This window comes from Flavicella marina (assembly GCF_009193215.1).
Lineage (GTDB): Bacteria > Bacteroidota > Bacteroidia > Flavobacteriales > Flavobacteriaceae > Flavicella > Flavicella marina.
Genome location: NZ_VYVA01000003.1, coordinates 403,701 through 461,371 on the forward strand (window position 1 = coordinate 403,701; position 57,671 = coordinate 461,371).

Annotated in this window: 48 protein-coding genes and 1 tRNA gene (2 of these 49 cut by a window edge); 20 read left to right on the forward strand and 29 right to left on the reverse strand. The window is 34.8% G+C overall.

The features are described from left to right. Both F6P99_RS08800 and F6P99_RS08805 read left to right on the forward strand, forming a co-directional pair. Positions 1-1,198, forward strand: the 3' portion of a protein-coding gene (locus tag F6P99_RS08800) for a bifunctional folylpolyglutamate synthase/dihydrofolate synthase (protein ID WP_152287100.1). The gene continues 23 nt to the left of window position 1, outside the view; only the last 1,198 of its 1,221 coding nucleotides appear in the window; the start codon falls outside the window, past its left edge; its stop codon occupies positions 1,196-1,198. 55 nt (positions 1,199-1,253) lie between these two features. Continuing rightward, positions 1,254-1,331 (forward strand) — tRNA-Val (locus tag F6P99_RS08805). A gap of 50 nt (positions 1,332-1,381) precedes the next feature. Here F6P99_RS08805 and F6P99_RS08810 read toward each other — a convergent pair. From F6P99_RS08810 to purH, 8 genes are all read right to left on the reverse strand, one after another. Beyond that, positions 1,382-2,326 (reverse strand): hypothetical protein, encoded by a 945-nt coding sequence (locus F6P99_RS08810; RefSeq protein ID WP_152287101.1) that lies wholly within the window; start codon positions 2,324-2,326, stop codon positions 1,382-1,384. Then, positions 2,323-2,973 carry a porin family protein gene (locus tag F6P99_RS08815; protein ID WP_152287102.1) on the reverse strand — a complete coding sequence of 217 codons (651 nt, stop codon included), beginning with the start codon at positions 2,971-2,973 and terminating at the stop codon, positions 2,323-2,325. The genes F6P99_RS08810 and F6P99_RS08815 overlap by 4 nt, the downstream gene beginning before the upstream one ends. Before the next feature lie 82 nt (positions 2,974-3,055). Then, a complete protein-coding gene (gene rodA, locus F6P99_RS08820) occupies positions 3,056-4,333 on the reverse strand; it encodes a rod shape-determining protein RodA (RefSeq protein WP_152287103.1) in 1,278 nt (425 codons plus the stop codon). Beyond that, positions 4,314-6,197 (reverse strand): penicillin-binding protein 2, encoded by a 1,884-nt coding sequence (gene mrdA, locus F6P99_RS08825; RefSeq protein ID WP_152287104.1) that lies wholly within the window; start codon positions 6,195-6,197, stop codon positions 4,314-4,316. Before mrdA ends, rodA begins: the two co-directional genes overlap by 20 nt. A gap of 8 nt (positions 6,198-6,205) precedes the next feature. Next, the gene (gene mreD / locus F6P99_RS08830) at positions 6,206-6,724 is read right to left on the reverse strand and encodes a rod shape-determining protein MreD (protein ID WP_152287105.1); all 519 of its coding nucleotides are present in this window, start codon (positions 6,722-6,724) and stop codon (positions 6,206-6,208) included. Next, the gene (mreC, locus tag F6P99_RS08835) at positions 6,717-7,523 is read right to left on the reverse strand and encodes a rod shape-determining protein MreC (protein ID WP_152287106.1); all 807 of its coding nucleotides are present in this window, start codon (positions 7,521-7,523) and stop codon (positions 6,717-6,719) included. The genes mreD and mreC overlap by 8 nt, the downstream gene beginning before the upstream one ends. 49 nt (positions 7,524-7,572) lie before the next feature. After that, positions 7,573-8,601, reverse strand: coding sequence for a rod shape-determining protein (locus F6P99_RS08840; protein ID WP_152287107.1), 1,029 nt, complete (start codon positions 8,599-8,601; stop codon positions 7,573-7,575). A 76-nt stretch (positions 8,602-8,677) separates the two neighbouring features. Next, positions 8,678-10,204, reverse strand: a complete 1,527-nt coding sequence (gene purH / locus F6P99_RS08845) for a bifunctional phosphoribosylaminoimidazolecarboxamide formyltransferase/IMP cyclohydrolase (protein ID WP_152287108.1) — start codon at positions 10,202-10,204, stop codon at positions 8,678-8,680. A 184-nt stretch (positions 10,205-10,388) separates the two neighbouring features. Here purH and xrtF point away from each other — a divergent pair, with 184 nt between their 5' ends. The 5 genes from xrtF to F6P99_RS08870 all read left to right on the forward strand — a co-directional run bounded on the left by xrtF (position 10,389) and on the right by F6P99_RS08870 (position 14,529). After that, the gene (gene xrtF / locus F6P99_RS08850) at positions 10,389-10,946 is read left to right on the forward strand and encodes an exosortase family protein XrtF (RefSeq protein WP_152287109.1); all 558 of its coding nucleotides are present in this window, start codon (positions 10,389-10,391) and stop codon (positions 10,944-10,946) included. Further along, entirely contained in the window at positions 10,930-11,373 is a 444-nt protein-coding gene (locus F6P99_RS08855; protein WP_152287110.1) for an exosortase F system-associated membrane protein, read from the forward strand. The genes xrtF and F6P99_RS08855 overlap by 17 nt, the downstream gene beginning before the upstream one ends. A gap of 52 nt (positions 11,374-11,425) precedes the next feature. Further along, the gene (locus F6P99_RS08860; RefSeq protein ID WP_152287111.1) at positions 11,426-11,845 is read left to right on the forward strand and encodes an HYC_CC_PP family protein; all 420 of its coding nucleotides are present in this window, start codon (positions 11,426-11,428) and stop codon (positions 11,843-11,845) included. A gap of 90 nt (positions 11,846-11,935) precedes the next feature. Then, the gene (locus F6P99_RS08865) at positions 11,936-14,176 is read left to right on the forward strand and encodes a TonB-dependent receptor (RefSeq protein WP_152287112.1); all 2,241 of its coding nucleotides are present in this window, start codon (positions 11,936-11,938) and stop codon (positions 14,174-14,176) included. Positions 14,177-14,187: 11 nt separating this feature from the next. Further along, positions 14,188-14,529, forward strand: a complete 342-nt coding sequence (locus F6P99_RS08870; protein WP_152287113.1) for a heavy-metal-associated domain-containing protein — start codon at positions 14,188-14,190, stop codon at positions 14,527-14,529. A gap of 29 nt (positions 14,530-14,558) precedes the next feature. On the opposite strand, the gene F6P99_RS08875 is transcribed toward F6P99_RS08870, so the two are convergent. The 8 genes from F6P99_RS08875 to miaB all read right to left on the reverse strand — a co-directional run bounded on the left by F6P99_RS08875 (position 14,559) and on the right by miaB (position 23,923). Then, entirely contained in the window at positions 14,559-17,303 is a 2,745-nt protein-coding gene (locus tag F6P99_RS08875) for an outer membrane beta-barrel protein (RefSeq protein ID WP_152287114.1), read from the reverse strand. 201 nt (positions 17,304-17,504) lie between these two features. Further along, a complete protein-coding gene (gene groL, locus F6P99_RS08880; protein ID WP_152287115.1) occupies positions 17,505-19,148 on the reverse strand; it encodes a chaperonin GroEL in 1,644 nt (547 codons plus the stop codon). A gap of 43 nt (positions 19,149-19,191) precedes the next feature. Next, positions 19,192-19,470 carry a co-chaperone GroES gene (locus F6P99_RS08885; protein ID WP_152287116.1) on the reverse strand — a complete coding sequence of 93 codons (279 nt, stop codon included), beginning with the start codon at positions 19,468-19,470 and terminating at the stop codon, positions 19,192-19,194. Between the two features lie 141 nt (positions 19,471-19,611). Next, positions 19,612-19,950, reverse strand: coding sequence for a preprotein translocase subunit SecG (gene secG / locus F6P99_RS08890; RefSeq protein WP_152287117.1), 339 nt, complete (start codon positions 19,948-19,950; stop codon positions 19,612-19,614). A 2-nt stretch (positions 19,951-19,952) separates the two neighbouring features. Then, positions 19,953-20,648, reverse strand: a complete 696-nt coding sequence (locus F6P99_RS08895; protein ID WP_152287118.1) for a hypothetical protein — start codon at positions 20,646-20,648, stop codon at positions 19,953-19,955. Between the two features lie 3 nt (positions 20,649-20,651). Next, complete coding sequence (locus F6P99_RS08900) at positions 20,652-21,155, reverse strand: LptE family protein (RefSeq protein ID WP_152287119.1); 504 nt, start codon at positions 21,153-21,155, stop codon at positions 20,652-20,654. 68 nt (positions 21,156-21,223) lie between these two features. Beyond that, the gene (locus tag F6P99_RS08905) at positions 21,224-22,450 is read right to left on the reverse strand and encodes a sigma-54 interaction domain-containing protein (RefSeq protein WP_152287120.1); all 1,227 of its coding nucleotides are present in this window, start codon (positions 22,448-22,450) and stop codon (positions 21,224-21,226) included. A gap of 12 nt (positions 22,451-22,462) precedes the next feature. Further along, positions 22,463-23,923, reverse strand: a complete 1,461-nt coding sequence (gene miaB, locus F6P99_RS08910) for a tRNA (N6-isopentenyl adenosine(37)-C2)-methylthiotransferase MiaB (RefSeq protein ID WP_152287121.1) — start codon at positions 23,921-23,923, stop codon at positions 22,463-22,465. A 241-nt stretch (positions 23,924-24,164) separates the two neighbouring features. Between miaB and topA the strand changes: the two genes are divergently transcribed. The 7 genes from topA to F6P99_RS08945 all read left to right on the forward strand — a co-directional run bounded on the left by topA (position 24,165) and on the right by F6P99_RS08945 (position 33,798). Further along, entirely contained in the window at positions 24,165-26,660 is a 2,496-nt protein-coding gene (topA, locus tag F6P99_RS08915; RefSeq protein WP_152287122.1) for a type I DNA topoisomerase, read from the forward strand. 80 nt (positions 26,661-26,740) lie between these two features. Next, complete coding sequence (locus F6P99_RS08920) at positions 26,741-27,898, forward strand: formimidoylglutamase (RefSeq protein ID WP_152287123.1); 1,158 nt, start codon at positions 26,741-26,743, stop codon at positions 27,896-27,898. A gap of 125 nt (positions 27,899-28,023) precedes the next feature. After that, positions 28,024-29,403 carry a T9SS ring complex lipoprotein PorK/GldK gene (gene porK / locus F6P99_RS08925; RefSeq protein WP_152287124.1) on the forward strand — a complete coding sequence of 460 codons (1,380 nt, stop codon included), beginning with the start codon at positions 28,024-28,026 and terminating at the stop codon, positions 29,401-29,403. A 42-nt stretch (positions 29,404-29,445) separates the two neighbouring features. Then, positions 29,446-30,078, forward strand: a complete 633-nt coding sequence (gene porL, locus F6P99_RS08930; protein WP_152287125.1) for a type IX secretion system motor protein PorL/GldL — start codon at positions 29,446-29,448, stop codon at positions 30,076-30,078. A 30-nt stretch (positions 30,079-30,108) separates the two neighbouring features. Further along, a complete protein-coding gene (porM, locus tag F6P99_RS08935; RefSeq protein WP_152287126.1) occupies positions 30,109-31,668 on the forward strand; it encodes a type IX secretion system motor protein PorM/GldM in 1,560 nt (519 codons plus the stop codon). Positions 31,669-31,768: 100 nt separating this feature from the next. Further along, a complete protein-coding gene (gene porN, locus F6P99_RS08940) occupies positions 31,769-32,677 on the forward strand; it encodes a type IX secretion system ring subunit PorN/GldN (RefSeq protein WP_317162575.1) in 909 nt (302 codons plus the stop codon). A 74-nt stretch (positions 32,678-32,751) separates the two neighbouring features. Beyond that, the gene (locus F6P99_RS08945) at positions 32,752-33,798 is read left to right on the forward strand and encodes an NAD(P)/FAD-dependent oxidoreductase (RefSeq protein WP_152287127.1); all 1,047 of its coding nucleotides are present in this window, start codon (positions 32,752-32,754) and stop codon (positions 33,796-33,798) included. Here F6P99_RS08945 and F6P99_RS08950 read toward each other — a convergent pair. Beyond that, on the reverse strand, positions 33,795-34,172 hold the full coding sequence (locus tag F6P99_RS08950) for a DUF983 domain-containing protein (RefSeq protein ID WP_152287128.1): 378 nt from the start codon (positions 34,170-34,172) through the stop codon (positions 33,795-33,797). The two genes, F6P99_RS08945 and F6P99_RS08950, sit on opposite strands and share 4 nt — an antisense overlap. Before the next feature lie 149 nt (positions 34,173-34,321). On the opposite strand from F6P99_RS08950, the gene F6P99_RS08955 reads away from it, so the two are divergent. The 3 genes from F6P99_RS08955 to F6P99_RS08965 are packed head-to-tail and all read left to right on the forward strand — an operon-like array spanning position 34,322 to position 37,977. Next, positions 34,322-36,238 carry an ABC-F family ATP-binding cassette domain-containing protein gene (locus F6P99_RS08955; RefSeq protein ID WP_152287129.1) on the forward strand — a complete coding sequence of 639 codons (1,917 nt, stop codon included), beginning with the start codon at positions 34,322-34,324 and terminating at the stop codon, positions 36,236-36,238. A 15-nt stretch (positions 36,239-36,253) separates the two neighbouring features. Next, positions 36,254-37,186 carry a 1-aminocyclopropane-1-carboxylate deaminase/D-cysteine desulfhydrase gene (locus tag F6P99_RS08960; protein ID WP_152287130.1) on the forward strand — a complete coding sequence of 311 codons (933 nt, stop codon included), beginning with the start codon at positions 36,254-36,256 and terminating at the stop codon, positions 37,184-37,186. Then, positions 37,183-37,977, forward strand: coding sequence for a glucosaminidase domain-containing protein (locus F6P99_RS08965; protein WP_152287131.1), 795 nt, complete (start codon positions 37,183-37,185; stop codon positions 37,975-37,977). The genes F6P99_RS08960 and F6P99_RS08965 overlap by 4 nt, the downstream gene beginning before the upstream one ends. Before the next feature lie 54 nt (positions 37,978-38,031). Here the strand turns inward: F6P99_RS08965 and F6P99_RS08970 are convergent, their stop codons facing one another. From F6P99_RS08970 to F6P99_RS09025, 12 genes are all read right to left on the reverse strand, one after another. Further along, positions 38,032-38,631 (reverse strand): carbonic anhydrase family protein, encoded by a 600-nt coding sequence (locus F6P99_RS08970; protein WP_152287132.1) that lies wholly within the window; start codon positions 38,629-38,631, stop codon positions 38,032-38,034. Between the two features lie 7 nt (positions 38,632-38,638). Next, complete coding sequence (locus F6P99_RS08975; protein ID WP_152287133.1) at positions 38,639-40,240, reverse strand: SulP family inorganic anion transporter; 1,602 nt, start codon at positions 40,238-40,240, stop codon at positions 38,639-38,641. A 3-nt stretch (positions 40,241-40,243) separates the two neighbouring features. Then, positions 40,244-40,918, reverse strand: a complete 675-nt coding sequence (locus tag F6P99_RS08980; RefSeq protein ID WP_152287134.1) for a TetR/AcrR family transcriptional regulator — start codon at positions 40,916-40,918, stop codon at positions 40,244-40,246. Between the two features lie 139 nt (positions 40,919-41,057). Beyond that, positions 41,058-41,597, reverse strand: a complete 540-nt coding sequence (locus F6P99_RS08985; protein WP_152287135.1) for an SRPBCC family protein — start codon at positions 41,595-41,597, stop codon at positions 41,058-41,060. Between the two features lie 104 nt (positions 41,598-41,701). Next, positions 41,702-43,168 carry a glutamate synthase subunit beta gene (locus F6P99_RS08990; RefSeq protein ID WP_152287136.1) on the reverse strand — a complete coding sequence of 489 codons (1,467 nt, stop codon included), beginning with the start codon at positions 43,166-43,168 and terminating at the stop codon, positions 41,702-41,704. Between the two features lies 1 nt (position 43,169). Beyond that, positions 43,170-47,684: a glutamate synthase large subunit gene (gene gltB / locus F6P99_RS08995; protein ID WP_226913051.1), complete on the reverse strand. Its 4,515-nt coding sequence runs from the start codon at positions 47,682-47,684 to the stop codon at positions 43,170-43,172. Positions 47,685-47,998: 314 nt separating this feature from the next. Continuing rightward, positions 47,999-49,240 (reverse strand): ammonium transporter, encoded by a 1,242-nt coding sequence (locus F6P99_RS09000; protein ID WP_152287137.1) that lies wholly within the window; start codon positions 49,238-49,240, stop codon positions 47,999-48,001. 16 nt (positions 49,241-49,256) lie between these two features. Continuing rightward, the gene (locus F6P99_RS09005) at positions 49,257-49,595 is read right to left on the reverse strand and encodes a P-II family nitrogen regulator (protein WP_152287138.1); all 339 of its coding nucleotides are present in this window, start codon (positions 49,593-49,595) and stop codon (positions 49,257-49,259) included. Between the two features lie 186 nt (positions 49,596-49,781). After that, positions 49,782-50,987, reverse strand: a complete 1,206-nt coding sequence (locus F6P99_RS09010) for an ammonium transporter (RefSeq protein WP_152287139.1) — start codon at positions 50,985-50,987, stop codon at positions 49,782-49,784. Between the two features lie 33 nt (positions 50,988-51,020). After that, positions 51,021-51,359 carry a P-II family nitrogen regulator gene (locus F6P99_RS09015; protein WP_152287140.1) on the reverse strand — a complete coding sequence of 113 codons (339 nt, stop codon included), beginning with the start codon at positions 51,357-51,359 and terminating at the stop codon, positions 51,021-51,023. A gap of 69 nt (positions 51,360-51,428) precedes the next feature. Beyond that, the gene (locus tag F6P99_RS09020; protein ID WP_152287141.1) at positions 51,429-52,415 is read right to left on the reverse strand and encodes an outer membrane beta-barrel protein; all 987 of its coding nucleotides are present in this window, start codon (positions 52,413-52,415) and stop codon (positions 51,429-51,431) included. Positions 52,416-52,926: 511 nt separating this feature from the next. Beyond that, a complete protein-coding gene (locus tag F6P99_RS09025) occupies positions 52,927-53,697 on the reverse strand; it encodes a sulfite exporter TauE/SafE family protein (RefSeq protein ID WP_152287142.1) in 771 nt (256 codons plus the stop codon). A 237-nt stretch (positions 53,698-53,934) separates the two neighbouring features. Between F6P99_RS09025 and F6P99_RS09030 the strand changes: the two genes are divergently transcribed. The 3 genes in view from F6P99_RS09030 to acs are tightly spaced (at most 14 nt apart) and all read left to right on the forward strand, a layout consistent with a single transcriptional unit that may run on beyond the window. Then, on the forward strand, positions 53,935-54,189 hold the full coding sequence (locus F6P99_RS09030; RefSeq protein ID WP_152287143.1) for a DUF4212 domain-containing protein: 255 nt from the start codon (positions 53,935-53,937) through the stop codon (positions 54,187-54,189). 10 nt (positions 54,190-54,199) lie between these two features. Further along, complete coding sequence (locus tag F6P99_RS09035; protein WP_152287144.1) at positions 54,200-55,888, forward strand: sodium:solute symporter family protein; 1,689 nt, start codon at positions 54,200-54,202, stop codon at positions 55,886-55,888. Positions 55,889-55,902: 14 nt separating this feature from the next. Then, positions 55,903-57,671, forward strand: the 5' portion of a protein-coding gene (gene acs / locus F6P99_RS09040; RefSeq protein ID WP_317162578.1) for an acetate--CoA ligase. 160 nt of this gene lie beyond the right edge of the window; the window shows 1,769 of its 1,929 coding nt (coding positions 1-1,769); it begins with the start codon at positions 55,903-55,905; the stop codon falls past the right edge of the window.

A 57,671-nucleotide genomic window follows, 5' to 3' on the forward strand; every position in this document is an offset into this window, starting at 1 on the left:
TTGGTTATTTGTTCAGTTACCTATGTACCAACGACAGGGAGCTGCAGCCTATAAAAAAGATTTGTCGAATACCATTTTATTGGCAGATACGATTGGAAATCCACAAAACAACTTCAAATCCATTCATGTTGCCGGAACCAATGGTAAGGGGTCTTGTAGTCATATGCTTGCGTCAATTTTACAAGAAGCAGGTTATAAAGTAGGGTTGTATACTTCTCCACATTTGATTGATTTTCGAGAACGCATCAAAATAAATGGAGCTGAGATTTCTGAAGAAAAAGTAATTTCATTCGTCGCTAAGAACAAAGGTTTTTTCGAAGCGCAGCAATTATCGTTTTTTGAAATGACAGTCGGATTGGCATTTGAATATTTTAGTGATGAAAAAGTGGATTTTGCTGTCGTTGAAGTGGGTCTAGGAGGAAGGTTAGATTCTACAAATATTATTCAACCAGAAGTGTCATTGATTACGAATATAGGATTAGATCATACCAAGTTTTTAGGAGATACTCTAGGAAAAATAGCATTTGAAAAAGGAGGAATTATTAAAGAAAATATACCCGTAGTCATTGGGGAATACCAAGAAGAGACGTTTTCTGTTTTTGAAAAGTTGGCTCAAAAGAAACATGCACCTTTGTTTTTGGCTAGTGAGGGAGACGACAGAAAATATCCGTCAGATCTAATCGGAAGTTATCAAAAACACAATATAAAATCGGTGGTAAAGACGGTTGAGGTATTACGAAGCAAAGGGTTTAGAATAGAAGAAGAACGAGTAAGAAAAGGCTTGCTACATGTTCAGAAGAATACAAATCTTTTAGGGAGATGGCAGGTATTGCAAACGAGTCCCAAAACAATTTGCGACACTGCACATAATAAAGAAGGCTTGAAGTATACCTTAGCGCAATTGCAAGAAGAATCTTACGATAAATTGCATATTGTTTTAGGAGTCGTCGATGATAAAGATTTATCTAAGATTTTACCTTTATTTCCTGAAAATGCATATTATTATTTTTGCAAACCTAATTTAGGTAGAGGTTTAGACGCTTCGGTGTTACAAAGCAATGCTGGTGAATTTCAGCTGAAAGGATCGGTTTTTGATTCTGTAAATCAGGCATATAAAAAGGCTTTGTCAGTTGCGCATTCATCAGACTGTATTTATATCGGAGGAAGCACATTTGTCGTTGCAGAAATTTTACAATAAAAACGAAAAAATGTTTGGTCAGTTTTAACATTGGTCTTATATTTGCCACCGCTAAGGGCAATTAGCTCAGTTGGTTCAGAGCACCTCGTTTACACCGAGGGGGTCGGGGGTTCGAATCCCTCATTGCCCACCAAGTTTAAAAGGCTACACAATTTGTGTAGCCTTTTTTTATGCGTTTCAAATTTATAGATAAAATTTAAGTCCAAGCATTACTTTACTGATGGAAGTATTAGCTTCTACACTTTTCAATTGAACATCATAAAATGTAAACTGTAAACCTAGTTCATAATCGTTTGAACCCGTATAGTCAATTTTTCCTGTATATAAACTAGAGTATCCTCTATTGTCCATAGAAACTTCAGGGGTTGAAGTCAGTGAGTAACCAAGTGCTAAACTAATAGGGACTTCGTATTTTATGTTTAGATTTACATCACCCAAAATACCCATGGTAACATAATTGTCTATGGTTCCACGTTGCAAAGACTCACCTTGACTTATGTGAAAATTAGCTTGAAGTCCGTAAGACGGGTTAAATGCGTAAGCAGCTCTTAAGCCAATACCGACAGATGTAGAAGGGACTTTTTTACTCAACGTAGGATAAGGTTCCCCTTCGATTACATCTTGTAAATATTCAGCAACATTGATAAAGTTCCCTGTTAATGCAGTTGCTTTTATCGATCCAGAGAGAATAAATTTTTCGGTTTCTTTTAATTTGATCAACCAGCCAATATCTCCTCCCGATACCGAATTAATACCATCAGCAACGATTGTTGACATGTCAGATCCAAGTCTTCCTGCCAGCTTCACTGATAAAAATAATGATAGCCAAGAGTTGAATTTTTGTTGGTACTGAGCATTGAAATCAACGTAGAATATTTTTCCTTGAAACCTGAAAAGTTCTCTGTCTCCAATTTCAACACCTGGAATTGTTATTAACGAGGTAGAACCGAAACCTACATCAGTAGACAAGCTTGTCGCTATAAATGGACTTTTGAGTTGTGTGGTTGTAGCAAATCGGTGTCCGTTTAACATGGGAATTCTGTTGCGAATAGTTTCTGATTTTTCCTGTGCGTCGGTAGCCTGAAAAACAGTACAGAAGAACAATAGTAAGAGTAGCTGCTTTTTCATAATTTATTTTTTCTGCTCGTTAATGGTATTTCAATACCTGTAAGTAGTTTGTATGATGAGCTTTTAACTCTTGGGATTAAATCGTTAACAATAGGGTCTTCTGTGATGTTGTCAAGACCTTGTGCATATCGTGCTTCTACAAACAAAATTGTATTTCCAATGGCAAACTTATATCCTGTCCCAAACTGTATGGAGAAATTCCATGAGTTGACACTTATGTCTAACGGTTCTGATGAGCCGTCGTTATATGTGAGTTCATTGTTTAGTAATAGAGCCGACTCGATTCCGCCTATAGCGTAAAATTTTTTGTTGTTACTACTAACTTTTACCAATACCGGTATGCTAAAATAATTCAACTTTACTTTCAAACTATCTACAGGGTAATAGCTGTCTTTTTTTATATGACTTATTTTTGTTCCTTCTTGACTATATGAAGGCTGTATGCTAATGGCAATGCTTTTTGAAACAGGAATGTCTACAAAAGCACTAAAAATAGCTCCTACCTTACTTTTATATGCTGTGTTCGGTTCTGCGTCTCCGTTTAATTTGCTAGAGTTTATACCTCCTTGAAAGCCGATATTGACTTGTGCAAAAGAAATTGATTGAATTGTGAAAAATAGAATTAAGAGAAGGAGTTTGTGTCGCATAGTTGATGTTGCTTCTTAGATACACTAAAATACAAGTATTTTTTGAGAATTGGTTTTAGTACTCATGAAAAATGAATAGTAATTACAGTTCGTATGATTTGCTAGCATCTAGCTTGATAAAAATAAATAATAGTATGGTGAATCCCCATAACCCAGAACCTCCATAGCTAAAGAAGGGTAAAGGTATTCCTATGGTAGGAAAAAGTCCGATTACCATACCAATATTGATTAGGTAATGGAAAAAGAAAATTGCAGCAATGCCATACCCATAGACACGACTAAATGTAGTTTTTTGTCTTTCTGCAAGCTGTATAATTCTAAGCACAAAAAAAGTGAATACGATAATCAGGAGTGAAGTACCCAAAAATCCCCATTCCTCACCGATAGTACTAAAGATATAATCGGTGTGTTGTTCAGGCACAAAATTTCCTTGGGTTCTATCACCTTGTAAATATCCTTTTCCTGAGAAGCCACCAGATTTAATAGTTAATACAGATTGGTTGGTGTTGTAGCCTACACCTCTAGTGTCATTCGATTTTCCTAGAAGTATATTAAAACGATCTCTGTGTCGTTGTTCAAAAATGTTATTGTATACATAGTCTACACTAAAGATAAAAAGCCCACAAATAGCATAGAGACCCATGATATTCATCCATTGAAACTTCAAAGACTTTTTTCGGTAATAGATAATATATAGGATGAATAATGAGAAGATTGTATATGTGGATAACAAGACAATATTGAAGCCAAATGCTAAGGTTAATATAAATACAAGTATGGCAAAACCGCCTATTGCAATATAGTAGATAGGTAATCCTTCACGGTATAGAACAAAGAAAAATGCAGTGTAGATCAAAGCCGATCCAGGATCGGGCTGTAGGGTGATTAAAACTGCAGGTAAGAAGATAATGAAGAAAGCCTTAATTTGATTTTTGAATAATTTCAAATCATATTGTTTGTCGTTCAGCAATCTTGCCAAAGCTAAGACTGTTGCAAATTTTGCAAACTCCGAAGGTTGCAAGCTTGTAGCGCCCAAGTCATACCATGAGGTTGCTCCATTTATCTTTTTACCGAACACGAATAATCCGGCAAGTGAAGCCATTGATATCAAATAGATAATAGAAGAAAACCGTTCAAAAATTTTAGAATCAACAAACAAAATTCCAATGACGAGAAGAAAACTAAGACCAATCCAAAGTATTTGTTTTCCGTGTTTCGTTGAAAAGTCAAACAATGATACTGCTTCGTCAGAATGTGTAGCAGCGTAAATATTCATCCATCCAAAAAGGATTAAAAATAAATAGAGAAAAACCAACGTAAAGTCCACTCCAAAAAATATGTTATTCCTCTGTGCTCTCACCTTTAATTGTTTTCAGTTGTTTTTCGTATACTGCTTCTAAGCTAGTGTTTAACATTCTGTTTTCCCAGTATTTGTTGGTTGTTTTTCCTGTAAGATATCTTTCAATCATTAAGCTTGCGATTGGTGCGGCGATCATTGAACCATAACCACCATTTTCGATATATACTACTAAAGCTATTTTAGGATTTTTTTTCGGTGCAAATGCTACGAATATTGAATGGTCTTCGAATTGTATTTTTTTACCGTCGATTCTTTTAAAGTTTTCTGCAGTACCGGTTTTACCACAAATTTCAATGTCTTTTAAACGCACGTGTTTGGCGGTACCTGTTTTGAATACATCATGCATTCCTTCGATAATAGGAGGGAAGTGTTTTGGGTTTATAGTTGTCGAGTGAAGGGTAGTGTATGCTGAGTCGATTGGGGTTTTATCACTGGTTGCTTTTAAGATATGAGGAGTGTAATAATATCCTTTGTTGGCTACAGCAGCAGTCATATTTGCCAGTTGTATCGGTGTGGTTAAAATTTGACCTTGTCCGATAGCATTCGAAATGGTATAGGTAGCTCTCCATCTGCCATCAGGATACCATCTGTTGTACAAGGCTGCATCTGGAATCAATCCTTTTTGACCTTGTGGTAAATCGTAACCTAAGTACTGTCCTAAGCCGAAACTTCTAATATGTTTACTCCATGCATTCATTCCCTCAGAAGCGGTTGGGTATTTCTCTATAATTCTTCTGTAAACATTGGAGAAGTAGCTATTACAAGATTTAGCTAGCCCTTGCTGTAATTTTATCGGTTGGTTGAAAATACCACAGTGACATCCCATAAATTCTTTTTCTCTTGCTCCATATTTATAGCCATGAAAACAGCGAAAAGACGTCTTAGGTGTGATTACTTCTTCTTGCAATCCTGCGAGCCCTTGAATAATTTTAAAAGGAGATCCAGGCGCATATTGTGCTAGTAAGCTTCTGTCGTACATAGGTTTGTTGATCGTGTCGCTAAAAAAGATAACAGAATTTTTAGAACGTTCTCTTCCTACCATTAAGTTGGGGTTGTAGTTCGGCATCGTAATCAAACTAAGGATTTCACCAGAGTCTGGTTCAATAGCTACGATACCACCCCTTTTTCCTTTCATCAGAGCTTCTCCATATTGTTGTAATTCAGAATCTAAAGTTAATGTTAGGTCTTTACCATCTACCGGTAAGGTATCGTAGATTCCGTTTTTATAGGGACCAATTATTTTATTAAACCGATCACGTTGTAGGTATTTTACCCCTTTTATTCCTCTTAAAAATGATTCGTATTGTTTTTCTACTCCTGTAGTACCAATAAGTTCTCCCGGTTGGTAGTATGGGTTTTTATTAGCTACTTCGTCGTTAACTTCATTTACATAACCTAAAACATTTGCGGCAGAATTGATTGGGTAATTTCTCAAGAGTTTTCTTTCAATATAAAACCCTTTGTACTTATGCATTTTTTCTTGAAGGTAGGCGTAGTCTTCTTTCGATAAGTGTGCTAAAAAAACAGAAGGAAGTCTACGAGACCATTTTTTTGCTTTGTCAAAACGCTTTAAAAAATAGGCTTTGTCAATTTTTAGTAGTTTGCAAAATTCAACAGTGTCTAGTGGGGCTACTTCTCTGGGTACAATCATTAAATTATATGATTGTTTATTTGCGACTAAGAGTGTTCCTTTTCTATCGTAAATATATCCTCTTTCTGGGTAGTCAAATAACTTTTTTATTGTCGAACTCCTAAGGTTATTTTGGTTGTTAGCGTTAGAAATAATTTGCAGATAAAAAAGCTTTCCGATAAATATGAAAGCAATGGTGATAATGAAAAATGATAAAAGATATCCGCGTTTCAAATTAATTCTTAGTAATGGGTTGATGCTCCTTTTTTTGTCAAATATAAACCTAAAATACACAAGAATATTGTCACCACACTAGTAGAAAATGTTTTATAAAGAACAGTCCCAAATTCTCTGAGGCTCCAATACTCGATTGAAAATAGTAAAAAATGATGCACCAATGTTAAAAGTGAAATATAGACAAGTGTCTTAGGTAAAGGTTCGTTGTTTAACTTGAATAATTGGAAGTCTAAATCTTGTGAGTTCCAAATAATTTTGATCAATGGAAGGGTAAGATAGGCTGTTGCTACAGTTGCAGCTGCGTTGATTCCTCCAGTGTTTGAAAATAAGTCTATGCACAATCCAAATAAAAACGATACAATCAGAAAATTTGCTCTTTTGGTTTCAACCGGGTATAGAAAAATAAATAACAGATATGCGTTTGGGTTTAGGAAGCCGAAAAGATGTATTCTATTCAGAATCAAAGTTTGTATCAAAAGAAGTAATACAAAACGAAAACCGATAATTAATGTTTCTCTAGTCATTTTCGTGTAGTTCTAAGATTTCTTCTTTGTCTAAGTTGTCTATAACATGCACATATCCTAAATTACTCATATCTGTGAATAATGAGATTTCAATGTTGCTGTAATTCTTATTACTTGCTTCGAAACTTTTGATGATTCCGATAGGTAAGTTTTCAGGAAAAAGGATTGACTTTCCACCACTTACAATGGTATCACCAATTGCAATATTAGCTTGTCTTTGAATGTCTAATAATTGCACGGTTTTATAGTCTTTACCATCCCAAGTAAGGGTACCGAAATAATTGTTTTTTTGTAAGCGGGCATTGATTTTTGTATTGTTGTTCAGTATGCTCAACACAGTTGCGTAATTATGCGATACTTGATTTACAATTCCGATAATTCCTGTACTATTGATAACTCCCATATCTATATGTACACCATCATTGGTTCCTTTGTTTATGGTAAGTATGTTATTGCGATGCGTGTAATTATTTGCTATTATTTTTGCAGAAATGTATTGGTTTTTCACCAAGTTTGTGTCAAGGTGTACCGTATCTAAGGCTGCAGTTTGTAGCCCTAGTTTGGTTCTTAAAAATGCATTTTCTTCAGATAGACGTAAGTTCTCTTCTTTAAGTGTCGTGTATTCAAAAAACGATACGGTTTTGTTTAAAAAACCACCAGTTATCGCGTTGGCTGAATTGATAAACTGACTTTTATGGTAGCTGTGGGATTGTATGATGAAACCGAAGGCAATAATTTCAAGCAAGACAAACAGCAAGAAATATTTGTATTTTTCAATAAAATAAGCAATTTGCTGCATCGATTTTTTGTCTAATCACATTGAAATACCTCAATGGTATTTTTATCATTTATTTTAAAAGTACACTTTTGTAAAGGTCTATTTTTTTAAGCGCAATTCCGGTACCTCTTACCACGGCTCTTAACGGATCTTCAGCAATGTAAACTGGTAGATCTGTTTTTTTTGATAGACGTTTGTCTAAGCCTCTTAACATTGATCCACCACCCGCTAAATATATTCCTGTGTTGTAAATATCTGCTGCTAATTCTGGAGGTGTTTTCGAAAGTGTTTCCATTACAGCATCTTCAATTCGTAGAATAGACTTGTCTAATGCTTTTGCAATCTCTCTGTAAGAAACCTGAACTTGTTTTGGTTTACCGCTTAATAGGTCACGGCCTTGAACGAGCATGTCATCTGGAGGTGTTTCTAAATCTTCTGTAGCAGCTCCAATTTGAATTTTAATTTTTTCAGCAGTAGTTTCTCCAACAAATAAGTTGTGTTGCGTACGCATGTAATACATGATGTCGTTCGTAAACAAATCACCTGCAACTTTTACAGACTTGTCACAAACAATACCAGCCAATGCAATTACGGCGATTTCGGTAGTACCACCACCTATATCAATAATCATATTTCCTTTTGGTTCCATGATATCGATACCTACACCAATTGCGGCAGCCATTGGTTCGTAAATTAAGTATATTTCTTTAGCATTCATGTGCATCGCAGAATCACGAACCGCACGTTTTTCAACCTCAGTAATTCCAGAAGGAATACAGATGACCATACGCAATGCTGGGGGAAACATTCTTTTTTTAATAGAAGGGATGTTCTTGATAAATTCTTTTATCATTCCTTCAGAAGCTTCAAAATCAGCAATTACACCATCTTTCAATGGACGAATTGTTTTAATGTTTTCATGCGTTTTACCTTGCATCAGGTTTGCTTTTTGTCCTGTTGCGATAATTTTACCAGAAGACCTGTCTCTTGCTACAATCGAGGGGGCATCTACCACTACTTTTCCATTGTGAATGATAAGTGTGTTGGCAGTTCCTAAATCAATAGCAACATCTTCAATCATGAAATCAAAAAAACCCATAGTTCTTTTTTCGGTATTAGGTTAAAATATAAAGAATGTGCTCACAAAAGTGAACACATTCTCCAAATTTAATGAATTAATGTTTAAAATGACGTGTTCCAGTGAAAACCATTCCGATATTGTTAGCATCACAATAATCGATTGATAATTGGTCTTTGATAGAACCACCTGGTTGTATTACAGCTTCGATTCCTGCATTGCCTGCAATCTCTACACAGTCAGGGAAAGGGAAGAATGCATCACTTGCCATTACCGCTCCATTTAAATCGAAATTGAAAGTTTTTGCTTTGGCAATAGCTTGCTCTAATGCATCTACTCTTGATGTTTGTCCGGTACCACCTGCACACAATTGTTTGTTTTTTACCAAAATAATTGTGTTCGACTTTGTATGCTTACAGATTTTCGAAGCAAATAATAAATCTTCAACTTCTGAATCAGAAACTACACGTTTGGTAACGTTTGTCAAATCTTCTTTTTTGTCTGTTACGTTGTTCGGGTCTTGCGCTAAAACTCCGTTTAAAGCAGTTCTGTAACTGATGTTTGGGAATTCAACGTCTTTCTGAACTAAAATGATTCTGTTTTTCTTACCTTTTAAAACCTCTAAAGCTTCTTCAGAGTAAGATGGTGCAATTACTACTTCGCAGAACAAACTGTGAATTTCATTGGCTGTATCTAAATCAATTTCTTTATTTGCAATCAACACACCACCAAAAGCAGAAGTTGGATCACCAGCCAAAGCATCTTTATAAGCTTGAGCCAAGGTGTCTCTTTGTGCAAAACCACAAGCATTGTTGTGTTTTAAAATGGCGAAAGTCGGAGCTTCATTTTTGAACTCTCTAATTAAATTCACAGCTGCATCAACATCTAACAAATTATTGAATGATAATTCTTTACCGTGCAATTGATCAAATAATTCTTCAAGGTTACCGTAGAAAAATCCTTTTTGGTGAGGGTTTTCTCCGTAGCGTAATTGTTTTACAGTGTCAAAACTTTGTCTGAATTGTGGTTGGTCATCATTCATATAATTGAAGATAGCCGAGTCGTAGTGACTAGAAACGGCAAAAGACTTTGCTGAGAATGATTTTCTTTGCTCGATTGTCGTTGCACCGTTTTGTTCTGTAATGATGTCTAAGAATTCTCCGTATTGATCCATAGATGATACACAGATTACATCTTTAAAGTTTTTCGCTGCAGCTCTAATTAAAGAAATCCCACCAATATCAATTTTTTCAATAATATCTTGTTCTGGAGCACCACTAGCAACAGTTTTTTCGAAAGGATATAAATCTACGATTACGATATCAATTTCTGGAATTTCAAATTCTTCAATTTGTTTTTGGTCACCTTCGTTTTCACGTCTGTTTAAGATTCCACCAAAAACTTTTGGGTGTAAGGTTTTAACACGTCCTCCTAGAATTGAAGGATACGATGTTAAATCTTCTACGCGAACCACATCAATACCCAAATCTTTGATAAAAGTTTCGGTACCTCCAGTTGTGTAAATAGTAACATTTAATTCATTTAATTTCTTAACAATAGGCTCTAAACCATCTTTGTGAAATACAGAAATTAAGGCAGATTTTGCTGTTTTGCTAGTGCTCATTTTATGTGTTGTAAAATTTTCTGCGAAGTTACTAATATTGTGATGTTTTCGCAACTATTATTCTCTAGTCCAAACGAATATTTTTTTGCTTTATTTTCTCATGGAAAAAAAGATTTTGAGATGGGTCTTTTTTTAGAGAATTGTACTTCATTTAAAAAGTGGTATTTTTGATGAAAAAGGTTTTATGAGTAAGAGAAAAAGCATCATTGGTTTTTTGATTAAATTTTTTGGATCCTACTTTTTAATGTTTGCGATCTACTCATTTTATTTGTCGAACACACAGGTTAAAGATGGAGGGTTTACCTGTGCTCCAATTACCGAAAAAGTTGCAATTCAGACGACTTCTTTGTTGAATCTTTTCGGTTATAATGCAAGTTTCGAGCAACATGATCAAGAACTTTCAGTAAAATTGTTTTTAAACAATGTGTATCTCGCTAGGGTTATTGAAGGCTGTAATTCTATTAATATCATTATTTTATTTGTTGCTTTTATTATTGCGTTTCCAGGCGCCTTGAAGAGAACGGTTTTGTATGCGTTGTTCGGAAGTTTTTTAATTTATTATGTGAACATTGTGAGAATTGCATTTTTGACAGTTGCTTTAGCAAAATTCCCAGAACAGCGTGAAGTCTTGCATAATTTAGTGTTTCCTGCAATTATATACGGATTGGTATTCCTTTTATGGGTCGTTTGGGTAAATTATTTTTCTAGTTACAAACAAGTGCGAGATGAAAAAAACAATTAGATACTTTCTTGTGGCATTGCTTTTTTTAGCATTAGTTTTGGTAAGAGCATTTGAGACTGAGCTTTTTTATGATCCATTCATTGTGTTTTTTCAAAATGATTATTTGTACACTTCTATTCCGCAGTTTGATTTCGGTAAATTAATTTTGAACTTATGCTATCGCTATACATTGAACTCAATAATTTCTATTGCAATTATTTATCTAGTTTTTGAAAAACTAGGTTATGTGATCTTAGCTTCTAAGTTATATGTGTATGGATTTGTTATGTTAACTATTGTGTTTTCTGTACTGTTGTATTTTGATTTCTCTTCTGGATACTTATTGCCTTTTTACATTCGAAGATTTATCATCCATCCTTTGTTTTTATTGTTGTTATTGGCAGCTTTATTTTATGAAATGTTGATTGGGGTAAAGCCGAAACTGTAACTTTTAACAGTTTTTAATAGTGTCAATTTTAGAGGTTTCGTAATTTTGTAATGTGAAAGATTTTTTAGTTAAAATAAGTTCGTTGTTCATGGCACTTTTGGTGTTGTTCTCATCCATGTCTTTTGGTGTGAGTAAACATTATTGTGCGGATGAAGTAGCCTCGGTGTCTTATTTTGTAGCAGATTCAGGTTGTGGTATGGAAGCCTTGCCTGTATCGTGCGAAACGACTAAAACACAGCACATAGAAAAAAAATCCTGCTGTAAAACTGAATTTCAACTGATTGATGGAAGTGATTTTTTACAAAAAGATGATTTTTCTATTGTAAAAATTCAACTCGAAAGTTATTCGATTCCTGTAGTGTCAGATTTGAGTTTTCAGATTTTTGATACGAATAATAACGCCTATAATTTTTACAGTTCTCCTACACTTCTAAAAGATAGAACTGTCTTGTTCGAAACATATTTGATTTGATTTTTAGATAAGAACAACTAAAGAAAGAGTTGCAAATAACTATCTAAAAATAAGAGATATTCATTGAGAATTTCTCGTAAAATTAAATACATGAAAATCAAATATTTATTTTTTTGGATTGTAATTGTACCTAATATTTGTGCTTCTCAGATGCAATTGAAAGGTATGGTTATGTCTCTAGAAGAAACATCTGTTGTGGGTTTACCGGGTGCTACAGTATTTTGGCTTGGTACTTCAATAGGTACACATACAAATGAAAAAGGCTGGTTCGAATTGCCATTTACCGACGCAACCAATCAATTGGTGCTGAGTTTTGTTGGGTATGAAACAGACACGATTGAAATTACCAAAAAAACAGAAGTACATCATTTTTTAAAGCCTAAAAAGACCTTGGATGAAGTGGTTGTTAATGGAAGTGTTCAAGCAACTAGTACGTCTTTCTATAGTCCGTTGAACAAGGTGAGTATTAATGAAGCAGAGCTGTTGAAAGCAGCATGTTGCAATTTGTCTGAAAGTTTCGAAACGAACCCGATAGTGGGAGTCAGTTATTCCGATGCATTATCGGGTGTCAAGCAAATTGAAATGCTGGGTCTTACAAGTCCTTATATATCTATTACACAAGAAAATATTCCATCCGTTCGTGGTGCTTCTCAAGTATATGGAATGTCGTTCATTCCTGGAACATGGATAGAAAGCATTCAAGTGACGAAAGGTACCGGATCTGTAGTCAATGGTTTCGAGAGTATCTCAGGTCAAATAAATACAGAATTAAAGAAACCTAGAGGAAACGATTCTTTCTTTTTAAACTTATATGGTTCAGGTGCTGGTCGTATAGAAATCAATACACATTTATTGAAAAAAGTAACTGAAAATTGGAGCACAGGAATGTTTCTTCATGGGAACACCCGGAGTTTAAAAATAGATCGCAATGCGGATGGTTTTTTAGATGTGCCAATCGGTAGACAAATCAATCTTATGAATCGATGGCAGTATACCAACCCTAGTTCCGGTTGGGTTAGTTTCATAGATTTTAAATACGTGTCAGATCAAAAACAAATAGGAGAGGTTTTATTTGAACCTAAAAAAGATAAGTTTTCAACAATACATTATGGTGGTGAAATCGGAACAGAACGAATTGAGGCAGCGGCAAAATTAGGGTATGTGTTTGATGAGAAACCTTATCAGAGTTTTGGTTTACAAGCATCCTACAGTCAGCACCGACAAGATTCGTATTTTGGATTGAATCGTTATGATATTGAACAGCATAGTTACTATTTCAATTCAATTTTTCAATCTATATTGTTCAATACCATGCATACTTTTAAAACAGGATTGAGTGGTGCGTTGGATATTTATCAAGAGCAAGTGAATTCAGAGTTTTATAATAGAAACGAAAAATCTATCGGTAGTTTTTTTGAATATACCTATGATAATATCGACGATATTACAGTAGTCGCTGGTGTAAGGTTCGACTATCACTCGGTGATGGGATTTACCTTAGTTCCGAGATTGCATGTAAGATACGAGCCTTGGAGATCAGGGGTGTTCAAATTTGCGCTAGGAAAAGGACAACGAATGGCGAGTGTTTTTACGGAAAATCAAAAAATGTTTGCTTCGTCTAGAAATATCATTATTGAAAGTACAGATTCGAAAGGTGCTTACGGTTTATCACCAGAAGTAGCTTGGAATTATGGTTTGAGTTATTTACACAAATTAAAGTTGTTTTATCATGATGCGAGTTTTTCAGTTGATTATTTTATTACGGACTTTCAGAATCAAGTGGTTGTCGATTATGATGCATCACCACAAGAAGTTCGTTTTTATAATTTAAATGGGGGTTCACAAGCAAGGTCTTTTCAAGTTCAGTTAGATTTCGAATTGAATACTAAATTGAATTTTAGATTCGCATATAAGAATAACGATGTTCAAGTAACTTATAACAAAGGAGTTTTGCGAAAAGCACTGCAACCGACAGATTTGTATTTTGCAAATATGGAATTCAAATCAAAACAAGAAAAGCAGAATCAATGGAAATGGGATGTTACTTATAGCTTGATAGGCAAACAAAGGATACCCAATACCGAGAGTAACCCAATCGAGTATCGAATGGATGAATGGTCTTCACCTTATAGTTTGCTAAATTCACAGGTGACGTATGTGCTTTCGAAAAAGCTAGATTTTTACGTAGGAGGTGAGAACCTTTTAAATGTTACCCAGAAAAAATCAATTTTAGGTGTAGATGATCCTTTTGGAGATTATTTTGATACCACTCTTTTGTACGCTCCTGTGGTTGGGTCTATGTACTATGCAGGGCTACGTTATAATTTATAAAATATAAAAAAATGAGAAAACTAATTAAAGTGCTGTTATTGTTTATTTCGGTTGTTGCTTATTCGCAACAGATACCAGAGAAAAGTAAAAAAAGAAATAGTGTTCTAGAAGTAAATGGTAATTGTGAAATGTGCAAGGCGCGTATCGAAAAAGCTTGTTTGAAAACTAAAGGTGTGAAATATGCCTATTGGGATGTTGCTTCAAAAAAGCTGAGTGTAGTTTATAATGAAAATAAAACTGAATTGTCAGATATTCAACAATCGGTTCTAATGGTTGGACATGATGTTGATTCTTTACGAGCAGCAGCACCAGTTTACAATAGATTGCATGCTTGTTGTAAATTTCGAGAATAAAAAAATGCGACCGTTCGGTCGCATTTTTTTTAACTGCGTTTATTTTTTTTCTTTTTTGAGCCATTGTTTAATCTGTAGGTGTAGCTAATAACGGCATACATACCTAGGCTCTCTGTAGTTATTTCTTCGTAATAATTTACATTACTTCTTCTGTGAATATCTACGTTTTTATTCAACATGTCGATTAACAATAGTTTGAAAACATTGTTTTTCTTTTTTGTAAGTGAATAAGAAATGGCAGCATTCCACAAGGGTAAAGTTCTGTCTGGAGAAAATTTACTGTCAGTGTAAATAAAATAATCGAATTGGGTGTTGAAGGTGAATTTTGATGTAATGTCGTAATCTAGCATAGTAAAATAATGCTGGGTAACGAACTGTCTGTTAAGGTCTCTTACTATTGAAAAGTTTGTTTGATTTAAGGTGTATTCACCGCCAAGTTTTAAGTCGTATATTTTTTTATTGTTGTTTTCGAATTTTAAATAGCCTGAATATTTTTTTGCACTGACATCATTCAATTCAAGGTTGACAAGGGTGTTAGATACAGCAAAAGAGTTTCTATTTTTTATGGTGTATCGGATTCCTAGACCATTTACTTTTTTGCTCAGACTAAAAGCAGTGGTGATATTGTCTTTAGTACCAATGTTTTCAAAGCTTCTAGTTCGTATAAAGTTGTCGTCGATCTCAACGGTTTGCACAATAGCATCATCAGTGTGTTGATATCGGACATTTCCGTAAAAAGTTAAACCTGCATTTTGATCATAGACATTTACTCTTAGTAATAAATCGTCTCGTTGTTCAGGATTTAGATTTGGGTTTCCTTTTCTGATAAAAAAAGGATTCAAGTCATTGATAACGGTTGAACTTTGAAAGGTAGTCGGGTTCTTTACTATTTTTTTATAGTTGATTCTGTATTTTCTACCTCTTTTCGGAATGTACTGTAGTTTTGCAATAGGGTTGATAAAACTGTTCGTTTTTCGGTTTGGATTCATGTTCGTTTCTCCAAACTCTCGACTTATATTTTGGTATTCTGCACCAGCATAGATATTCAGTTTTTCAATATTGTAGCTATAACCTGCTCTTGATTGATAATTGAATTCTTGATGTTTGTACTGATACGCTAAAATTTCAGCCTCTCTGCTATTGTCGATAAAAGTTTTCGATTGATAAATGTCTTCGTCAATTTTACGGTATGAGTTTACCGCTTCTATTTTTATATAATGGTCGTTACCCAGAGGTTCTGTATATTTCGCATTGTAATTTAAATAGTTGTTGTCAATTATCTCATCTCTAAAGATATCAGTTTCAAAAGTTGTTGTGTTATCGGTATCGATATTACGCTTGTTTAGCGTGTATTGTTGATTGTAACGTTTCAGTTTTTCCGTAGTAGCATAAGTTCCAACACTGAAGTTTTTTCCTTTGTCATTTAACTTTTTGTAAAAATTGAGTTTAACATTACCATTCTGCTTGTTAAACTTGTTGTTGAAACGACTATCATTAGTAGCTCTTAATGTATCTTGCTCGTTGTAATAATTTGTAAATCTATTTAATAGGGTGTTTCTGTCGTTGATACTGTATCCACCTTTCGCGAAAAAACTATAGGTTTTGTGAGATTGATTTAGGTAGTTGAAATTTAATTTATGGTCTTTGTTTTGATTGTCGAATTGACTAACATAATCAGAGTTAAAGCTACCAGAATTTTGAAAAGAGGTTCTTTTAGTGTAAGAAGTTCCATCGTTGTCTGAGTAGTTGTATGTGTAATCGGCATTTAAGGATTCACGTTTTTTGAATTCATGTCCAAAATGCAAACCTGCAATTTGAGTATTTAAAAACCCACTCAGTTTTTTTTTTGGAATGTCACTCTCTTCGTTTTCATCTTGATCTCCTAGACCATTTGCATTTTGTAAAAAATCTCTAATATTAGAACCAGTTACATTGATGTTATTTGTTTTGGCTACAGCTGAAAACTGTGTTTTAGATGAAAAGCGATTGTAGTTGGCATTTGCGAAATAGCGATTGTCAAGTCCGATTCCAGCAGAAGCTTTACCAAAGCCTCTATTTTTTTTGTCTTTTTTTAGTGTGAAGTTTAAAATTACTTGTTTGTTTCCATCACTGACTCCTGTTAACTCAGATTCGTCACTTTTTTTATCAATCACTTCTACTTTGGCGATAACATCAGCCGAGAGATTTTTCATAACCACTGATGGATCACCCCCGAAAAATTCCTTTCCATCAACATAAATTTTCGTGACTTCATTACCCTGTGCAATCATTTTTCCGTCAGAGTCAATTTCCATTCCTGGTAATTTTTCTAACATTTCTTCTATATTATCGTCATGATTTATCTTAAATGCTGAGGTGTTGAAAGCCACCGTGTCTTTTTTTATTTGGATCGGAACAACCGCTGAAATCGTGACCTCGTCTAATACACCAATATCTTCCTCTAAAATGATGCTACTTAAGTCAATGGCCTGGTTTTTATATACAATTGTTTTGAAAAAGGATTTGAATCCGGTTGAATGAACTTGAAGCAACATAGAGTCTCTAGCATCTTCAACCAGTTTAAACAAACCGTCTTGATCAGTTGTAGTGTAGTTGATCATTGTTGAGTCTGTAGGGTGTAGTAAGACGACAGAAGCATATTCTAAAGGTTCGTTTTCAGGTGTAACAATTTTCCCAGTGATAGAAGGAGTATCTTGTGCAGTGATTGTAAGAGTTGAAATAGTACAAAGAAATACGAATATGAGTTGAATGTTTTTTTGAAGGTTAATTGGCATTATGAGTCTTAGGGTTATTGGTTTTTATCGGTCGACGTGTAAGACTCAAAAACTAGACCAAAGTTTAAAATGATTTTTTAGAGGAGGTCAAATCAACAGTATTTTTTTCTTTTTATCTTGATGTTCATTGTGTTTCTTGTATCAAAAAAAAGTGCTTTTGAATTTTCAAAAGCACTTTTAAAATAAGTATAAGGTTTGATATTACATCATTCCTGGCATTCCTCCTCCCATAGGTGGGTGTGCGTGATCTGCACCTGCATTTTCTGATTTTACTTCAGAAATAGTACAAGCTGTTGTTAAGATCATTCCAGCAACAGAAGCAGCATTTTCTAATGCTACACGAGTTACTTTAGTAGGGTCAATAATACCAGCTTTTAACATTTGAACGTATTCTCCTGTTTTCGCATTGTATCCGAAATCAGCTTTTCCTTCTAGTACTTTAGAAATTACTACAGATCCTTCTCCACCTGCATTTTCAACAATTTGTCTCAAAGGCTCCTCGATAGCTCTGTTGATGATGTTTACTCCTGTTTGTTCGTCAGAGTTATCGTCAATTGAAATATTTTCTAAAGAAGCTTTTGCTCTTGCTAATGCAACACCACCACCAGAAACGATACCTTCTTCTACAGCAGCTCTAGTTGCATGCAATGCATCGTCAACTCTGTCTTTTTTCTCTTTCATTTCAACTTCACTAGCTGCACCAACATATAATACTGCAACTCCTCCTGCTAACTTAGCCAAGCGCTCTTGAAGTTTTTCTTTATCGTAGTCAGAAGTTGTATTTTCGATTTGCGATTTAATTTGTGTAACTCTTGTGTTGATAGCATCTGTTTCACCAGCACCATTAACTACAGTTGTATTGTCTTTGTCAATTGTTACTCTCTCAGCAGTACCCAACATTTCAATAGTTGTACCTTCAAGAGTTAATCCTCTTTCTTCAGAAATTACCGTACCACCTGTTAAGATTGCGATATCTTCTAACATTGCTTTTCTTCTGTCTCCGAATCCTGGAGCTTTTACAGCAGCAATTTTTAATGCACCACGCAATTTGTTCATAACCAAAGTAGCTAAAGCTTCTCCGTCTACGTCTTCGGCAATAATCAATAAAGGTTTTCCTGATTGTGAGATTGGCTCAAGAACAGGAAGTAATTCTTTTAAAGATGAGATTTTTTTATCGAATAATAGGATGTAAGGATTTTCTAAATCAGCTAACATTTTTTCTGTATTCGTTACAAAGTAAGGAGATAAATATCCTCTGTCGAACTGCATACCTTCTACAATATCAACATATGTTTCTCTACCTTTTGCTTCTTCAACAGTAATTACTCCTTCTTTTCCAACTTTTCCGAAAGCTTCAGCGATCAAATCACCAATTGTTTCATCGTTGTTTGCAGAAATAGAAGCTACTTGCTTTATTTTGTCTGACTTATTTCCAACAACCTCAGATTGTTTTTGTAAATCTTCAACCAATACAGCTACAGATTTGTCAATTCCTCTTTTTAAATCTAAAGGATTTGCTCCGGCAGCAACGTTTTTCAATCCTTCTGTTACAATGGCTTGAGCTAAAACTGTAGCTGTTGTAGTACCATCACCTGCTAGGTCGTTGGTTTTAGAAGCAACTTCTTTTACCATTTGAGCTCCCATGTTTTCAATTGGGTTTTCAAGCTCAATTTCTTTGGCAACACTTACTCCATCTTTTGTAATTGTTGGTCCACCGAAAGATTTTTCAATTACTACGTTTCTACCTTTTGGACCTAAAGTTACTTTTACCGCATTGGCTAAGGCATCTACACCTCTTTTTAATCCATTACGTGCGTCAATATCAAAATTTATTTCTTTTGCCATTTTTTAATGTTTTTTATTGTGAATAAAGATTTGTAAGAGTTTTTTAAACGATTGCGAAGATGTCGCTTTCTCTCATGATTAAATAATCTGTACCCTCTAGTTTTAACTCGGTTCCTGCATATTTACCATACAATACTGTGTCACCAACTTTTACAGTCATTTTTTCATCTTTGGTTCCGTTTCCAACTGCAACTACTGTACCTTTTGAAGGTTTTTCTTTTGCTGAGTCTGGAATGATTAATCCTGAAGCAGTTGTCGTTTCAGCTGCTAATGGTTCTACAAGTACCCTGTCTGCTAATGGTTTGATGTTTACATTACTCATATTATATAATTTTTATATAGGTTATATTATTTTCTGTCTATCATAGCTAAAAATATGCCATTTCGAATTCTATGCCATTTTGTAAAAAAAAATGCCAAGGTGTCATTTTCCTTGGCATTTTTGTGTCAACTTTTCTAGTTGTTATTCTTCTTCTGTGTCTTCAACTTCTGGTAGTGCAGGAGCTTCATCTTCAGAAATACGATTGTTTAAAGTTTCTTCGATTTGAGATTCTTGAGAATTAGAATTCTCTCTTGGAATCGCAAAGTTTGATAAAAGAATCATCGCCATCAATGCAATTGCCAATGTCCAAGTACTTTTGTCTAAGAAATTATTAGTGCTTTGAACTCCTCCCATTGATTGAGAACCACCACCTCCGAAAGATGAAGATAAACCTCCTCCTTTAGGGTTTTGAACCATAATGATTAATACTAGCAATACTGCTACAATAAGGATAAGGATTAAAAACAACGTATATGTCATGATTATTTATTTTTTAAGTATTCTATTTTCTTAATTTGGTCTGCAAAGAAACCACTTTTTTCTGGATATTTCAAAATTAATATTTTATATGCATTGATTGCATTCGTATATTTTTTTTGTTCTAAATATACTTTTGCCAATGTTTCGGTCATTAATTCTTCTTCGTTATAGTAATTCTCGTTAGAAACAGTGTGAGAGCTTTCTTTTGAAATAGGTTTTATCGTAGGGTTTACTTCAATAAATTTATCGATTAAGTCACTGTTTTTATCGATGTTTTTCTCAGAAATTTCATTCCTGTTAATGGTTTTTTTAGACGATAGTTGTAGCCATTGATGAAACGAATGTGTTTCGTTTTTATCAAACTCTAAAGGTGTTCCTATCTCTAGATCTTCAGAAAAAGTTTGTTTAGTTGTTACTTGCTTTTTTGAGACCACCTTCTTTGATTGAGCTTTACTTTGAGAAAATGCGAAATCACTTATGAAATCAAATAAAATCGCTCTATCGATGGTATGTGCAGCAGTTTTTTTTAATTGATTGTTGTATTTAAAACTGTTGTTTTGTTTTAAACCTTTTATATAAAGGGCTTTTGCTGATTGAAAATAAGGATATTTTTCGGTGATGCTTTCTAGCGCCGTAACAAAATCAGCATTGATCTGTTTGGGTGAATTTAAACCATCGAAAAAAACTTTTTTATCCATTTTTTACCAGTTAGCTACAGATGCGTTAAAAATGTCTTGAGTAATACGTTCGAAAATTTCATCCAATGCGGTTTCTAAAACACTACCTGCAAGTTGCGCGTTGGCATCAAAATCATGGAAGTGTGAAAAGCTTTTTTCAAAATCTTTTTTCTCATCAAGTTTGTTGTAAAAGCGAACATTTACTACGATGGTTAGTCTACTTTGTGCTGCTGTTTGATCTGCAGTTGCAGTCATTGGAGTTACACGATAATTTGTGATTTCACCTTCGAAAAATAAATCTCCATTAGACTTAACGAGACTTAAATTAGTTTGACGCAAAAATAAATCTTGCAAATCTTGAGTGAAGCGTTGACTCAATCCAGGTTCAACTAACGGTGCATTATTAGGGAAATAATTTACTTGCAAAGTCTTTGCATTACCGGTATCACCTCCTGTGAATGAATAAATACCGCAACCCGCTAAACTTGCTATGAAGATAAGGGCTAAAAAAAGAGTTTTTAGTTTCATATGTATATTGTGCTACTCCGGTTTGAAAATTAATCAATATTGATGACTTCACCTAAGAAGTGCGAGAATTATAAATTGTATTGTTTTATTTTTCTGTAAAGCGTTCTTTCAGAAATACCTAATTCTTTGGCCGCTAATTTTCGTTTGTTTTGATTTTTTTCGAGTGATTTTTTAATCATCTCAATTTCTTTTTCATGAAGGGATAGCGATTCATCTTCTTCAATAGTTTCGGCATATTCGTAATTGCTTATTGGATTTGGTTGCTGAATTTGAATAAGTTCAACATTTTTATCGTTAGAAAAATTAGCACTCTCTTTTTTAAACTCTTCTAAGAGATGTAGTTTTTCTGTCGGAATTTCTGCCGTGTTTTTGTTTTTAATTAAGTCAAGAGTTAATGCTTTTAATTCATTGAAATCTTTTCTTAACTCGTATAGTGCTTTGTATAAAACATCTCTATCCTCAGAAAAATCACTTTCATTATTAGTACTTTCTACAATTGCTGGAAGATTGTTGTAGTTTGGTAAGTACTGAATTAATTTTTCAGGGCCAATGTTTCTGCTTTCTTCTACAACAGAAATTTGCTCAGCAATATTTCTTAACTGACGTATGTTTCCAGGGAATCTGTAGTTAAGTAATAGATTTACCGCATCGTCATTTAAGCGAATGGTTGGCATTCTGTATTTCTGCGCAAAATCTGAGGCAAATTTTCGAAACAATAAATGAATATCGTTTTCTCTTTCTCTTAAAGGAGGCAAATGCAACTCAATAGTGCTCAATCGGTAGTAAAGATCTTCTCTAAATTTCCCCTTTTGAATGGCTTGCTGCATTTTCATATTTGTTGCGGCAACAATTCTCACATCCGTTTTTTGTACTTGAGAAGAACCTACTTTGATAAATTCACCATTTTCTAAAACACGTAAAAGTCGTACTTGGGTGGTGAGTGGTAATTCACCTACTTCATCCAGAAAAATAGTTCCCCCATCAGCAACTTCAAAATATCCTTTTCGTGTCGATGTTGCTCCAGTAAAAGCACCTTTTTCGTGTCCGAACAATTCACTGTCGATCGTTCCTTCAGGAATCGCACCACAGTTTACTGCGATATAATTGCAATGTTTTCTGTGAGACAATTGGTGAATGATTTTCGGAATGGTTTCTTTACCAACACCACTTTCACCCGTTACCAAAACAGAAATATCTGTTGGAGCAACACGCATTGCTTTTTCTAAAGAACGATTAAGTTTCTCGTCATTTCCTATTATCTCGAAACGTTGTTTTATTGTCGTCAATCCTTCCATAGAAATTATTTTTTATTGAAACGGAGTTTCTTGAGGAGCACTAACAGCTTCTCCAATTAATGTTGCAGAAGTGCACTCATCAACTCTCACTTGTACATAGTCACCTACTTTTTCGTTTCCTTTCGGGAAAACGGCAACATAGTTTTGAGAATTTCTTGACATCCAGTGTTCATTCGATTTTTTTGAAGTTCCTTCAATCAAAACCTCAATGGTTTGTCCGATATATTTTTCGGTATTCTTGTTGCTCAAGTTTCTTTGCAGTTGAATTACTTCATTCAACCTTCGTTTTTTTACCTCGTTTGGTACGTTGTCTTCAAGTTTTTTTGCCGCTAAAGTACCAGGGCGCTCTGAGTACGCAAACATAAATCCATAGTCGTATTGAACATATTCCATCATGCTCAATGTGTCTTTGTGTTCTTCTTCGGTTTCATCGCAAAATCCGATAATCATGTCTTGAGAGATAGCAGTACCTGGGATTATTTTTCTGATGTTATCTATCAACTCCATGTATTCTTCTCGAGTGTGCTGACGGTTCATTCTCTCCAAAACACTTGTACTACCTGATTGTACAGGTAAATGTAAATACCTACAAATATTCGGGTGTTTTGCCATTACATGCAATACCTCGATTTCTAAATCTTGTGGATTGTTTGTAAAAAAACGGATTCTTAGCGTAGGGAAAGTGCTGGCAACTAAATCTAACAAGTGAGAAAAATGAACAGCCGTTGCTTTGGCAATGTCAGAAGCTTTATCAAAGTCTTTTTTAAGTCCGCCACCATACCATAAATAACTGTCAACATTTTGGCCTAGCAATGTGATTTCTTTGAAGTTTTTGTCTTTTAGATCTTGAATTTCTTCAATGATACTTTTTGGATCTCTACTGCGTTCTCTTCCGCGAGTAAAAGGTACTACACAAAACGTACACATATTGTCGCAACCTCTCGTGATGGATACAAATGCAGAAACCCCATTTGAATTTAATCTTACAGGAGCAATATCTCCATAAGTTTCTTCTTTCGATAAGACCACATTTACCGCATCTCTACCTGCATTTACTTCTTCTAATAAATTAGGTAGATCTTTATATGCATCAGGTCCTACAACCAAATCAACAATTTTTTCTTCATCTAAGAATTTAGATTTCAATCGTTCAGCCATACATCCCAAAACCCCAACTTTCATGTTTGGATTTATTTTTTTTACAGAATTGTATTTTTGAAGTCTTTTTCGAATGGTTTGCTCTGCTTTGTCTCTAATGGAGCAAGTATTCACTAACACCAAATCAGCATCTTCAATGTATTGCGTGGTGTTGAAGTCGTTTTCAGCTAAAATTGAAGCTACAATCTCACTGTCATTCATGTTCATTTGACAACCGTAGCTTTCGATGTATAATTTTTTAGAATTCCCCTTTAACTCATCTGTTAATAAAGGGTGTCCCTGTTTGTTAGCATCTATTATTTTTTCTGTCTCCATTCCATTCAAAAATTAGGATCGCAAAGATACAATCAAAAATATGAATTATGACATTTTGTCATAGAAATTCTACGTTAAAAATAAGTGAAGATTTGAAAAATATTTGAATTTATCTGCTTCATAAATTTGAAATTTAAAAATTCTATCTACTTTTGCAACAGCTAAGAGGCTAGGTTTTAATTTGAATTTAAATAAAAACATAGTAACTTTTTAGACTTAGAAAAATACAATTACGATTTTTATGGCGAAGAATTTAGTTATAGTTGAGTCACCTGCAAAAGCAAAAACGATTGAGAAATTTTTGGGAAAAGATTTTCAAGTAGAATCGAGCTTTGGGCATATTGCAGATTTACCTTCTAGTGAGTTAGGGATAAATGTAGATGGAGATTTTAAGCCAAAATATATTGTCTCAGATGATAAAAAAGCTGTCGTAAGAAAATTAAAGTCTTTAGCGAAAAAAGCAGATACTGTTTGGTTAGCAAGTGATGAGGATCGAGAGGGAGAAGCAATTGCTTGGCATTTGCAAGAGCAGTTAAAATTAAACTCTGAAGCAACCAAAAGAATCGTATTTCACGAGATTACTAAAAAAGCAATTCTAAAAGCTGTAGAGCATCCAAGAGATATCAATTATGATATGGTGAATGCACAACAAGCGAGAAGGGTGTTAGATCGTTTAGTAGGGTATGAACTATCACCTGTTTTATGGAGAAAAGTAAAAGGTGGATTGTCTGCAGGAAGGGTTCAGTCTGTAGCGGTTCGATTGATCGTCGAAAGAGAAAGAAGTATTCAAGAATTTAAAACAACGGCACATTATAAAGTAGTTGCAGAGTTTTTAAATAGTGAAGGGAAAAAATTCAAAGCAACGATTCCGAAAAGTTTTGATTCTAGAGAAGAAGCTGAGGCGTTTTTACAATCTTCTGCAGATGCAGATTTTTCAATTGCAGATTTACAAAAAAAACCTGCAAAAAAATCACCAGCTCCACCATTTACAACTTCTACTTTACAGCAAGAAGCATCTCGTAAATTAGGGTATTCAGTAGCGAGAACTATGCAAGTAGCACAACGCTTGTATGAAGCCGGTTTGATTACTTATATGAGAACTGATAGTTTGAATTTATCGGATGATGCTCGTAAAGAAGCTGAAGAAGAAATTACAAACTATTACGGTTCAGAATACAGCAGTCCTAGAGTGTTTAAGACGAAATCAAAAGGAGCACAAGAAGCACATGAGGCGATTCGTCCTACAGATATGAAACGTCATTCTATCAATGTTGAAAGTGATCAAGATCGTTTGTACGATTTGATTTGGAAAAGAACATTGGCATCGCAGATGAGTGATGCGCAATTAGAGAGAACCAATGTGAAAATTGAGAACTCGAATAACGAAAAAATCTTTACGGCAAACGGAGAGATGATTAAGTTTGAAGGTTTCTTAAAAGTATATTTAGAAGGAACTGATAATGAAGAGGAAGAGCAAGCAGGAATGCTGCCTCAATTGACAAAAGGTGCTACTTTAGAATATGATTTTATCACAGCAACACAACGTTTTACAAGTCCACCGTATAGATTTACTGAAGCTTCTTTGGTAAAGAAATTAGAAGAATTAGGAATCGGTAGACCTTCTACGTATGCACCGACTATTTCAACTGTACAGAGAAGAGGTTATATTGAAAAAGGACAAATTGAGGGTGTAGAAAGAGATTACGAGCAGTTTGTTTTAAAAGCTGGTGAGGTTTCTTCAAAAAACTTGGTTGAAAGAGTAGGTTCAGATAAAGGTAAATTGGTGCCGACAGATATAGGAAACATTGTAAATGATTTCTTAGTGGCAAATTTTTCAAATATTTTAGATTTTGGCTTTACGGCAAAAGTAGAGGCAGATTTTGATGATATTTCTGAGGGAGCTCAAGATTGGTCAGAAATGATCAAAAGTTTTTACGAGACCTTTCATCCAACTGTAAAAGATGTCTCTGAAAATGCAGAAAGAGAAAGTGGTGAGCGTATTCTTGGGAAGCATCCTGAGTCTGGTAGAACTGTTTTGGTTCGTTTGGGTAAATTTGGTCCGATGGCACAAATTGGTGATCCAGAAGATGAAGAAAAGCAATTTGCTAGTCTTTTAAAAGAACAAAACTTAGGTACGATTACCCTTGAAGAGGCTTTAGAGTTGTTTTTATTGCCTAAAAATTTAGGAGTTTACGAAGGTGAAGAAGTGGTGGTTTCTAACGGAAGATTCGGACCTTATATCAAATTCGGAACTATATATGTTTCTCTTGATAGAGGAGAAGATCCGATGTCTGTAGATATGGAAAGAGCTACCGAATTGATTGTTGCGAAACAAAAAGCCGATGCTCCGATTGCAGAATACGAAAATCTTCCTGTTCAAAAAGGAGTAGGACGTTTTGGTCCATTTATAAAATGGAATAGCATTTTCATAAATGTCAATAAAAAATACGATTACGACAATTTGAGTTATGATGATATCGTTGAATTGATCGAAGATAAAAAGCGTAAAGAAATCGAAAAAGTTATTCATAACTGGGAAGAAGAAGGTATTCGATTAGAAAAAGCACGTTGGGGAAGGTTTAACATCATCAAAGGAAAAACCAAAATTGAGTTGCCTAAAACAACAGATGCAAAAAACATGACTCTAGAAGAAGTTCAAGCTATTATTGAGGCAAAAGCTCCGAAAAAGAAAACAAGAAAAACTGCTGCTAAAAAAAGAACTACCAAGAAAAAATAAACTTATATAGAGTTGGTATATACCACGATATTTTTGTTATTTTTGGAAAAATGAGTCCGAAAAGGCTCATCTAATATTTGATGAATTTAGATTTTTTATTACCCCTTGAAGAACCTTTTTTCGAAATGATTTCAGACTATTCTGAAACCTCATTGTCGTATTTTACTGCGATACACTCGAAAGAAAAAGGTTTACCAGATTTAGAAAATGTTTCTATTGCAATTTTAGGTGTTCAAGATGGACGTGGAGCTGTAGGAAATGATACTACTGGTTATGGTGTAGATGCCATTCGTAGTTATTTTTATAAACTATACCCTGGAAATTGGTCTGTCAATATTGCTGATCTCGGGAATATTCCACAAGGAAATACAGTTTCGGATACTTATTTTGCATTGCGTGAGGTGATAGCGTCTTTGGTAAAGAAGAATATTGTACCAATTATTTTGGGCGGTGGTCAAGATTTGACTTATGCGAATTATAGGGCATACGATCAGTTAGAACAGCTTGTCAATATCGTTACCGTTGATTCTAAGTTTGATTTGGGTGCGATCGATTCTCCTTTAGATTCTAGTTCTTTTCTGAGTAAAATAGTAATGGAAGAACCAGCTAATATGTTTAATTATAGCAATATTGGATATCAGACTTTTTTCAATGCACAAGAAGAAATAGATTTATTACAAAGTTTGTCTTTTGATACGTATAGGTTGGGTGAAGCCAAGGATTTAAAGATCGTGGAGCCAATCATGAGAGATGCAGATATTGTTAGCATTGATATAGGTGCTGTTAGAATGAGTGATGCACCTGCAAACGGAAATGCAACACCAAATGGTTTTTACGGTGATGATATTTGTGCGATTTCAAGATATGCAGGAATCAGCGATAAAGTTACTTCATTTGGGATTTATGAATTTAACAATCGTCTTGATAACAATGGACAAACAGCGCATTTAATAGCCCAAATGATATGGTATTTTGTTGAAGGTTTTAGCTTTAGAGCAAAAGACTACCCTTATTGTACCAAAGAGAGTTATTTAAAGTTTATAGTTCCGCATGAAGAAGAAGATATGATTTTTTACAAAAGTCATAAAAGTGGTCGTTGGTGGTTAGAAATTCACTCTAGAGATGACAATAAATACAAACGTCATGCGTTAATACCCTGTACCCATCAAGATTATTTAGATGCGACAGATCAAAAAGTCCCTGAACGTTGGTACAAAGCGTTGAAAAAAATTAATTAATAAAGATGCAATTTAAAAATTGTGTTAAATCGAGAAAATTACCTCTGTTGAATTGCTTTGAAACGTTGCTTTTAAAGAAAAAAAATGATAGGTTTACGCTCAATTACGAAAGACATTAGTAACATATGAAAAAAATAGCAGTATATATTATCCTAGTTTTAGCGGTATATAGTTGTGGTTCTAATAATAGAGGAGAAGTTGTAGGAGATAAGTCTGGTAAGAAATGGTATACAGAAAAGCCTTTTGGAATGGTGTTAGTTCCTGGAGGTGCCTTTACAATGGGGAAAAGTGATGAAGATCCGTTTGGAGGAATTAGTACGCCAACTAGAAGTGTAACTGTAAAGCATTTCTATATGGATGAATCGGAAATAACCAACAGTGAATACAATAAATTTGTTGAATGGGTAAGAGATTCAATAGTTCGAACTGAATTGGCGTTAACTGCTGAAGAGCGCTCTTATTTATTATCTGATGGAGAAGGAAGTGATGAAGGAATTTTTAGATATAGTTTTAAAGAATCAGATACTACCAATGCTACTGAGTATGAGAGGTATATGTTTGAAAATTATGGCGGTACCGGAGATGTAAACTCGCTCACCGAAGGGAAATCATTGAATTGGAGAATTCCAATCGTATGGGATCGTTTAGAATATCCTGATGCTGCTTATACAGAAGTTATGGATTCTATGTATTTGCCGTTAGAGGATACTTTTGAAGGGCAAAGAATCTTAAACGTTAATAAATTAAAATATACGTATTCTTGGTTTGATAAAGAGGCAGCCGCAATGAGTAAAACAGGTACGAGAAAAGATTTTATTATTCATGAAGATGTTCGTGTTTACCCAGATACAACGGTATGGGTAAAAGATTTTACGTATTCATACAACGACCCAATTCACGAAGAGTATTTTTGGCATACTGCTTATGCAGATTATCCGGTTGTAGGTGTAAATTGGTACCAAGCTCGTGCTTTTTGTAACTGGAGAACAAAAATGAAAAACGATTATCTTCGATCGAGAAAAAACCCTGTTAGGGTTCCGATGTTTCGATTGCCTACTGAAGCAGAATGGGAATTTGCAGCAAGAGGTGGTATAGAAAACGGTACGTACCCTTGGGGAGGTCCATATACGACAGATGATAGAGGGATCTTTTTGGCAAACTTTAAGCCAGTTCGAGGAAATTATGCGATTGATGGTGCACTGTATACCGTAGAAGCATATTCTTATGCGCCAAATGGTTATGGATTGTACAATATGGCAGGAAATGTGTCAGAATGGACAAGCACGGCATACAATCAAGGTTCTTACAGCCATGGTTCAAGTATCAACGCAAATATCGAAGATGTTGAAAATAAACGTAAAGTAGTACGTGGTGGTTCTTGGAAAGATATTGCATATTTCTTACAAGTAAGTACAAGAGACTACGAATACGCAGATTCTTTAAAAAGTTATATCGGATTTAGAACCGTTCAAGACTTCTTAGGAACAGTGAAAAATAAAAAATAAATTAATAATTAACCAACCCCTATAAATTAAAAAATTATAATTATGGCACAATCAGTTAAAAGCAAGAAAATCTTGAATATGGTATACGGACTAGGAGCGTCTGTTGTACTTGTAGGAGCATTGTTTAAAATATTACACTACAGTATCGGTCCTTTAACGGGTGGAGTAATGTTAACTGTCGGATTGTTAACAGAAGCATTTATTTTCGCATATTCAGCATTTTTTGAACCTATAGAAGAAGATTTAGATTGGACTCAAGTTTACCCTGAATTAGTTGGTGGAAAAGCGAAAGAAAAAGATCCAAGTGCAAGAGGTATGTTAGCAGAAAAATTAGATGCAATGTTAAAAGAGTCTAAGTTAGATGCTGAATTAATGGGAAGTTTAACAAAGAGTATTCAAAACTTTCAAGGAGCTGCAGAAAGTATCAACGCTTCTGCAGATACAGTTGCAAATACACATAAATATAATGAAGAAATGGCTGTTGCAGCTGTTCATTTAGAATCATTAAATAGTTTGTATAAAGTACAATCAGAAAATTCTGAGAGACAAGCATACTTGAATGAATCTATGTTGAAGCATTCAGAGAAATTAGAATCGCAAATGGAGGCATTGGCTACAAACCTATCTTCTTTGAATTCTGTTTATGGAGGAATGTTATCAGCAATGAATAAATAATTAATAACCCTATAAAAAAGCTTATTAATTATGGCAGGAGGAAAACAATCAGCTAGACAGAAGATGATCAATCTAATGTACCTAGTGTTCATTGCAATGTTAGCATTGAATATGGGTAAGAAAGTATTGTCGTCTTTTGGATATCTAAATGAAAAAATTGAAGCGTCGAACGTTACAAAAATCAACGATATTGCCGTTGTTTTGAATGACTTGGCGACAAAAGCTTCTGAACAACCAGAGAAATACAGAGATCTTAATAAAAAAGCAGTGAAGGTAAACAAAACCTCGAATGAATTCTTTAATTATTTAGGAGCTGTAAAAGACACACTTTTATCTACGATCGACCCTGAATTGCATAGGGATTATGAGTCGTTGGATACAGAAACTGCAGGAGATGAATTTTTCTTCAAAGGAGAAGAAAAATTAACAGATGCAGGTGAAGAGTTTGTTGCTAGAATCAATCAATATAGAGAAGACATAAAATCTATATTGGGTGAAAGTATTAAGAGTGATGTATTAGATCATTTGAATAAACGATTTGATACAAGTGATCAAGAAGTTGAAGGAGGTCAAACACAACCATGGATTCGAAACCGATATGAAGGTTTTCCATTGGTAGCAACCTTGACAAATATTTCTGTGATTCAGGCAGATGTAAAAACTTCTGAAAAAGAGATTTATAATTCTTTGTTAGGAAAACAACTTTCGGCGGATGCTTCGATTAGTGAGAAAACTTATCATGCAATTGTAATTCCTAAAAAACCAGCATACTTTCCTGGTGAAGAGTTTGAAGGAACTGTAGTTTTGGGAAAATACGATGCTAGTTTACAACCAGAGAGATTGACAATCAACGGGAAAAATTACAAAGAAAGAGATGAAGAAGGAGCCGCCTTGATAAAATTTAAAGCAGGAAAGGTTGGTGAGAATGATATTGTTGGAGAATTTGTATTTCAACAAGATGGAAAACCAGTTAAAATTCCGGTAAAATCTAATTATTTGGTAGTTCCGAAACCAAATTCAGCGGTAGTATCGGCAGATAAAATGAATGTTGTCTATAGAGGTGTTCAAAATCCTATCACGATTTCTATCCCTGGGATTACTGATAATAATGTAAGAGCAACAGCACCAGGATTAAAAAGAGTAAAAGGAACAAAATATAACTTGTTTCCAGGAAAAGGGAAAGAAGTTACGATCAATGTTTCTGGTACTACAAATGATGGAACAAAGATATCTTCACCTCCGGTGAAATTTAGAATTAAAGATATCCCACCACCTGCAGCGACGATTAGAAAGCAATATGGTTCTATAAAAATGCCTAAGTCAAGTTTGGCTAAATCTACAATTGATGCGGCATTGATAGATTTTGATTTTGATTTGAAGTTAAAGGTGTCATCTTTTAAAGTAAAGATTCCTGGGCAATCAACTGTATTGGTAAACGGAACACGTTTTGATGCAAGAGCACAGAAGGCTTTGCAAAAGGCCAAAAGAGGCGATGTTGTGAGTATATTTGATGTAAAAGCAACCATCATCGGAAACTCTTCATATAGATTGAAAGGAGTGTTGCCTTTGAGTGTTGTAATCTCAAATTAATAAATAATTACTGTCGCCCCTCTAGTAATTGGATATAGGTAAATTGAAAAGTAAACAAGATCTTATTTTGTATTTTTGTAAACTTGACAAAATGAAAAGAATGATGAATTTGAAAAAATATGTAGTATTGGCTGTGTTGACGTTGATGTCGACTACAACTTTTTCGCAGGCTGAATATAATATTCTTAATGCCACAAAACCTGATGAAATAGATCAAGTTCCTGAAATCTATAAAGAAATTTCAAAGGAAAAACCAATTCCTTATGGATATGTAAATGAACGTGATATCTTATGGTCGAAAATTACTTGGGAACATATTGATTTGAATGAAAAAATGAATATGCCTATGTATTATCCGATTGATTCGGCGAATGTAAATAGCAGCAGAAAATCGTTGTTTTACACTTTGTTGAAAGGGATTAAATCAGGGAAAATTACTGAGGTTTATGATGATTCGTTTTTCAAATCGAAATTGACGATGAAAGACATCAATCAGAAATTAACACGTGTGGATACTTCGGATTATGCTTATGAATTGTTGAATGAAGGTGAAACAGATATTAAAGATTTTGTAGATGAAGTTTCTATCAAATCAGAAGATATTGAAGCGTATAGAATTAAAGGAATGTGGTACTTCGACAAACGTCATGGAGAAATGAAATATCGTTTGTTGGCGATAGCACCAATGGCTCCAGACGTTCAGTTATTAGGTAGAGATGATATTGTAAGTGACGAGAGTCTTCCGTTGTTTTGGGTATTCTATCCCGATGCAAGAGAAGTGTTGCATAATGCTTTTGCCTTTAATGAAGTCAACCATAGGTCTCCAATTTCTTTTGATGATTTGTTAAACTCTAGACGATTTACAACTTTGATTTTAAGAGAAGAAAATCTTTATGGAAATAGAAGTATTGCCGATTATATTCAAGGAAATGCTTTGTATCAAATTATGGAGTCTGAGCGAATCCGAGAGGAAATTAGAAACAGAGAATTGGATATGTGGAACTATTAATGTTCTTGTATGAATAAAGTATAAAGCTCTTGTTTGAAATTTCATTCAAGAGCTTTTTTTTGATTTTTAAAAGTATGAAAGTAGATTATATAATTGTTGGTTTTGGATTGGCGGGAATGTCTTTTGTAAAAAGGTTGGAAGACAATAATAAGTCTTTTATTGTGTACGAAAATTCGTCTCAAACTTCATCAAATGTAGCAGGAGGTGTATACAACCCGGTGGTATTAAAACGCTTTACACCGGTTTGGCAAGGAACCGAGCAACTTAAATTGGCGTTGCCTTTCTATAAAGAAATTGAAAAGAAATTCAATACAGTTTACGATTTTAAAATACCGACATATAGAATTTTTAAATCTATAGAAGAACAAAATAATTGGTTTGCTGCTTCTGATAAACCAAAGTTGTCGTCGTACATGGATGTAAATATTATTACCAAAAAATATAACGGAATAATTGCGAAAAGTGGCTTCGGTAAATTGAACCATACAGGTAGAATTGATACAAAATCTTTGCTGAGTGATTATAAAGCGCATCTTAAAAAAGAAGATTTAATTTATTTGGAATCTTTCGATTATACAGGGATTGAGTTTTTAGAGGATGGTGTTAAATACAAAGGTGTTTCAGCTTCAAAAATTGTTTTTTGTGAAGGATACGGAATGCATAAAAATCCATTTTTCAAGGATTTGCCGATGAACGAAGCAAAAGGAGAATTGCTCACCATTCACGCTCCTGAATTAGATGTAGATTTTCTAATAAAAGCTGCAGTATTTGTCTTGCCATTAGGGAATCATTACTATAAAGTAGGAGCAACATTTAATTGGCATGATAAAACATTGCATCCGTCGCAAGAAGGTCGTGATGAATTGATTGAGAAATTAGAGAGTTTTATTACGGTTCCCTATAAAATAATCGAACAAACAGCCGGTATCAGACCTACCGTAAAAGACAGGAGACCATTGGTAGGTATTCATGAAAAATATGGTCAATTGGCAATTTTAAACGGATTAGGTACAAGGGGTGTGATGATTGCACCAAAGGTGTCGTTGGAGTTGTACAAACACATCGAAAATGGTAGTGCTTTAGATCCAGAGTCAGATATAAAACGTTTTAAAAAGGCTTAATCTTTCTTTTTGTAAGAAACGAAAATATTAATCCAAATCATACGAGATAATCTTAGACTAAAAGGAGTGGAACCAATAAGGATCAATACAATCGCTAAAAAAGATTCCAATAATTCCAAACCAAAGAAAACATTCGTAATTACAAAAGTAGCGATGGCGATTGCAACCGACAACGCGTAAGATACATACATAGCACCGTAGAAAAACGAAGGTTCCATCATGTATTTAAAATTACAATTCGGACAGTTGTCGTGTATTTTTGTTACGTTTTTTAATTTGAAACCTCCTTTTTCAACAAAAAAATCACCCTCTTGACATTGAGGACATTTTTGTTTTAAAATGCTAAATAATTTGGTTCCTTTTTTTAAAAACATGCTGCACTATTCTTTCTACAAAGATACAAATGAATTTCTTAAAGAGGTCTTAATATTAGCTTAGAAACTCATTAAATTCTAGCGAGATATCTTAAAAAATATGATAGCTTTGCAAAACTCAAATTTGAATCAATAATACTTGTTTATAGATGCTTAACGTTCATAATTTAACGGTTTCATTCGCTGGTGAAGACCTTTTCTCTGAGATTACTTTTAAGTTAGAAAAAGGGAATCGAGTTGGTTTGGTAGGAAAGAATGGTGCAGGAAAATCTACTTTATTAAAAGTAATTTCTGGGGATATAGAAAACAATGGAGGTACATTGGCTTTGGAAAAAGATGTACGTATCGGTTTTTTACGTCAAGATATCGATTTTGTGGCTGGTAGAACAATTTTGGAAGAAGCATACCAGGCCTTTGAAGAAATTGTTTCGCTAGAAAAAAAAATAAATCAAATCAATGAAGAATTGGCAACTCGTACAGATTACGAAAGTGATTATTACACACAGTTAATTCATGATTTGGATGAGGTAACTACTCGTTATGAACTATTAGGAGGTTACAATTATCAAGGAGATACAGAAAAAATACTGCAAGGTTTAGGTTTTCAAAGAGAAGACTTTAACAAACTCACCGATACTTTTTCAGGAGGTTGGAGAATGAGAATTGAACTAGCGAAGTTACTTTTGCAACAAAATGATATTTTACTTTTAGATGAGCCTACAAACCATTTAGATATTGAATCGATTATTTGGTTAGAAAACTTTTTAAAATCATATGCTGGTGCAATTGTGTTGGTCTCGCATGATAAAATGTTTTTGGACAATGTCACCAATCGAACGATTGAAATATCCCTTGGTAAAATTTACGATTATAAAAAGCCGTATTCTCAATATCTTGTTTTGCGTGAAGAAATTCGCGAGAAACAATTACAGTCTCAAAAAAATCAAGAAAAAGAGATCAAGGCTAAAGAACAACTCATTGAAAAATTTAGGGCTAAAGCAAATAAAGCTTCTATGGCACAATCTTTAATCAAACAACTAGACAAAGTTGAGCGAATTGAAGTTGATATGGAAGACAATGCCGTGATGAATGTAAAGTTTCCGATATCGAAGCAGCCAGGAAAAATTGTTGTTGAAACCGAAGCTGTTTCTAAAAGTTATGGAGATAAACATGTTCTTGACAATGTGAATTTAATGATTGAACGGTCGGCAAAAATTGCTTTTGTAGGCCAAAACGGTCAAGGGAAATCTACTTTGGCTAAAATGATGGTCAGTGAGATTGATTATTCAGGTTCAATAAAACTAGGTCATAATGTTGAAATCGGTTATTTTGCGCAAAATCAAGCAGAATATTTAGATGGTGAGAAAACCTTGTTAGAGACCATGGAAGATGCCGCTAACGACACAAATCGTATGCGAGTACGAGATATGTTGGGAGCATTTTTGTTTGGGGGAGATGATGTAGAGAAGAAAGTGAAGGTGCTTTCAGGAGGTGAACGAAATCGTTTAGCGATATGTAAGATGCTGCTTTCTCCATTCAATGTATTGATTATGGATGAGCCAACCAATCACTTGGATATTGCTTCTAAAAATGTTCTGAAAAAAGCACTTCAGCAATTCGAAGGAACGTTGATTTTGGTATCGCACGATAGAGATTTCTTACAAGGGTTAACCGATAAGGTTTTTGGATTTAAGGACAAGGTAATCAAAGAGTATTTAGGTGATATTGATTATTTCTTAGAGGAGCACAAGCTTGAAAATCTTCGAGAAGCTGAAAAGAAAACACAAGTTGTAGTAAAGAAAGAATCAAAAAAAGAAGCTTATAAATTAAGTCGTCAGCAAGAAAAAGAACTCAAACAACTTAAAAATAAATTGAGTAAAGTTGAAAAAACGATTGCAGACACAGAGAAGAAAATATTAGAAATGGATGCGCTCTTGTCTGATGATTATGAAAAGACAGCTGCAGACCCTGAGTTTTTTAAATCTTATCAAGCTGAAAAGGACAATCTAGATTCCTTGATGGACAAATGGGCAGAATTGGATGAACAAGTCAGTTCATACGCATAACTTGGATAACTCGGTGTGAAAGGAAAGGATAGTAGTATACAAGAAGTTTTTCTTCCAGAAATTAAAAGCAAAGGGATCTCTTTGTTTTTAAAAAGAGAAGATTTATTGCATCCTATTATTTCTGGGAATAAATACCGCAAACTCTTCTATAATATTCAAGTCGCAAAAAAATCGGGTGCAAAACAATTGGTGACATTTGGAGGAGCCTACTCGAATCATATATTGGCCACAGCAGGAGCGGGTAAAGAGTTTGGTTTTCGAACAATCGGAGTTATAAGAGGTGAAGAGCTGGGTGTTGATTTAGAAAAAACCTTAAATGAAAATGCCACACTAAAACAAGCAAGAGATTTTGGAATGGAATTTGTTTTTATATCAAGGTCTGAGTACAAGTTGAAAAATACTCAAGAGTTTTTGTCGCAACTTCAAGACAAGTTCAAAGACTGTTATATCTTACCAGAAGGGGGGACAAATGATTTGGCAATAAAAGGCTGTGAAGAAATTGTAAGTGAAGCAACAGCGAATTTTGATGTTATTTGTACGGCTGTGGGGACAGGAGGAACGATTTCTGGCATTATTAACGCTTCCAAGTCGTCTCAACGAATCTTGGGTTTTCCTGCTTTAAAAGGTTCGTTTTTGAAAGCTGAAATTGAAAATAATGTTTCAAAAACTAATTGGAATCTTGAATCGAATTATCATTTTGGTGGTTATGCGAAAATCAATGAAGAATTAATTACTTTTATGAATGATTTTTATAAAGAGACGAATATTTTATTAGATCCGATATATACTGGTAAGATGGTGTACGGTGTGTTAGATTTGATTCGAAAAGATGCATTCGAAAGTGGCACTAAAATTCTGTTGATCCATACCGGTGGGTTACAAGGTATTCGTGGAATGAATGTGTTATTAGAAAAAAAAGGATTACCAATATTAGCAAACATAGAATGAATAAATTAATACTTGTTGTTTTTTTCGCCTCTTTGATAGTGAGTTGTGGTTCAAACAAAAAAGCAGTAGCAACAACCCAAAAGACAAAACCCGTTTTAGAGGTTGTTGAAACTGACAATGAAGACGTCAATAAAGAAATCGAAAAATTAGAGAGAGAAAAAGAGAGTTTAGATCCTCGAACAATTGCATATATTAGTCATTATGCTCCTGTTGCCATGGATGAAATGAAAAAGCACAAAATACCAGCAAGTATCACATTGGCACAAGGTATTTTAGAATCGGGTAATGGTGTAAGTAATTTGGCGTTAAAATCGAACAACCACTTCGGAATCAAATGTCATAGCCGCTGGCATGGTGAATCTGTAAGGCATGATGACGATGAAAAACAGGAATGTTTTAGAAAATATAAGCATGTAGAAAGCTCTTATCGTGATCATTCATTGTTTTTAAGAAATAGAGGTCGTTATGAGTTTTTGTTTGATCTTAAGAAAGACGATTACAAAGGATGGGCAAAAGGTTTGAAAAAGGCAGGCTATGCAACTGATAAAAGATATCCAGACAAGTTGATTCGACTGGTAGAAACCTATAATCTTGATCATTACGATAAGATTGTTTTACATAAAAAAATCGATGATACGAAAAAAGTAAAAAACAAACGTTATCGTGTACGAAAAGGAGATACGCTGTATGCTATTGCGAAACGATTTAGAACAACTGTGGATGCTATAAAGTCCTTGAATGATTTAACTTCCAATGATATCAGTGTCGGTCAAATACTGGTAGTTGAATAAAAAAAATCCCTTTCGATATACGAAAGGGATTTTTTTATTGTAAAGATTTACTTTTTATAAAAATTGAACAATGCCAGTGCTAACATCATAGGAAGCACCTACAATTTCAATTTCTCCATTTTTTTCCATATCCGCTAGAATTGGACTTTCGTTTCTAATACGTTCAATCGAATGTGCTACATTAACGATAGAAGTCTCTTCAATGGCATTCGTTTTTTCTTGATCAATTTGCTGAACAGCCGGCTGTATTTTACTTAATAATGCTGTAATATTCCCTAGTTCTACTTGTTTGCAAGCTGCAGTTACAGCACCGCATTTGGTATGTCCTAATACAACAACGATTTTTGAACCTGCTACTTTACAACCGTATTCAATTGAACCTAAAATATCTTCGTTGACAACGTTTCCGGCAACTCTCACACTGAAAATGTCACCAATACCTTGATCGAATACCAGTTCAGCAGGTACTCGTGAATCTATACAGCTTAATACTACGGCAAACGGGTATTGACCTTCACTTGTAGCGATTACTTGATCTTGTAGATTACGCATAGACCTTAGATTCTGAACAAACCTCTTGTTTCCATTCACTAAAATTTCATGAGCTATTTTAGGAGTAATATTTTGCTGTGTTTCTTTCGTCTGCGTTCTCATAGTAGTATTATTTAAGTGATAGTTTACTTTTAGGTCTATTGTTAAAGAACTCTACAAAACTTTCAGGGTTTTCAACAACACCTCGTTTTGAGTTCAATTTAAGATTAATATTTCTATTTTTGGCTTTTTCTATGAAATCCTCTAATATTTCAATAATGTCGTTGTCTAAAAATCTTGTTTTTAAAAGGTTGATTTCTAGATAAGTGCCTTTTGGGATGTTTTCTAATTCACGCATAATAGCTCCTTTGTTGAAAAATGTTACTTCTTCCGCTAGTTCCATTTTCATATAGTGATGATCTGAGTCCGTTTCTTCGATATGTAAAAAGTGAGAGTTTTGGTAACTTTTATACATGACAATGATTACTCCAATAACCAGACCTAATCCGATTCCTACCAACAAGTTATATTGAACAACGAGTACGGTTACCAAAAATGGTACGTATTGTTGCCATCCTAATTTTAAAATCTTTCTGAAAGTCTCTGGGCTGGCTAATTTATAGCCAACAATCAATAAAATAGAAGCTAATACAGAAAGTGGAATCATGTTTAAAAGGGTAGGGATAGCCAGAACTGAAATCAATAATAGGAAACCATGTACAATGGTCGATAATTTTGTCTGACCACCTGATTGAATATTTGCCGAACTTCTAACAATTACCTGTGTAATTGGTAATCCGCCAATCAATCCAGAAACAATATTCCCAGTTCCTTGTGCAAATAATTCACGGTTGGTCGGTGTAACGCGTTTTCTAGGGTCAATTTTATCTGTAGCTTCTACACAAAGTAAAGTTTCTAAACTTGCCACCAAGGCTATTGTAAAACCTGTAATCCAAACTTCTTTATTTCCAATGGCGGCAAAATTTGGGGTAGTAAATTGTCCCAAGAAAGAACTGAAGTCATCCGGTATAGGTACATTTACCAAATGCTCTTTTTCTATTCCGAATGTTGCATTGTTCTGAGTTAGTATATAGTAAATAACACCAATGATTACTGCTGCAAAAGGACCCTGAATTATGGTGAATATTTTGGCTTTCTTTGCAAGATATTTACTCCACACAATAATTAAAATAAGAGCAAGAGCCCCTATAAGTGTTGCTCCTAAGTTGATGCCATTTATTGAATTGATTATTTCTGAAAAAGTATTGCTACCGTCAACTTGGAAAAAGAAAAAATCTCCTTCAGGATCTTTATCATAGCCAAAAAAATGAGGTATTTGTTTTAAGATGATGATAATACCTATCCCTACTAGCATACCTCGAATTACAGAAGAAGGGAAATAGTATCCGATAACACCTGCTTTGATAATTCCAAATATTATTTGAATGATTCCTCCTATGACAACTGCTACTAAAAAATTTTCATAGCCTCCTAATGTTGTAATCGCAGACATCACAATAGCAGCAAGACCTGCTGCAGGTCCACTAACTCCAATTTGTGATCCACTAATTGAACCAACAACAATTCCTCCAATTATTCCAGCAATCATTCCTGCAAACGGTGGTGCACCACTCGCTAATGCTATACCTAAACACAAGGGTAAGGCAACAAAGAATACAACAATACTCGCCGGGATGTCACTTTTAAAATGTTTGAATAAGTTAGTTGTCATAATTTAGTTAGGTTTTAGAAGATTAAATACCAATTCTTTATAGAACTTAGTAATAGCGTTTTTATCACTCGTCATATCAGTGAGTGAAGGTAAGTGTTCAGAAAAATATTTTTGATGATGTGCGCCTTCAATAACGGTTGAAATTAGCATATGAGGATATTGAAAAGTAGGTTTGATTTCTAATACGATATCACTTACTCTATTCACAACCGATTTGTATGATGTAAATGAACCGTTTTCATTTTCTTCATCAACTTTTTTCGTATGATACGCCTTTATGGATTCAGAAAAGATAATTTCGCTTAACATTACTTCATCCACATAAGAGAAATCATTATCGATAAGAATGGGTTTGGTTAATAAATCTAAAGCGTTGTTTAATCGATTTTCTGCTGAGCTTATATTGGTTGTGGCAAATACAATTCTGTATTCCATCCATGTCCAATACCAACTGGTAAGATAGATTAAAAGTTTATGTTTGTTTTCGAAGTATCTATAAATAGAGCTTTCAGGCGAATTAATTCTTTTGCCTAGTTTTTTAAAAGTAAATAATTCAAAACCTATGTCATAAATAAGTTCAATACTATTTGAGATAATTTTTTTCCCCAATTCAGATGAATCTGGATTTTTTGTGTACAATTCGGGGTCGATCTCAATATGTATATGTAGGTCATTCATTTCACATTGCAACTATTAGTTGTATTTGTAATAGTATTACTATTACCGTAGATAGTGAATATACGAAAAATATGGGTATTGTTTCTGAGATATATCATGAAAATAAAATTGCCTCAAGTAATTTTTGAGGCAACTATGTTTATTTTTCTAATATTTTTTTGAGTTGATTCAGACTATAGTCGAAATCATCTCCAAGCATTTTTTCAAAATCCATAACGAGCAGCATTAGATTCATAGGATAATCCATATGACCTTTAAATCCCCAAGTTACTTGTGTAGTGGTATCATTAATTTGTTTTGTTGTCATAAAACCAGTTTCAGTGGATTGAAAGGGTTCAAAAAAGCGAAGCTCAAAATCAATTCTCCTACCTTCGTCAATTGAGAGAATTTCTTGTTCGCCTTTTCCTACTTCATCATTATCGCTATCCCAAGCAGAAATAAAACCTACCGTTCCATCAATACCTGAAAATGTTTTCTTCATATCAGGATCCATGGTGGCCCATTTACTGTAATTGTCTTGGTTTTTTAAATATTTTATGTAATCAAAAACAAATTGTTTAGGTTGATTTATTGCAATGGAACGTTCTACGCTGTAGTCTTTAGCAGTAAATAATGCAATAATGAATGGAGTGGCAATTATAAGAGCGAGAATAACGCCCAGTTTTTTTATAGTTTTCATAATGAAGTATTTTTCTATCTAATTTACAAAAAAAATAAAAGGGCATAAAAAAAGTTCCTTTACATAATTGCAAAGGAACTTTCATATTGTTTACGAAAGAATTTTTATTGGATTCCAACCAAATCTCCTGTTTCGTTCTTCGTAGGTAAATCAGATTTACCCATTAAGTAAATATCTACTTGTCTAGCTGCTTCTCTACCTTCAGAAATAGCCCAAACAATCAAAGATTGACCTCTACGCATATCACCAGCTGTAAAGATGTTTGGCACGTTTGTTTGGTATTTTCCGTATTCAGCTTTGTAGTTAGAGCGAGCATCTTTCTCGATTCCCAATTTGTCAGCTAAAGTACTTTCTGGACCTGTAAATCCTAAAGCTAATAATGCTAAATCACACGGCCAAGTCTTTTCTGTACCTTCAATTTCAATCAATTGAGGACGCTGACCAGGAACCATTTTCCATTCAACATTCACGGTTGTTAAAGCAGTTAATTTTCCGTTTTTATCTTTGATGAATTCCTTGGTGTTGATCAACCAATTTCTATCACACCCTTCTTTATGAGAAGAAGATGTTTTCAACTGTAATGGCCAATAAGGCCAAGGAGTTGATGGAGATCTGTGTCCAGGAGGTTTCGGCATAATTTCAAAATTAGTAACCGATTTCGCACCGTGTCTGTTTGACGTACCAACACAGTCAGAACCTGTATCACCACCACCAATTACGATAACGTCTTTGTCAGTAGCTAAAACTTGATCTTTAATTTTTTGTCCGAATACAACTTTTGTCTGTTGTGTCAAGAAATCCATAGCTTGTACAACTCCATCAGCATCGATACCTGGAGTTGGTAAACTTCTTCTTTCAGTAGCACCACCACACAATACGATCGAATCAAAAGCTTTTAATTCTTCTACATCGTAGTTTACACCAACATTAACGTTTGTTTTAAAAGTGATTCCCTCTGCTTCTAAAATTGCAACACGACGGTCAATAATTCCTTTTTCCATTTTGAAATTCGGAATTCCATAACGCAACAATCCACCGATAGCATCGTCTCTTTCAAATACAGTAACCGTATGACCAGCTCTGTTTAATTGTTGAGCAGTTGCCAAACCAGCAGGTCCTGACCCAACAACTGCAACTGTTTTACCAGTTCTAGTTTTTGGAGGTTGTGGTTTGATCCATCCTTCTTTAAAGGCACGTTCAACGATGTTTTTTTCTATGTTTTCAATTGAAATAGGGTCTTCTATGATTCCCAATACACAAGCTTTCTCACAAGGTGCAGGACATAAACGACCTGTGAATTCTGGGAAGTTGTTTGTTGAATGTAAAATCCAAGAAGCTTTCTTCCATTCACCTTGATGTACCATATGGTTGAAATCTGGAATCAAATTACCAAGTGGACAACCACTATGACAAAATGGAATACCACAATCCATACATCTAGAACCTTGTTCAGTAATTTCAGAATCACTTAAAGGAACTGTAAACTCATTATAATTTTGTACACGATCTTTTACAGGCGTGTATTGCTCGTCTTTTCTTTCGAATTCTTTAAAACCTGTTACTTTTCCCATGTTATACTGTTTCTAATTCTTCAACCATTACTTCACCTTTAGCTAAACGCTCTAAGGCTCTTTTATACTCAGTTGGCATTACTTTTACAAAGCTGTTTAAGTTTGTAGACCAATCAGCTAAAATTTCTTTACCTCTATTACTATCTGTGTATAATACGTGTTTTTCAATCAATCCTTTTAAGTCAGCAGCATCATCAGACGAGATGTCTTCAAATTCAATTGTTTCAGTATTACACAATCCGTTAGTGAATTTATTTTCAGGATCGTAAATGTATGCAATACCACCACTCATACCTGCAGCAAAGTTTCTACCTGTATTACCAAGTACAACAACTTTACCTCCTGTCATGTATTCACATCCATGATCTCCAACTCCTTCTACAACGGTAGTTGCTCCAGAATTTCTTACTGCAAAACGCTCTCCTGCAATACCATTGATATAAGCTTCTCCTTCAACAGCTCCGAACAAACAAACGTTACCAACAATAATATTGTCTTCTGCTACGAAATCAGCTTCTGCTGGTTTCTTAACAATCAATTTTGCTCCAGATAAACCTTTTCCTAAGTAATCGTTTGTATTACCCTCTACAGTGAAAGTTAAACCGTGAGCACTAAATGCTCCTAAACTTTGTCCTGCAGAACCTGTGAATTTAATGTTTAACGTGTCTTCAGGTAAACCTAAATGTCCGTATATTTTAGAGATCTCGTTACTTACAATTGCCCCTACAGAACGATCTGTATTGATAATTGGGTATTCAAGTGCCATTTTTTCTTTTCTATACAATGCGCGGTGTGCATCTTTTAAGATTTGGAAATCCATTACATCATCCAAACCATGGTCTTGCGTCTCGGTATTTTTTACAGGCATTTCGCTGTAAGCAGCTGGTCTGTGTAAAATAGCAGATAAGTCAAGTCCTTTTGCTTTGTAATGTTTGATTGCTTTGTTTGCATTGATTTTATGCGTTTGACCAACCATTTCTTCCAATGTTCTGAAACCAAGTTCAGCCATAATGCTTCTCAATTCTTCAGCTACGTAGTAGAAGAAGTTGATTACGTGCTCAGGAGTTCCTTTAAAGTTTTTACGTAAATCTTTATCCTGAGTGGCAATACCAACAGGACAAGTATTCAAGTGACACTTACGCATCATAATACATCCTGAAGCTACTAATGGTGCAGTTGCGAAACCAAATTCCTCAGCTCCTAATAAAGCAGCAATAGCAACGTCACGTCCAGTTTTTAATTGACCATCACATTCAACAACAATACGAGAACGTAAATTGTTCAATACTAATGTTTGTTGCGCTTCAGCCAATCCAAGTTCCCATGGAAGACCTGCATGTTTTAACGATGTTAAAGGAGAAGCTCCAGTACCACCATCGTATCCAGAAATCAATACTACATCTGCTTTTGCTTTAGAAACACCCGCAGCAATAGTACCAACACCTACTTCAGAAACCAATTTTACATTGATTCTTGCAGCACGGTTTGCATTCTTTAAATCGTAAATCAATTGAGCTAAATCTTCAATTGAGTAGATATCGTGATGTGGAGGAGGAGAGATCAACCCTACGAATGGTGTAGAGTTACGAGCATCTGCAATCCATGGCAATACTTTTTCACCAGGCAATTGTCCACCTTCTCCAGGTTTAGCCCCTTGGGCCATTTTAATTTGAATTTCTTTTGCGCTTGACAAATAATGTGAAGTTACACCAAAACGTCCAGAAGCAACTTGTTTAATAGCAGAGTTACGACTATCACCATTTACATTTGGTTGGAATCTTCTTCGGTCTTCTCCACCTTCACCAGAATTTGATTTTCCACCAATTCTGTTCATTGCAATAGCAAGATTTTCATGTGCTTCTCTTGAAATAGACCCGTATGACATTGCTCCCGTTTTAAAACGCTTAACAATATCTGTCCATGGTTCTACTTCGTCTAATGGAATCGGATCTAAGTTGTCGAATTCAAACAATCCACGAATTGTCATTAAGTTTTCAGACTGTTCGTTTACAGTTTTTGCATACACATCATAACTAGCTTGATCACTTAATCTTACAGCTTGTTGTAATTTAGCAACAGTTGTAGGGTTGAATAAATGTCTTTCTCCGTTACGTCTCCATCTATAATCTCCACCAATATTTAATCCTAATCGGTTTTTGATTTGCGTATCTGGATATGCGTATTTATATCTTTCGTTGATTTCTTTTTCAATTTCATACAATCCAATACCTTCGATTCTTGAAGCTGTGTATGGGAAGTATTTTTCTACAAATTGAGAGTTGAAACCTACAATTTCGAAAATTTGAGAACCTCTGTAAGAATGTAAAGTAGAGATTCCGATTTTGTTCATTACTTTTAAAATACCTTTTCCAATTGCTTTATTGAAATTGTCAACGGCTTTTTGCTCGTCCATTCCGGTAATGAAACCTTGCTGTACTTGTAAACGGATAATTTCGTTTACCATGTATGGGTTGATGGCACTTGCACCATATCCAAACAAAGTTGCAAAATGATGTGGCTCACGTGGCTCAGCAGATTCGATAATGATATCGAAGTACGAACGCTTACGCAAACGGTTCATTTGATGGTGTACATATGAACATGCTAATAGAGAAGGGATAGGAGCAAACTCCTTATTTACACCTCTATCAGATAAAATAATAATGTTCGTTTTTCTTTCGAGAGCTTTTGTGATTTGTGTGATGATGTTATCCAATGCATCTTCCAAACCATTCAATCCTTTGTCTTTCGGATACAACATTTCAATGGTCTCAGCTTGGAAACCTTCAATGTCAATATCTCTTATTTTTGCTAAATCATTGTTAGAAATAACAGGATTTTGAATTCTTAGTTTACGGCATTGTCTTTCGGTAATGCTGAAAATATTTCTGTCTTTACCAAGTGCCAAACTAATATCAGTAACAATCTCTTCACGGATTCCATCCAATGGTGGATTGGTAACCTGGGCAAATAATTGTTTGAAGTAATTAGAAATCAATTGAGGTCGATCTGATAAAACAGCTAATGGTGTATCGATACCCATTGAACCTAATGCTTCCTTACCAACTTGTGCCATTGGTGTAATTACTTCTTGAATATCTTCAATTGTATAATTGAATAAACGTGATCTCGTTGCAATGTCTAATGTTTCAACTGGACACTCCGTACTTGTTTGAGGTACGTCTTTCAAGTGTAATCTTGTTTTGTCTAACCATTCTTTATAAGGTCTTTCAGAAACAATCTTACTTTTAATTTCTTCATCTTTGATAATACGACCTTCGTTCATGTCAACCAAGAACATTTTTCCTGGCTCTAAACGACCATGCGTATCAACATCTTCTGGTGCTACCTCTACAACTCCAATTTCTGAAGCCATGATTAACTTACCACTTTTTGTAACTGTGTATCTAGAAGGTCTTAAACCATTACGGTCTAATAATGCTCCAACATAATCACCATCAGTAAATGGTACAGATGCAGGTCCATCCCAAGGCTCCATCAAGCATGCGTTGTACTCGTAAAATGCCTTTCTTTCTTCAGACATTGTTTCGTGTTTTTCCCATGCTTCAGGAATCATCATCATCATTACTTCTGGTAATGATCTACCTGTATGTGTTAATAATTCAACTACCATATCCATAGAAGCAGAATCTGATTTTCCAGGTAATATGATAGGGAATAATTTTTCTATCTGTGGACCAAATACATCACTTTTCATGATCTCTTCACGAACACGCATTCTACTTACGTTTCCACGCAATGTATTAATTTCTCCATTTTGACACATATATCTAAATGGTTGCGCTAACTCCCATGCAGGCATCGTATTTGTAGAGAAACGTTGGTGCACCAATGCCAAACGAGTAACCAAATCAGATTGTTGCAAATCTGTATAGTATGGTCCAATGTCTTCTGGCATTATAATACCTTTGTAAATCAATGTTGTGTTTGATAAACTAGGTACATAAAAATAAGAGCTTTGAGAGATTTTTGAACTTAATATAGTGTGTTCTGTAATCTTACGAGCAGCATATAATTTTGCTTTGAAAATATTTTCTTCAATAGCTTCTTTCTTACCGATAAATAATTGTTCGATATTAGGTTCAGATGCCAATGCAATTTCTCCAAGTTGAGTAGAGTCTACAGGTACAGTTCTCCAACCCAAGATTTCAAGACCTTGTTCTTTGATTTCTTTTTCGAAGACATCCTTACAATATTGATATTGGTTTTCTACTTTAGGTAAGAAAACCATTCCAACAGCATATTCTCTCTGTGCAGGAATTTCGAATTCACAGACTCTATTAAAGTAGTCATGAGGGATATCAATCAACAATCCAGCTCCATCTCCTGTTTTTCCATCAGAACTAACACCTCCACGGTGTTCTAGTTTAACTAAAATTTCTAATGCATCGTGAATTATTTGGTTCGTTTTTTCACCTTTTAGGTTACAAATAAAACCTGCTCCACAATTTTCGTGTTCAAATTCCGGTGTATATAGACCTTGTTTTTCTATCATAATCTTGAAAATAAGAACGCAAAATTACATAATTTCAATGTTAAAAACCAATAGAATGGCTATAGAAAAAATAAAAATGTATTTATTACAAATTTGTAGTTGGATTATTATTGATTGTTGAAATATTATATATGAAAATAGGGAACATTTAATTTTATGTGTAGTCGCAGCTTTTTTATTGCGAATACTTAAATCAAACTACATCGTTGTAGATTTTTTGATAATTTCTATTCCTGTATAAAAAAAGCTCCTTTAACATGTTAAAGGAGCTTTGTGCTAAATTTTAAAGATCAAATCTTTATAGGATAAGTGTTTTAATGGTCATTCATTCTGAAGTCAGCATAAGCACTCATTCCGTGTTCTGCCTCATCAAGACCCTCAATCTCTTCTTTCTCAGAAACTCTTAGTCCCATAGTCTTCTTGATGATTGATAATATAATAAACGATGCTATTAAACAGAAAGCACCAACGATGGCAACTCCTGATAATTGAATTAAGAATTGTTCTACGCTAGCTTTGGCTCCGAAGATACCAACAGCCAATGTTCCCCAAATACCACAAATTAAATGCACTGCAACGGCTCCAACTGGATCGTCAAGTTTTAGTTTGTCAACCATGGCAACGGCTAGGACAATAATGATTCCTGCTACGATTCCAATTAAAATAGCATCAGTAGGTCCCATTAGGTCAGCACCTGCTGTAATACCAACTAACCCACCAAGTATTCCGTTTAAGAACATGGTTAAATCAAAGTTTTTGTAAAGTATTTGTGAAAAAGAGAATGCACCAACTCCACCTGCGGCTGCTGCCAAACAAGTTGTAACAAGTGTTAAAGAAGTTAATTCTGGGTCTGCTGATAAAACAGAACCACCGTTAAATCCAAACCATCCTAACCAAAGAATCAAAACTCCTGCTGTGGCAAGTGGAATGTTGTGACCTTGAATCACTTTTGGGTTTCCGTTTTCGTCAAATTTACCGATACGTGCACCTAGCAACCAAATAGCAACCAATGCTGCCCATCCACCAACACCGTGAACGAGTGTTGAACCAGCGAAATCATAGAAACCCATGCTGTCTAAAAATCCACCTCCCCATTTCCATGCGCCAACAATCGGGTATACTAGTCCAACGTATACAAGAGTGAAAACCATAAAACTCGTTAGTTTGATTCTCTCTGCAACGGCTCCAGAAACAATTGTCGCTGCTGTGGCTGCAAACATTCCTTGGAATAGGAAGTCTGTCCACCAAGTATAACCTCCATCAGCGTATTCTGGAGTCATACCTAATTCAGGTGCGGCAATTCCGAAACCAGCAAATCCTAAGACTCCGTCTCCTATGATGTTAAATTCACCTGGGTACATTAAATTAAATCCTCCCAAGCAGTATAAAAGTAGTCCTACACAAATAATAAAAACATTTTTGAATAAGATATTGATGGTGTTTTTTTGTCTAGTTAGTCCGATCTCTAAGAAAGAAAAGCCTAAGTGCATGAAGAATACCAATGCAGTACATAGCATCATCCATATATTGTTTGCTGTAAATAATCCTGTGTCCATAATATATAGTGTTATCTTATTTTAATGTTTCTTCTCCTTTTTCTCCTGTTCGAATTCTGTATGCAGTGGTTACATCAGATACAAATATTTTTCCATCACCTATTTCACCAGTACCTGCAGATCCAAGAATGGCATCGATAGTAGCTTTTTCGAAATCGTCATTTACAACAATTGAAAGGTGACGTCTTTGTATGTCACTAGTACTGTAAGAAACTCCTCTGTATACATGTCCTACTTTTTCATTTCCTTGACCTGTTACGTCCCAGTAACTAAAGAAGTTTACGTTTACAGCATGTAGTGCTTTTTTTACTGCAGAGTATTTTGATTTTCTAATGATTGCTTCAATTTTTTTCATGATTTGAAAGTTTTTAGTGGTGAATTATGGAATGAATATTTACAGGCCATAAGTTAAAATATTTTTTAGAAAGAGTAAGTGTTAATGATCGAATATGATGATTTTTTTAGGATAGAATGAAACTATTGTATTAAAAAATAGCGAACCCGTAAAACAAGTTCGCTATTTATATGTGATTGAAATTGATTAGTCGTTGTAAACTCCAATTCCGTGTTCGTGTTTGTCTAATCCTTCGATTTCTTCTTTTTCAGAAACTCTCAAACCGATAGTTTTCTTTAAGATGAAGAATACGATAGCAGAAGTTACAATTGCCCATGCCATGTAAGAGAAAGCACCGATTGTTTGAGTGATGATGTCTCCATCAGGAGCAAAAACACCTACTAAGATAGTACCTAAAGTACCACAAACACCGTGTACAGAAATTGCACCTACTGGATCGTCAATTTTTAATTTCTCATCGATAAATGTAATTGCCATAACTACAGCAACACCACCAATTAATCCCATGATTGCAGCAGATCCTGCAGAAACGTTAGCACATCCAGCAGTAATAGTTACCAATCCTGCTAAAGCACCGTTTAAAGTCATTGAGATATCTGGTTTACCATAACGTAACCAAGTGTACAATAAGGCAGCTAAAGCACCACATGCAGCAGCTAAGTTTGTGTTAATTAAGATGCTACCAACAGCTGTAACGTCATCAGCAGAGCTAAATGCCAACTGAGAACCACCGTTAAATCCGAACCATCCTAACCAAAGAATCATTACCCCTAAAGCACCTAATAAGATGTTGTGACCTGGGATCGCTTGAGATTTTCCGTCTTTGTATTTTCCAATTCTTGGTCCAACAAAGATAGCTCCCATTAAAGCAGCCCATCCACCAACAGCATGTACTACAGAAGAACCTGCGAAATCGATAAATCCTAAAGTGTTTAACCATGCGTTATCGTCAAATGGCCAGTACCAGCTACCAGAGATTGGGTAGATTAATGTAGTAATGATTAAAGAGAAAATTACATAAGCAGTAAATTTAGTTCTTCCTGCTACAGCTCCAGATACGATAGTTGCAGCAGTTGCAGCAAATACAGTTTGGAAAAATAAGTTGTAAAAATCATCTGCGCTAAAAAAGAAATATCCTTGCTCTGATGGACTGAATCTTCCTAGGTAACCTCCTAAGTTTAATCCTTCACCATACATAATTGCATATCCTACAGCCCAGAATCCGATTGAACCTACAATTAAGTCCATTAAATTTTTCATGATGATATTACCAGCGTTCTTAGAACGTGTAAATCCTGTTTCTACTAAAGTAAATCCTGCTTGCATAAAGAATACTAAGATTCCGGCAATGATGATCCATAAGGCATCCATTGATGCTCCTAATGCTTCCATAATAAAGTGTTTTTTGTTGTTTTGTTAATTTTTTTATTTCAAAGTGTCACCACCTTGTTCTCCAGTACGGATTCTGTATGCTTCACTAATGTCTGATACAAATATTTTTCCGTCTCCTATTTCTCCTGTAGATGCTGCTTTTAAGATAGCATTGATTGTTGCTTCTTCGAAATCGTCATTTACTACGATTGATAAGTGACGTCTTTGGATATCACTTGTACTATAAGCTACTCCTCTATAAACTTGACCAGTTTTTTCGTTACCTTGTCCAGTTACGTCCCAGTAAGAAAAGAAGTTTACATTTACTTCATGTAAGGCTTTTTTTACTTCAGAATATTTAGCTTTTCTGATGATTGCTTCAATTTTTTTCATGATATAAGTGTTATGTTTTTAAAATTACGGACTGTATTGCTACAGTCCGTAATAGATACTTTGTTTTTCTTAGAAAGAGTATACAGCAGCAATAGTGATTGCAGAAACGCTTTCTTGAGTAGGGAATGCTTCGATTAATCCGTCTTCTGAAGAGTCATATCTGAATTCAGAAATAACTTTTAAGTTCTCAGTTAAAGAAGTGTTAGCAGTTAATGTCAATGCCATTACATCTCCAGTTACTCCAGCAGCTTTAGCTTGGAAGAATTCTGGACGTAATCCTAATGCGAAAGAATCAGAGAAAGAGTTCTCTAAGTACAATGCAGCTCCAGTGTATCCTGAGTCAGCTTCTGCTGAATTTGCATAAGCAGCATTGATTCCTAAGTATAATGATTCAGAAATATTGAATCCACCAGTATAGTCAATGTATAAATCATCATTTGTTGCGTTAGCACCTGTAGCACCATAAATAATGTTTAAGTATTGTCCTTTGTATCCAACTTGACCACCAACTTGCATGTCTCCAGTTACGTTACCATCAGCACTTGAAATACCATGTGCGTTTGTAACAGCTAATAAGAAAGATAAGTCTTCAGAGGCAGCATAGTCAAATTTAACCCCTGTATGAGAAAAAGGACCTGCGTTGAATAAGTAAGATACTGAGTAGTTAAAGTTAACTGCTGGAGAGATTACTTCGTAACCTAAAAATGTATTGAACTGTCCAGCTGTAACTGTTAATTTGTCGCTTACATTGTAGTAAGCATATAATTGGTTGATAGCTCCTGCCATGTTCGCATCGTCTGCTCTTGGTCCCCAAGCTAAATCAGCAACAAAACCAGCTTTTTCGGTTTCATATCCTAAAACTACGTTAGCCATACCTAAACCAAATGCATTAGCGTTTTGAGGATTAGCGATTAATAGACCAGGAGTTCCTGCTCCGTCAACAAAGTTTGCTGTTCCGTAAACATCAACAGATCCAGAAATGCTTAATGGACTTTCCTCCTGTGCAAAAGTAACTGCGCTTGCAAGTAATAATGCTGATAAAATAATTTTTTTCATTTTTTGATAATTTAAATTGATAATTGTGTTTCGATTAATACATGGCAAATATACGTAGTTTTACGTAACTGCAAATTTATTTATCAAAAAATTACGTATTAATTACGTGGTGTCGTTAAAAAAACACAGTGTATTTTGTGAATTATCTAATTGATTAACTTCTGAAGGCTTAAATTAATGGCAAAGATTTTGAAAAAAATAAGTTTTATTGATAATATGATAAAAATACGTGTTTCTTATTTTTTATTTGATTTTTTTGAACTTTGAAAAGAGTTTGATTCAAATATGATAAAACGCAGGTTTAAACCATATTAAATGTCATTTCTGTATACTGCGTAAAGGTGTGTTATTGTGAAATTACAAATTAAACTAGTTCTTAGGAAGTCATTTTTACTTAGAATTTGATAAAATTACTATGTAATGTTACGATATGTTATGAAGATGTGTCTTTTTTACGTAAAAAATGTCTTTTTAGGCTGGTAACTACGTAATTACAGGTACGTAATTTTGTTTAGACGGGTAGGTGTTTGACAAGTATTTTTATAGATACGAATAAAATTAGGATGCCCGTTGCTCTTTTTAGTGATATTGGGTTGATGAACTTCATACTTAACCTCGTGCCGATTTGACCTCCAATAAAGGTTGTACATGCCAATACCGAGACCAGTGAAAGGTTGAGTGAGAGGCTAGGGTTAGAAAATTGCCCTGACAAACCTGCAATAGAGTTGACAAGAATGAATATACTTGCTGTTGCTGCAATTTTTTTTGATTGATCCCATTTTGTTAGATGCAGTAATGGGGCTAAGAAAATCCCTCCTCCAATTCCTACCAGTCCCGAAACAAATCCAATGATTCCACCTATAGATAGATTTGTGGCAATGTTTTTCTTTTGTATAGCATCTTTCTGGGTATCTTGTTTGTTTGTCAGCATGGCTATGCTTGCGATGAACAAGGTGACACCGAGCAATATAAAAAATAGTGTTTCTTCAATATGGATATAACCACCAATAAATGCCATAGGGATACTAATGAGTACCAGAGGCAAAACTTTTCGATAGTTGTAGTATCCTTTTTGATGGTATAATATATATGAGTTTGTTACAACAACAATATTACATATAAGTGCTGTTGCTCTGATTTCAGTATATGCTAAGGATGTAAGTGCTAAAATCGCTAAATAACTTGATCCACCTCCGAAACCAACAGATGCATAAAGTATGGCAATTGCGAGAAAGGAAAGTATGATGTTCCAGTTGGATAAAAAGATTTCTGTAAAGTCCATGTCTCAATTATGAATGCAAACATACTTAAAAAATTAGTGTTGTGTAGTTTGTACTATTTATTGTGTTGTTCGTAGAGTGCTTTTTTATTTTATATGAAGATGAATTAGATTCGTGAGAGTTTTACTAGGAGGTGTATGTTTCAAATTTAGGGGGTGTTTTGTTTTCTTTTACAGTCACGTCTTTATTTATCGAATTAAAATTATATTTTTATCTTCTAACCAAACTAAACTTATTTTATGTCAAAACAGAATTTAAAAGAGTACTGGAAAGAAAACTTGAAATATTTAGCCATATTGCTACTTGTGTGGTTTGTGGTTTCTTATGGATGTGGTATTTTATTTGTAGATGAATTAAATACAATACGTGTTGGAGGTTTCAAGTTAGGTTTCTGGTTTGCGCAACAAGGGGCAATTTATGTTTTCGTTATTCTAATATATGTATATATCAGATTGATGTCTAGATTAGATAGTAAATATGAAGTTAACGAATAAATAGATAGTTATGAGCGCACAATTGTGGATTTGGATTTTAGTTGGATTGACTTTTTCTCTATATATAGGTATCGCTATTTGGGCTAGAGCAGCATCGACGAAAGAATTTTATGTAGCAGGAGGAGGTGTTTCTCCTATTGCGAATGGGTTGGCAACTGCTGCTGATTGGATGTCTGCTGCATCTTTTATATCAATGGCAGGTTTGATATCTTTTAGTGGCTATGATGGTTCTGTTTATTTAATGGGGTGGACTGGTGGATATGTGTTGTTAGCTTTGTTGCTAGCGCCATACCTAAGAAAATTTGGAAAATTTACGGTGCCAGATTTCATTGGAGATCGATATTATTCTAACGTTGCAAGAACTGTAGCTGTTTTTTGTGCGTTGATTATTTCGTTTACTTATGTGGCTGGACAAATGAGAGGCGTTGGATTGGTGTTTTCGAGATATCTTGAAGTTGACATCAATACAGGTGTACTTATTGGAATGGTTATTGTGCTATTTTATGCAGTCTTAGGGGGGATGAAAGGGATTACATATACGCAAGTTGCACAGTATTGTGTGTTGATATTTGCGTTTATGGTACCGGCAATTTTTATCAGTTTTCAAATGACAGGTCATTTGATTCCGCAAATAGGTTTTGGAGGAGAAGTTTCTGAAGGAGTATATTTATTAGATAAATTAGATGGTTTACACAGAGAGTTGGGTTTTCATGAGTATACCTCAGGTTCAAAATCAACGATGGATGTGTTTTTTATAACAGCTGCCTTAATGGTTGGAACCGCAGGTTTACCCCATGTCATTGTACGATTTTTTACAGTTAAAAAAGTTAGTGATGCTAGAAAATCTGCAGGTTGGGCGCTTTTATTTATTGCGATTCTATACACTACAGCACCGGCGATTGCTGTGTTTGCTCGTACAAATTTAATTGAAACTGTAAGTAATAAAGAGTATGATGAGCTTCCGCAATGGTTTGAAAATTGGGAAGTGACAGGTTTGTTGCAATTCAATGATAAAAATGGAGATGGGAAAGTGCAATATGTTGCTGATCAAGAAAAGAATGAATTACAGGTTGATAGAGATATTATGGTATTGGCTAATCCTGAAATTGCAGATTTACCAAATTGGGTAATCGGTTTGATTGCTGCAGGTGCTTTGGCAGCTGCTTTGTCAACTGCTGCCGGATTATTATTGGTAATCTCTGCGAGTGTTTCACATGATTTGATAAAGAAAATAGTAAAACCAGATATTTCTGAAAAAGGTGAGTTGATTGCGGCTAGGGTTTCTGCTTTTTTGGCGGTAATTTTAGCAGGATATTTTGGAGTAAATCCGCCCGGATTTGTTGCGGCGACTGTAGCATTGGCATTTGGTTTAGCAGCTGCATCGTTTTTTCCAGCCATTGTTTTGGGGATTTTTTACAAAAGAATGAATAAGGAAGGTGCAGTCGCAGGTATGGTTGTAGGAGTGTTGTTGATGCTGTTTTATATGACCAAATTTAAGTTTGGTTGGTTTGGGGGTGGAACACAAGAAGATTGGTGGTTTGGAATTTCTCCTGAAGGATTTGGGACGTTTGCAATGTTGGTGAATTTTACGATATCCATAGTTATTTCAAAATTTACACCAGCTCCACCAATGGAAGTACAAGATATTGTTGAAAATATAAGGATACCAAGTGGTGCAGGTCAAGCACATGATCATTAAAAAAATAGAAACAAATAAAAGAAAATAAAGAGATGAGTAATTATCATATAAAACATTTAGAAGAGTATTATAAGGTATATAGAAAATCAGTAAGAGAGCCTGAAGTTTTTTGGGAAGAAATTGCCGAAGAACATTTTGTTTGGCGCAAGCGATGGGATAAAGTGTTGTCTTGGGATTTTTCAAAACCAGAGGTTAAATGGTACGAAGGAGCAAAATTAAACATTACAGAAAACTGTATAGATCGTCATTTGAGGACCAACGGAAACAAAACGGCCATTTTATTCGAGCCAAATAATCCGGATGAAGAAGCACAGCATATTACTTATAATCGATTGTATGAAAGAGTAAATCAATTTGCGAATGTTTTAAAAAGTCAAGGTATTCAGAAGGGAGATCGTGTTTGTATCTATTTACCCATGATTCCTGAGTTGGCCATTTCAGTATTAGCTTGTGCTAGAATAGGAGCAATACATTCAGTTGTTTTTGCTGGGTTTTCGTCAACTGCTTTAGCAACTCGTATTAATGATTCGGATTGTAAAATGGTGATTACTTCTGATGGTTCTTACAGAGGAAAGAAAACTATTGATCTAAAAGGTATTGTTGATGAGGCTTTGTATGAGTGTCCAGGTGTGTCAAATGTATTGGTTGTAAAGAGAATCAATAGTGATATTGACATGAAAGAGGGTAGAGATCAATGGGTACAACCTTTGTTAGATGCTGCATCTAAAGAATGTGAGCCTGAAATAATGAATGCAGAAGATCCATTGTTTATATTGTATACGTCTGGTTCTACAGGTCAACCCAAAGGTATGGTTCATACTACAGCGGGATATATGGTGTATACTGCATATACTTTTAAAAATATTTTTAACTACAGATCAAATGATGTGTATTGGTGTACTGCTGATATAGGTTGGATTACTGGACATAGTTATATCGTTTACGGACCTCTTGCAAACGGGGCGACAACAGTCCTTTTTGAAGGAGTTCCAAGTTATCCAGATTATGGTCGTTTTTGGGAAGTTGTAGAAAAGCATAAAGTGAATCAATTTTATACAGCTCCAACTGCAATCCGTGCTTTGGCGAAAGAAAAGTTAGAGTTCGTAAATAAATACGATTTAACTTCCTTAAAAGTTTTAGGTTCTGTAGGTGAGCCAATAAACGAAGAAGCATGGCATTGGTATAATGATAATGTTGGGAAAAAGAACAGTCCGATTGTAGACACTTGGTGGCAAACAGAAACTGGTGGAATTATGGTTGCGCCATTGCCTTATGTAACGCCTACGATTCCTACTTATGCGACCTTGCCATTCCCTGGAATTCAACCTGCATTGATGGATGAAAATGGAGAAGAGTTACAAGGAAATCAAGTAGAAGGGAGATTGTGTGTAAAATTTCCTTGGCCTTCAATGGCGAGAACTATTTGGGGCAATCACCAAAGATATAAAGAGACATATTTTTCTGCATATGAGCAAAAATATTTTACTGGTGATGGTGCATTGAGAGATGCTGTTGGTTATTACCGAATAACAGGTAGGGTAGACGATGTAATTATCGTGTCAGGTCATAATTTAGGAACTGCTCCAATTGAAGATGCGATTAATGAGCATCCTGCAGTGTCTGAATCTGCTATTGTTGGTTTTCCACATGATATCAAAGGGAATGCTTTGTATGGTTATGTGATTCTTAAAGAAACGGGAGAATCAAGGGTACATGAAAATGTTAGTAAGGAGATCAATCAGATAATTACTGAGCACATAGGGCCAATTGCTAAGTTAGATAA

Excerpts from the sequence above, each read along its gene's own strand:
- gltB (WP_226913051.1), bottom strand. The coding sequence starts at position 47,684 with ATGATAGAAAAACAAGGTCTATATACACCGGAATTTGAACACGAAAAT.
- F6P99_RS08855 (WP_152287110.1), top strand. The coding sequence starts at position 10,930 with ATGAAAAAAACAATTAGATACTTTCTTGTGGCATTGCTTTTTTTAGCA.
- topA (WP_152287122.1), top strand. The coding sequence starts at position 24,165 with ATGGCGAAGAATTTAGTTATAGTTGAGTCACCTGCAAAAGCAAAAACG.
- F6P99_RS08810 (WP_152287101.1), bottom strand. The coding sequence starts at position 2,326 with ATGAAAAAGCAGCTACTCTTACTATTGTTCTTCTGTACTGTTTTTCAG.
- porK (WP_152287124.1), top strand. The coding sequence starts at position 28,024 with ATGAAAAAAATAGCAGTATATATTATCCTAGTTTTAGCGGTATATAGT.
- mreD (WP_152287105.1), bottom strand. The coding sequence starts at position 6,724 with ATGACTAGAGAAACATTAATTATCGGTTTTCGTTTTGTATTACTTCTT.
- F6P99_RS08990 (WP_152287136.1), bottom strand. The coding sequence starts at position 43,168 with ATGGGAAAAGTAACAGGTTTTAAAGAATTCGAAAGAAAAGACGAGCAA.
- F6P99_RS08975 (WP_152287133.1), bottom strand. The coding sequence starts at position 40,240 with ATGACAACTAACTTATTCAAACATTTTAAAAGTGACATCCCGGCGAGT.
- F6P99_RS08965 (WP_152287131.1), top strand. The coding sequence starts at position 37,183 with ATGAATAAATTAATACTTGTTGTTTTTTTCGCCTCTTTGATAGTGAGT.
- F6P99_RS09020 (WP_152287141.1), bottom strand. The coding sequence starts at position 52,415 with ATGAAAAAAATTATTTTATCAGCATTATTACTTGCAAGCGCAGTTACT.
- F6P99_RS08970 (WP_152287132.1), bottom strand. The coding sequence starts at position 38,631 with ATGAGAACGCAGACGAAAGAAACACAGCAAAATATTACTCCTAAAATA.
- F6P99_RS08950 (WP_152287128.1), bottom strand. The coding sequence starts at position 34,172 with ATGTTTTTAAAAAAAGGAACCAAATTATTTAGCATTTTAAAACAAAAA.
- F6P99_RS08875 (WP_152287114.1), bottom strand. The coding sequence starts at position 17,303 with ATGCCAATTAACCTTCAAAAAAACATTCAACTCATATTCGTATTTCTT.
- F6P99_RS09010 (WP_152287139.1), bottom strand. The coding sequence starts at position 50,987 with ATGGAAGCATTAGGAGCATCAATGGATGCCTTATGGATCATCATTGCC.
- F6P99_RS08900 (WP_152287119.1), bottom strand. The coding sequence starts at position 21,155 with ATGAAACTAAAAACTCTTTTTTTAGCCCTTATCTTCATAGCAAGTTTA.
- F6P99_RS08895 (WP_152287118.1), bottom strand. The coding sequence starts at position 20,648 with ATGGATAAAAAAGTTTTTTTCGATGGTTTAAATTCACCCAAACAGATC.
- F6P99_RS08980 (WP_152287134.1), bottom strand. The coding sequence starts at position 40,918 with ATGAATGACCTACATATACATATTGAGATCGACCCCGAATTGTACACA.
- groL (WP_152287115.1), bottom strand. The coding sequence starts at position 19,148 with ATGGCAAAAGAAATAAATTTTGATATTGACGCACGTAATGGATTAAAA.
- F6P99_RS08815 (WP_152287102.1), bottom strand. The coding sequence starts at position 2,973 with ATGCGACACAAACTCCTTCTCTTAATTCTATTTTTCACAATTCAATCA.
- F6P99_RS08985 (WP_152287135.1), bottom strand. The coding sequence starts at position 41,597 with ATGAAAACTATAAAAAAACTGGGCGTTATTCTCGCTCTTATAATTGCC.
- mreC (WP_152287106.1), bottom strand. The coding sequence starts at position 7,523 with ATGCAGCAAATTGCTTATTTTATTGAAAAATACAAATATTTCTTGCTG.
- F6P99_RS08870 (WP_152287113.1), top strand. The coding sequence starts at position 14,188 with ATGAGAAAACTAATTAAAGTGCTGTTATTGTTTATTTCGGTTGTTGCT.
- F6P99_RS09030 (WP_152287143.1), top strand. The coding sequence starts at position 53,935 with ATGTCAAAACAGAATTTAAAAGAGTACTGGAAAGAAAACTTGAAATAT.
- F6P99_RS08840 (WP_152287107.1), bottom strand. The coding sequence starts at position 8,601 with ATGGGTTTTTTTGATTTCATGATTGAAGATGTTGCTATTGATTTAGGA.
- F6P99_RS08885 (WP_152287116.1), bottom strand. The coding sequence starts at position 19,470 with ATGAGTAATGTAAACATCAAACCATTAGCAGACAGGGTACTTGTAGAA.
- F6P99_RS08865 (WP_152287112.1), top strand. The coding sequence starts at position 11,936 with ATGAAAATCAAATATTTATTTTTTTGGATTGTAATTGTACCTAATATT.
- F6P99_RS09005 (WP_152287138.1), bottom strand. The coding sequence starts at position 49,595 with ATGAAAAAAATTGAAGCAATCATTAGAAAATCAAAATACTCTGCAGTA.
- F6P99_RS08955 (WP_152287129.1), top strand. The coding sequence starts at position 34,322 with ATGCTTAACGTTCATAATTTAACGGTTTCATTCGCTGGTGAAGACCTT.
- miaB (WP_152287121.1), bottom strand. The coding sequence starts at position 23,923 with ATGGAGACAGAAAAAATAATAGATGCTAACAAACAGGGACACCCTTTA.
- porN (WP_317162575.1), top strand. The coding sequence starts at position 31,769 with ATGATGAATTTGAAAAAATATGTAGTATTGGCTGTGTTGACGTTGATG.
- secG (WP_152287117.1), bottom strand. The coding sequence starts at position 19,950 with ATGACATATACGTTGTTTTTAATCCTTATCCTTATTGTAGCAGTATTG.
- xrtF (WP_152287109.1), top strand. The coding sequence starts at position 10,389 with ATGAGTAAGAGAAAAAGCATCATTGGTTTTTTGATTAAATTTTTTGGA.
- purH (WP_152287108.1), bottom strand. The coding sequence starts at position 10,204 with ATGAGCACTAGCAAAACAGCAAAATCTGCCTTAATTTCTGTATTTCAC.
- F6P99_RS09035 (WP_152287144.1), top strand. The coding sequence starts at position 54,200 with ATGAGCGCACAATTGTGGATTTGGATTTTAGTTGGATTGACTTTTTCT.
- F6P99_RS08945 (WP_152287127.1), top strand. The coding sequence starts at position 32,752 with ATGAAAGTAGATTATATAATTGTTGGTTTTGGATTGGCGGGAATGTCT.
- F6P99_RS09000 (WP_152287137.1), bottom strand. The coding sequence starts at position 49,240 with ATGGACACAGGATTATTTACAGCAAACAATATATGGATGATGCTATGT.
- F6P99_RS08920 (WP_152287123.1), top strand. The coding sequence starts at position 26,741 with ATGAATTTAGATTTTTTATTACCCCTTGAAGAACCTTTTTTCGAAATG.
- porM (WP_152287126.1), top strand. The coding sequence starts at position 30,109 with ATGGCAGGAGGAAAACAATCAGCTAGACAGAAGATGATCAATCTAATG.
- F6P99_RS09025 (WP_152287142.1), bottom strand. The coding sequence starts at position 53,697 with ATGGACTTTACAGAAATCTTTTTATCCAACTGGAACATCATACTTTCC.
- F6P99_RS09015 (WP_152287140.1), bottom strand. The coding sequence starts at position 51,359 with ATGAAAAAAATTGAAGCAATCATCAGAAAAGCTAAATATTCTGAAGTA.
- porL (WP_152287125.1), top strand. The coding sequence starts at position 29,446 with ATGGCACAATCAGTTAAAAGCAAGAAAATCTTGAATATGGTATACGGA.
- F6P99_RS08905 (WP_152287120.1), bottom strand. The coding sequence starts at position 22,450 with ATGGAAGGATTGACGACAATAAAACAACGTTTCGAGATAATAGGAAAT.